The following is a 57,671-nucleotide window of genomic DNA, read 5'->3' on the forward strand; positions in this document are numbered from 1 at the left end:
TCCAGAACCTGCTGGACCGCCTCGCGCACCAGCGTGCGCATCAGTTCCTCGTCTGTCCCCAATAACGCTCGCAGTGACGTGCGATCCGCAGTAGCCTGGCTCTTGTGAGTGGTCATGGTCTCGCCCTCCTTGAGGGGTTCAGGTGGTCGCTAACCAACCCGAATACCATGGCCGCTCACCTCCTGCCAGCTTCTGCACACAACTCAGCACACTACTAGCCAGGCGACGCTGAAGACCGTGAGCGATTCGTGGGCGTCAGGTAACGGTGTACCCGGGGACGACTCGAAAAAGTGCCGCCGCCAGTAGCTGAACTCGGCCAGTCCAGTGCGGACAGCTTCGGCACAGTAGAAGACACCCTCCCCCTCCTGTGGCCGGCGGAACCGGGAACCGAACGGTGATGGCGGATAGCGGAACGGCGTCTTGAGGAGGTAATGCAGATGTGCCGTATCGGCGGGAAAGGCGGGCTTGGTCTCCTCCAGGATCGCCTCCAGCACTTCCTGCTCGTCCCGGGTATTCACGAGCTTCCGGGTGGACACGGTGTACTGATGCTCCACCACCCGCCAACCCTCGCCGTTCGCAGGCGCGGCTTCAGATGCGAGCGCGGTGTGCGTCCACATACTCGACTACGCGAGCCAGCCCCGCCACATTGCTCACCAGATCTCCCGGAACATCGTGCAGGTCGGTATTGGGGTTGTGCATCCAGGCCCGAAGGGAGCGCTCGTCGCCGGCCGTAATGGCGTCAAGTCCACGGTAGAGACGGACCAGCAGGGCCGCGATCTCCCAATGCTTGGTGCGCTCGTCCAGGAAATAATCACCGGCGTACATGCGGCTGATTGTAGCGGGGCTCAGCCCCAGGGCCCGAGCCAGTTCCGACTGTTTCATCCCGAGCCGTGCCGCGGCCTGCGCGACGGCCCTGGTGAGTACCACCTTGCGCTGCTCCGCGTTTGCCATTTGTTCCATATGGCCCTCCCAGGGCAAGAACGGGTATTTCTATAGAAAATATAGGCCACCAACCTTCCTGAGGAAAACACATCGCGTAGGCGGTAAGTCGCACTGTGCTATTTGGCTGGAGTGGGGTGCGCGGCGAAACAGGGGTAGTTGACGATGACGGTGCCTGAACGGGATGTTCAGACTTGCCCCTTTTGCCGCATCCGGCGATCAGCCTGGAGTAGAACCACCTGCGCGAGGCCCTTACCCGCGCCGACCAGGCGCTCTACCAGGTCAAGGACCACGGGCGTAACCGGACAGAACGGGTCCAGCCAGAGCCCGCCACCACCTGAAGCAGCGGCGGCTTGTGCGCGAGCCAGGCGCTCATTTGGCTTGCCTTGACACGGATCCAAAGCCCATTCAGCATCCGCAGCCTTATTCATGGAAAGGGATTGTCCATGACCTCGCCACGGATTGGCGCGTCCACACTTCGAGAAGGACCCGGCTGCGGAGGCCCTGCCAGCATTCCATGGGCAGGCCCTAGTGAGTTCGGGTGTCTCGCGTACGACCGACCTGAGGCTTCTTGGTCCTGCAGCTTCGGCCGGTGCCCCTCGCAATCGACCCCTGCGCACGTGAACTGGGCTGTTACTGCCCGGGTCACCCGGAAGGCGATCGCATGAAGCCGGCCCTGGTTACCGTATTGCTGGTGCTGGCCGGACTGGGTGCCGGGTACGCGTACGTGCCCGATGTTCGCAACGGCATAAACCAGTTTGCGGTCGAGTTTGCCGACGGGTTCGAGCGAGGATACTTCGCAGCCACGGGCCGCTCATTCTCGATGGGGCGGTCCTCGAGTGACGGCTCGCCGGAACCTGCATCCGGGGATTCTCAACGGCAGCCGGATTCGTCGTCCTTTAGCGATCATTCTGGTCGGGACCTTCTGGAGTCCGCCGGATCCGAGCCGGATCTCCAAGGCTATGGTCGCGTGCCGGATCTTCGCAAAGCCCTGGAGTATGACGAGAACGGGCGGTTGCGCGAACACCTCGACGCCTTTCAAGACGAGCTCGACGTGCAGGCTCGTCGCGCACGCATGAAGGACTTGCTGTTCGAGTGGGCCGGCGCCGCCGACGTCGACCCGGAAGGCCGCGGGCCCAACATCGATGGCCGCAAGCTGGCCACGCTGGAGGCCTTTCTGGAGCGGGATTTCCGCCAGCAGGGGAGCCCGAATCCGCGCCCCGGCGGTGCCGCTGAGCTGCACAAGGCCTTCGACATCCTGAAAACCGAGATGTACAGCCAGCTCATGCGGCAAACGCACTTGGCGCCCTATTTCGATGCGATCGCCTTTCGCGTGAACGCATCCGGTCTCGGCTTCGACTTCTCCGACACAACAAGCAACCTGCAGGAAACCTTCGCGCGTGACTCGGCCCGGGGGCTGACCGACCTGTTCGAGTTTGAACGGGCTGGCGGCGAGCGCCTGCGGGCAATGGGCTTCGATCCCTACCGCCTGATGCGCGACTGGCTGCTCGAGGCCGGGAACGACCCTGCTCTACAGAGAGAGCTAATGGCGCTGGGCTGGGATGCGGTGCGCATGGACGGCCAGGGCACGGCGGTGCGCGAGATCGTGATGGCGCATGAGGGTGGCGCATCGCTGAAGGCCGGACCCAGCGGCGACTGGCTGCTCGGCGGGGAGGGCGACGACACCCTGCATCCCGGACCCGGTGATGACCTCCTGTACGGCGGAGCCGGCAACAATACCTACCGGTTCGGCGTCGGCAGCGGCCACAACACCCTGATCGAGATGTACGGAGACCGCGGCCGTAGCGTGATCGAAGTGGCTCCGGGTGTTCGCGCCGAAGACCTCGATATCCAGATGGAAGGCCACGCACTGATCCTCGCCCACCGCAACGGCGAGGACAGCATCCGCATCCAGAACTGGTTTGGCTCCATCCACCCCAAGCGCCACAGCCTGCACGCCGTGCGTCTTGCCGACGGAGAGAACATCGATCTCCCCGATCCATCATTCCGCGTCAGACCGTAAAGGGTGAGCAACGTGTCGCAACAGATCAGCCACGCAATTTCCATGAGACGGATGCCTGATTTGCTCGCAGATCGCCGAGCGCCCGCGGGTCTAGGAATTGCTTGTTGGGCCGCTCGGCGCAGCTCGAAGGAAGGGGTTCTGCGTCTTTACCGGGTGCGGCCCATAGGGCGAACTGTTTGGTTTTCCCTCGAAGGTTCGCGCCAGACATTCGGTCTTCCCTTTGGAGTTTTTCAAGGCCTCGCGGTGCTGTCTCCTGCCGTAGAGCGCGTGGCATGGGCATGAAGCAATACATCATTGATTGGTTGGAGGGTGTGCCCGGGTCTACCGACGACCAAGATCGCCGATGGTGTCGTCTGCGATGGGGATTGGTGGGTGTTGCTGTGCTGGCGAAGGTTTTGCTGTGGTACGTCCTGTATCACATGGACGTGAATAACCCGCCCCCTTGGCTGAGTATCCCGGCCGACTGGTTGCTTGCCAATGTTCCTGCAGCCCAAGGACGTACCAATTTCAATTTTAGTCTCAGAGACCAGATGCCGTATATTTTCGCCATCGGATTTGCTTATTCGGTTGTGGTTGCGGCTTCATTTCTGTTCTTTAATCATCGCCGAATGGTGGTCGCCGGGATAATAAAGATTCTTGATGACGGCATTTCCCCCAAGATGGTATTTGGCTTGCTATTCGGTTGGGTCCCGATGCTAGTGATCGTCTATATCGGGCTATATGCGTTTTCTTCTGATGTGACCCATTCCGCTGACAAGATCGGCCTCTCGAGCATGCAAGAGATCCCTTTCATGGTAATGATTTATTGGGTCCCAATGTACGGTTTTATCGGTGCAATACTTGGCCAGCATCTTGTGTTTTTTCGTGATGTCGTGGTCCGCGCTCTGCGTGGTCCGGATACACGCTTTACAGGGAGGTAAACAGTATGTCAGATCATGATGATAGGCTTTGGTATTATGATGATGAAGGGGTGTTAAATATTGTTGTCACCCCTAATCCACCTGATGAGTCTGATGATTCTTCGCCAAGCGGAACCGATGTCGTTAGTGCCATATCATCGGCAAGCGATATATTTCTTAGTTCCCTTCAAGACGTTGGGAAGAAATTTGGGGGAATGTCAAACGATGATCTGAAATCATTCAAAGCGTTTTCGAACACGCGGGCCGGCGCTTTGAGTATCATGCATCTTGGGATAGCTGCAGCGGAAGGCGACTCGTCAAAGGTCGCCAAGGTTGCGGCGAGCATCGCAGTTGGGGTGGCTGTCTCCGCCGGCACGGGTGTTGTGTTAGCCGCAGTATTCCCTGCGGCAGCTACAGCTGCCATTGCCGCGACGGCAGGTGCTATTGCTGGGCATTTTGCAGGGGAATGGTTGAAAGACGAGCGGGTCACCGATTGGCTGCGTGATAATCTGAATTCGATCAATGATCAGACTGACGCCGCGACCGAGTGGTTCGGGAATCAGTGGGATAGCGTCACGGAAAGCGTTGCGGGTGTCTTTGAGGGCACGAAAGAGGCGGTGGCCGATACGTGGGACGATTCGGTGGACTGGGCCCAGGCTGCGGCCGATGCGGTTCGGGATATGATCCGGTCTGCCTGGGGCTTTTTCTGGACCGATGCCTTCATCGACGACGTGCGCGACTTCTTCAACCGCGGCGAGTCCCACGCCTCTCCCATCATCCTGGATCTGGACGGCAACGGCATTTCCACGCTGGGTCTGGATGCCGGGGTGCAGTTCGACCATAACGGGGACGGATTTGCGCAGGCGACCGGCTGGGTGGGGCCGGAGGATGCGCTGCTAGCGATGGACCTGACCGGGAACGAGGAGATCGAGACCGGCAGCGAGCTGTTCGGTAACGCCAGCGAGATTGAGGAAGGCGTGACAGCCATGAATGGCTTCGAGGCGCTGGCGATCCACGACACCAATGGCAACGGCCGCATCGACCCGGGCGACGAGGCCTGGGGTGAACTGCGCCTGTGGCAGGACGCGAACGGTAACGGTGTGGTCGACGAGGGCGAGCTGCTGACCCTCGACGAAGTCGGCATCGGCTCCATCGACCTCGGTTACACCAACTCCACCTACGTGGACGAGCACGGCAACGAGCACCGTCAGATCGGGCGGTTCGAGTGGGCCGACGGCCGCGAAGGCGAGGCGACGGACGTGTGGTTCATCCAGGATACGGCCATCACCGAGGCGCGTGAGCGCCTGGGCGTGCCAGAGGCCATCGCCATCCTGCCCGACCTGATGGGCTATGGCGAGGTGCATGACCTGCATCAGGCGCTGGTGCGGGACGAGAGCGGACAGTTGCGCGGGGAGGTTGAGGCCTTTATGGCCGAAACCGACGTGAAGGCGCGCGAAGCCCGCATGGAGAGCCTGCTGTACGAGTGGGCGGGCGTCAGTGACGTGGACCCGGAGGGCCGGGGATCCCATATCGACGGGCGCAAGGTCGCCACACTGGAGGCCTTCCTGGGGCGGGAGTTCCGTCAGCACGGGAGTCCAAACCCGAGGGTCATGGCCTCGGGGGAGCTGCGTGCGGCCTTCGACATCCTGCAGACCACCATGTATGCACAGATGATGCGCCAGACCCACCTGGCGCCCTATCTGGAAGGGATGGACCTGGTCTTCGATGAAGACGGCATCCGTATCGACTTCGCGGGCACCACGGAGGCCCTGAACCAGCAGTTCGATGCCGACCCGGCCCGTGGCGTGGCGGATCTTCTGGAACTGCAGCGTGCCATCGGCGAACAGCTCTCACCCATGGGCTTCGACAGCCATGGCCTGCTGCGCGACTGGCTCGCACAGGCCGGTGATGACCCGGCCGTGCTGGAGGCCCTGGCCGACTTCGGCTGGGACGGGGTGCGCACCGACGGCGAAGGCACGGCCGCGTCCGAAATTGTGTTCGCGAGCAACGACGGGGTGGAGCTTACCGCCGGCTCCGGTGGCGACTGGGTGCTGGGCGGTGATGGCGACGACGTGCTGCAGGCGGGCTCGGGCGACGACATCCTCTACGGCGGCTCTGGTAACAACACCTACCGCTTCGATGTGGGCCAGGGTCATAACACCATCATCGAAATGCATGGCGATGAGGGTCATAGCGTGCTGGAGTTCGGCCCGGAGATCCGCGCCGGCGATCTGGACATCCGTGCGGAGGGCAGTTCGCTGGTGCTGGCGCACAGCAACGGCCGCGACAGTGTCACCATCGAAAACTGGTTTGGTAGCGCCGATTCCGAGCGCCACCGGATCAACACCCTTCGTTTCGCCGATGGTCATAGCTTCGATCTGTCCGCGTTGCAGCTCGGCTCGACCGAGGGTGACGAGCTGACCGGCGGGGAGGAGAACGCCATCCTGGTCGGCAACGAGGGCGAGAACATCCTGACCGGCGGGACCGGCGACAACTGGCTGCACGGCGGCCGGGATGCCGACGTCCTGGTGGGCGGCGACGGCGACAACCTGTTCGTGGTGCGGCATCGGGATGATCAGGTGATCGCGGAATCGGGGGATGGCACCAACACGGTGCAGTCGCATGTGTCGTTCACCCTGTCCGACAACCTGCACAACCTGACGCTGCTGGGCCGCAGCGGGATCAGTGCCACCGGCAACGAGCTGGACAATGTTTTGATTGGCAACTCCGGCAACAACCGGCTCGACGGGGTGGCGGGTGCCAACACCATGATCGGCGGCCGCGGCAACAACACCTACGTGGTGCACAGCGCCGATGACGTGGTGATCGAGAAGCCCGGCGAAGGCAACGACACGGTCGAGTCGCATATCGACTACGTCCTGCCGGATAACGTGGAGAACCTGCACCTGCAGGGCAGCGAGGATCTTCACGGGACCGGCAACGAGCTGAACAACGAACTCATCGGCAACACCGGCGACAACGTCCTGAACGGGGTCGAGGGCAACAACTACATCGACGGCCGTGGCGGCGCCAACATCATGATCGGTGGCGCGGGCGATGATACCTACGTGGTACGCAGCGACGATGACGTGGTGATCGAAAAACCCGGCGAGGGTAACGACACCGTCCACTCCTACATCGACTATGCCCTGCCAGAGAACGTGGACAACCTGACGCTGATGGGCAGCGGGGATCTCGATGGCACGGGCAACGAACTCGACAACGTGATAATCGGCAACACCGGCGACAACGTGCTGAACGGCGTGGAGGGCGACAACTACATCGACGGCCGCGCCGGTGCCAACATCATGATCGGCGGCGCGGGCGACGACATTTACGTGGTCAACAGCGAAGACGACGTGGTGATCGAGCAGCCCGGCGAGGGCCACGACACCATCCGCTCCTCGGTCACCTACACCCTGCCCGACAACGTCGAGGACCTGATCCTCACCGGCTCGTCCGACATCGACGGCACCGGCAACGTGCTGGACAACTACCTCCAGGGCAACAACGGCGACAATGTCCTCAACGGTGTGGCCGGCGCGAACGTGATGGCCGGCGGCCGCGGTGACAACACCTACATCCTCAACAGCGAGGAGGACGTGGTCATCGAGAAGCCGAACCAGGGCACGGACACGGTGATCAGCCCGTTCGACTACACCCTGCCGGACAACGTGGAGAACCTGACGCTGGTCGGAGACGCCCGGGTCGGGCGTGGCAACGATGAAGACAACATCATCATCGGCACCGAGCGCCCCAGTCACCTCTATGGCGTGAGCGGCAACAACGTGCTGATCGGGGGCGGGCGCTCCGCCAACTTCCTGTATGGCGGTGACGGGGACAACACCTATGTGGTGAGCAATCCGGGCACCAAGGTGATTGCCCAGGAGAATGGCGGCACGGATACGGTGAAGGCGGAGACCCACTTTCGCCTGCCCGATCATGTCGAGAATCTCACGCTGATCGGGGATGGCGATTATCGCGGTTGGGGCAACGAGCTCGACAACGTCCTGATCGGCAATGACGGCGATAACGTGCTGCGCGGTGAAGGCGGCGACAACTTCATCCACGGCGGTCGCGGCAACAATGTCCTGTACGGGGGTGCCGGGAGCGATACCTACTTCTTCGAACGCGGCGATGGCCACGACCGCATTGTGGAGCGCGCCCGCGACCCGGGCGAGGACACGCTGCTCCTGGGCGAGGATATCGCGGCGGACCAACTCTGGTTCCGGCAGGATGGCCGCGATCTGTCGGTGGAGGTTATCGGCACGGACGATCGCATCACGGTCGACTCGTGGTTCGGGCCGCAGGGCGAGACCCTGGATCAGGTCGAGCTTTCGAGTGGCGAGGTCCTGACGGCATCAGAGGTGAATAACCTGGTGCAGGCCATGGCGGCATTCGACCCGCCGGGGGCCGACGAGAGCCGTATTCCCGAGGCGTACCGGGAGCAGCTACAGCCCGTCGTCGCATCCGCATGGCAGTGACCGAGTAGCCCTTCGTGGGGGGGCGGCGCTTACGCGCCGGCCCACTTTCTACACAGGACATCCGGCGGCCCGCGACACGGGGCCGCCGCTTTTTGCATGCCAGCGCCAGGATGCCGTTGGCATAACAGTGAGGCAGCATGGATTCGCCAGGGAAGGCGGCCACGGACTCGCACAGCGAGAACGGGGCCATCGATACGGGACTGACCGCGCTCGCGATGCTGGCGCAGTATCACGGCGTGGCCGCCAACCCGGCACAGCTGCGCCACGAGTTCGCGCCGGATGGCCAGCCGTTCGATGGCGACCACATCCTGTGCGGTGCCCGGCACCTCGGCCTGAAGGCCAAGCGGGTGCGGACCACGCTTTCGCGCCTCGATCGCACGCCGCTGCCCGCGATCGCGCACGCCGTGGACGGGCGCTTCTTTGTGCTGGCGCGCGCCGGGGAACAGGACGTGTTGGTCCAGCACCCCGGTCGTGGGCGCGCCGAACGCATCACGCGCGAGGCGCTGGAAGAACTGTGGACGGGGGATCTGATCCTGTTCACCTCGCGGGCCTCGCTGACGGCCGAGCTTGGCAAGTTCGACTTCACCTGGTTTGTGCCCGCGCTGGTCAAGCACCGAAAGCTGCTGGGCGAGGTGCTGCTGGCCTCGTTCTTCCTGCAGATCTTCGCATTGGTCACACCCCTGTTCTTCCAGGTGGTGATGGACAAGGTGCTGGTGCACCGCAGCCTGACCACGCTGGACGTCTTGGCCATCGGGTTGCTGGCGGTCATGGTGTTCGAGGTGGTGCTGTCCGGCCTGCGCAGCTATGTGCTGGCGCACACGGCCAGTCGCATCGACGTCGAGCTTGGGGCCAGTCTGTTCCGGCACCTGATCAACCTCCCCATGGGGTATTTCGAATCGCGGCGTGTGGGCGATTCGGTGGCGCGCGTGCGGGAGCTGGAGAACATCCGCGAGTTCCTGACGGGCAACGCGCTCACGTTATTGCTCGATCTGTTCTTCTCCGTGGTCTTCATCGCGGTCATGCTGTTTTACAGCGGCTGGCTGACGCTGATCGTCCTCGCCTCGCTGCCCCTGTACGTGCTGATCTCCGTGCTGATCACGCCGCCGCTGCGGGCGCGCCTGCACGAGAAGTTCAACCGCGGGGCGGAGAATCAGGCCTTTCTGGTCGAGAGCATCAACGGCATCGACACGCTCAAGTCGATGGCGGTGGAGCCGCAGACCACCAAGAAGTGGGATGAACAGCTGTCCGGCTATGTATCCGCCGGACTTCGCACGACCCGTCTTTCGACCATCGCGCGCGAGTTGATCTCGCTGGTGGGCAAACTGGTGACCGTGGGCACGCTGTGGCTGGGTGCGCGTCTGGTGATCGAGGGAGACCTGACCGTGGGTCAGCTGATTGCCTTCAACATGCTGGCCGCTCGGGTCGCCCAGCCGATCATGCGCCTGGCCAATATGTGGACGGACTTCCAGCAGGTCGGGATTTCCATGCAGCGTCTGGGCGACATCCTCAATGCGCCCACGGAGTCCTCCTTTGCCAACCGCAGCAGCCTGCCGCGACTGGAGGGAAGGATCGAGTTCGACCAGGTGCATTTCCGCTATCGTCCCGACGGGCCCGAGGTCCTGCGCGGTGTGAGCCTGGAGATCCCCCCTGGCCAGGTAATTGGCGTGGTCGGACGTTCGGGTTCCGGCAAGAGTACGCTGGCGAAGCTGATTGCCCGCATGCATGTCCCGGAGCGCGGGCGTGTTCTGGTCGATGGCACCGATCTCGCGGTCGCCGAGATCAGTTCGCTGCGCCGGCAGGTCGGGGTCGTGCAACAGGAAAACATGCTGTTCAATCGCAGCATTCGCGAGAACATCGCCCTGGCCAGCCCCGGCGCCCCGCTGGAGCAGGTGATGACCGCCGCCCGGCTGGCGGGCGCACATGACTTCATTCTGGAAACACCAGAGGGATACGACACAACGGTTGGCGAGCACGGCTCGAGCCTCTCCGGCGGGCAGCGCCAGCGGATCGCGATTGCCCGTGCGCTGATGAATGACCCGCGCATCCTGATCTTCGACGAGGCCACCAGCGCACTGGACTACGAGTCGGAACGGGTCATCCAGCAGAATATGGAGCGGATTGCTCGCGGGCGGACGGTCATCATCATCGCCCACCGCCTGAGTGCCGTGCGCAGGGCCGACCGCATCATCGCGATGGATCATGGGCAGATTGTCGAATCGGGCTCGCACGACGAACTGGCCCAGCGGCCGGGCGGGATCTATGCCGGCCTGCTGAGTCTGCAGCGCGAGTGAGGTGACCCATGGGGATGCTGCGCCAGGCCTGGGGTGACATTGGCGGCCGCTATCGGCGGGTGTTCGCGCGTGCGTGGGCGCGTCGCCGGGAAATGGATCCGCCCCGGCGGCAGCCCTACGAGCAGGAGTTCCTTCCCGCAGCGATGTCGCTGCAGGAAACGCCGATCCACCCGCTACCTCGGGTGATCATGGGTGTGATCGTGCTTTTGGCCGTACTCACGGTGATCTGGGCCACGCTCGGGCAGATGGACATCGTTGCGGTCGCGGAGGGCCGCGTGGTGCCCGATGGCCGCACCCAGACCATTCAGGCGACCGAAACCGCCAGCGTGCATGCCATCCACGTTCGCGATGGACAGCGCGTGCAGGCGGGAGAAATTCTCGTCGAACTGGACCCGACCCTGCCCGGCGCCGATCTGGAACGCCTGGGTGTGGAATATCGGTCCGCGCGTCTGGCAGTCGCCCGGTCGGAAGCCTTTCTGGAGGCCCTCGAGACCGACGCGGGCATCCCGCTCCTGAACACCAACTACCCCGTCCCGGAAGACGCCCGGCAGATCGAGGAGCGCGTGCTGGTCGGGCATGTCCATCACTACCGGGCGCGCATCCAGCAACTCAATGCGGAAACCGCGCGCCGCGAGCAGGAGATGGAAGCCACGCGGGCGATGGTGATCAGCCTGGAAAACACCATCCCGATTATCCGGCGCCGCAGCGAAGATCTGCGGCAGTTGTCCGATCAGGGCATGGCCGCCGCGCACGAGCAGCTGGAGCTGCAACAGAACTACATTGAGACGACGCACCAGCTAGCCGCGCAGCGGGCCCGTCTCGCCGAGGCCGAAGCGGCACTGCATGAGGTTCGGGAGCAGCGAAAGGCCCTGCAGGCGGAGAGCCGCCGCGAGGCGCTGGATACCCTGCACCGGGCACGATCGGATGCCGAAACCCTGCGCCAGGAACTGATCAAGGCCCGCCGTCTGGATGACCTGACACGCTTGCGCGCCCCCGTGGATGGAACCGTGGAACAACTGGCCGTGCACACGGTGGGTGGTGTCGTGGAGCCCGCCAGTCCGCTCATGGTCGTGGTCCCCGTGGATGGCGCAGTGGAAGTCGAGGCTACCCTGCCCAACAAGGACATCGGGTTCGTGCGGGCCGGCCAGGAGGCCGAGGTGAAACTGCAGACCTTCCCCTACACCCGCTACGGCACGATCGATGGCGTGGTCACGGACGTATCGCAGGACGCGGTACAGGATGAACACCAGGGCCTCGTGTTCGTGGTGCGTGTGCGTCTGGAAAAGGACACCGTGGACGTTCATGGCGAGGGCGTGCGCATCGCCCCGGGCATGATGGCCACCGTCGAGATCAAGACCGGCTACCGCCGGATCATCGAGTATTTCCTGGCACCGCTGCTGCGCGCTGCCAGCGAGAGCCTCGGCGAACGTTAAGAGGACCGGAGCGATTGAGCTTCCCGTGTGGTGCGGGGGTGGGAGCCTCCTACTACGGGTCTTGGGGGCGTAGGGAGTGTGAAATAGCGGACTGCACCTTGGGGCCCGTGAGGCTTTCTGTCAGTTTGGGGTAGAAGGCGTCCAGTGGGACGGACTGCCCGTGGCTGGCGATGATGCGGGCGTGGAAGCGCTCCAGTTCGCGGGGTTCGTGGACGCCGCAGGAGTGCGCGATTACCTCGACTTCGTGGATGGTGTTGCGGACGTAGTGGGCGACGCGCACGGCCTTGTGGGTCGGGTCCAGGCCCTGCTGAAGGCGGGGATTGTGGGTGGTGATGCCGGTGGGGCAGGTGTCCTTGTTGCACTGCATGGCCTGGATGCAGCCGAGGGCGAACATAAAGCCGCGCGCGGACACCGCGAAATCGGCGCCTACGCAAAGCGCCCAGCCTACGTCGGTGGGCGTGACCAGCTTGCCGGAGGCGATCACCCGGATGCGCTCGCGCAGTGCGTAGCGCTCGAGGATGTCGACCACCATCGGCAGACTCTCGCGCAGGGGCAGTCCCATGCTGTCCATCAGGGCCCCGGGGGCCGCCCCGGAGCCGCCGTCCGCTCCGTCCACGGTTACGAAATCGGGTGCGGCCGTGGGGCCGCGGTCTAGGATTTCCTGGCACAGGGTTTCCAGCCAGCCGTAGGCACCGACCACAAACTTGATCCCGGTGGGTTTTCCGGTCGTCGCGCGTACGTCCGCGATCAGGTCCAGAAGATCCGGCACGCTGTCGACTTCGACATGGCGGTTGGGGCTGTTAGAGTCGAGGCCGATCGGGATGCCGCGAATCCGCGCGACCTCCTCGGTAACCTTGCGTCCCGGCAGCAGCCCGCCCTTGCCGGGTTTGGCTCCCTGGCTCAGCTTGATCTCGAACATGCGTACTGGCGCCAGGGTGGCAATCTCTCTTAGTCGGTCATGATCCAGCCGCCCGTCCGGGGTCCGCACCCCGTACTTGGCCGTGCCGATCTGGAACACGAGGTCGCATCGGGCCTCGAGGTGGTAGGGCGACAGGCCGCCTTCGCCGGTATTAAGCCAGCAGCCCGCGCGGGCGGCACCCTCTGCAAGGGCCTGCACCGCGGGCCGGGAGATGGCCCCGTAGCTCATGCCCGAGATGTTGAACAGCGAGGGCGCCGCATAGGGATGGGGACAATGTGGCCCGATGACCAGGGGTTCGCTGCTGGCCGCATCGGTTGCCAGAGTGGGAAACGGGCAGTTGACAAAGAACACCGACCCGACCGGCGTGAGATCACGCGTGGACCCGAAGCTTGCGGTGGTGTCCAGGTCCTTGGAGGCCCGGTAGACAAAGCTGCGTTGCGCGCGGTTGAAGGGCAACTCCTGGCGGTCCATCGCAAAGAAGTACTGCCGGAAGAACTTGCCGAGATGTTCCAGGAGGTAGCGCAGGCGGCCGATCACGGGGTAGTTGCGGCGGATCGCCTGGGTCCGCTGGGTGCGGTCGATTACATAGACCACCGCCAGCGCAGCGATCACGCTGCCCACCACGAAGATGAACAGCAGCGACATGAATTCCATCAGGCCCATCAGCCAGCCGGACTGTCCCATGGGGGGCTCTCTTCGGGTAACACCCGGGCGTATGGTTATGGATCAGTATTGGCGTTCCGCCGCGCGGGCGTAAGGCTCGGCCGTCCGGCAGGCCTGCTCCAGGGTCCGGGATTGCATTCAGGGGCCGCCGACGGCCATCTCGCCGACCCACTGTCCGCCCTGGTAATCCAGCCAGAGGGTGCGCGGCACCATGCGCAGGGCCCCCGCACTGGAGAGTTCGCGGCGGGCGGGATAGCCGGCTGCGAAGTCCTCCGGTGAGCAGACATCGGACTCCACCGTGCGGGCACGCACATGGAGCCGAGGGCCGGCCACGACGAAATCGGAGGCGGGTGGGGTCTCGTAAAACAGCACCCGCTTCTTCACCACGCAAGAGAAATACAACTGCATCTCGACGTAGAGGGGGGTTGCCCGGTCTTCCACGGCTTCGAGCGCCCGGTCGGTCCAGTGAATGTGGATGGTGCGGCCGCGGATCATCACGGTGGTGGTCAGTCGATAGGGGTGCAGCCAGCGGTCGATATGCGGCAGTGGGTTGAAACCCGCTGCAGAAGAATAGGTATGTCGCAGGGCCATGAAGGTCTCCTCGTGCGCGCAGGACCCCGGGCCACCGGAGGTTTCCGTGTGGCCCGGATATCTGGCGGCTCAGCCGTCGGCGGGGCCGACGTTGTCCAGTTCGTACCAGGGGGTCGGGTTGATCGGGCAGCGATACCGGAAGCCGTCCTCGCTGATCGTGACTCGGGCCGATCCAGTCTCGCCCGGCTGCAGCGGGAACATCGCCAGGGTTTCCTCGGTGCGGTGATTCTGGACCTGGAAACCGGCGACCTTGCCAGCCTTGTTGGTGACCACGAACTCGTACTCACCCGCCTTCAGGTCGGCGAGGGTTTCTTCCGCGGCAAAATAGCCGTTGTGCTGTTCCAGGTGGATGCGAGTGATGTGCTCGGCGGTTGCCGTGGCCGAGAACGCCAGGGCGACGGGCAGGACCAAGCTCAGCGCCAGGTTCTTGATGTGTGTGCGGGTGGAATGATTCATGACGATTTCTCCTCTTCGGCTTTCGAACGGGCGATCCGTCGGTGATCGCCCTGTCCTGTACCGTAGAGGGGGCCGCGTGCGCGGGATATGCCGCGCCGTGCGGTCTTTGTGTCCCGGCGACCCGGCGTGTCGTCAGGCCCGGGGCCACTCGCGCGTGGCTTGCTGGTAGAAGGCCGGGTCGTCGGTGGTGGCGCCCTGCAGGGTGCAGACGGAGGCGGCAAACCGGAGGGCGCGCTCCAGGGTGGTCGCCCAGGGCCAGGCGTTCCGCAGCCCGATGATGGCGACGCTGGCGAAGGCGTCGCCGGCGCCCACGGCGTCGCGGAACCCGTCGACGGGCGGTGCGGGTGCCTGCCAGTGCTGGCCATCGGGCTCGTGGATGGCGGCACCACCGGCCCCGTGGGTGACGATCAGGGCGGAGCGGATCGCGGCCCGTTCGAGCAGCGCGGTCGGGCGCTCGGCCTCGGCGACATCCGGGGCCAGGGTCGCGGCCTCGTCGGTGTTCAGCTTCACCACGTCGGCGCCGCGGATCAGCGCGAGGACGTCATCGGTGTCGTACCACGGCGTCCGCAGGTTCACGTCGACGAAGCGCTGGCGTGAGCGGGCCCGCAGGCGTTCCAGCAGCTCGCGATTGCCGGTGCGCAGGGCCAGCGTCCCGTGATAGAGGAGCATGGCCGTAGCCGGCAGCTGCTCCGCCCAGTCCGCCGGGACGTCGTCATAGGCCTGGCTGGGGACGATGGTGTAGCTCGGCTCGCCCTGCTCCAGGGTGACGCGTACCTCGCCGGTTGGGGCCGTGGGGTGCTGGTACAGCCCGCGTGTATCCATCCCGATGTGGTGCATGCGTTCCCGCACGCGGCGGCCATCGGCGTCGTCGCCGATGCCGCCCACGAAGCAGGCGGCGGCACCCAGCTGATGCAGGTTCCAGGCGACGTTAAAGGGTGCGCCGCCGAGGACGCGTGTGCCGTCGGGGAAGCCGTCGAACAAGACCTCGCCGAAGATCAGATGGGATGGCGGCGTGCCGCGCATGGCGTCTCCCGGGATCGGTCAGTCGTTGGCGCGTTCAATGCGGTCGCGCCCGCGTTTCTTGGCCTGGAGCAGGGCGTGGTCGGCCGCGTCGAAGATCGACTCCGGGGGCGCGGCGGGATTGATGCCGGCGAGGCCCGCGGAGATGGTGACCTTCAGCCGGGTGTTCCCGGCGCGCACGATCAGGCGATCGACCGCCTCGCGGATAGTGTCCGCCTGTGTATGGGCGGCCGCGGGCTCGCGGTAGAGGATCATCACGAATTCCTCGCCGCCGTAGCGCGCGACGAAGTCGGGTGCGCGGACCCCTTCGGCCAGGATCTCGGCGACCGCCCGCAGGACCTTGTCGCCCGCGCTGTGCCCGTACTCGTCGTTGATGGTCTTGAAGTGGTCGATGTCCCAGACCAGCAGGGAGGCGGCGCCGGCCTTTTTCAGTTCCGCCGGGAGCTGGGCCAGGCGCTGTTCGAAGGCGGTGCGGTTGGGCAGGCCGGTCAGGCTGTCGCGCGTGGCCTCGGCGCGGGCCTGTTCCAGGCGCGTGCGCAGGGCCTGCACCTGGCCCTCCAGACTGCGGCCCTTGGAGCGCAGGGCGCGGTTGCGCTCCAGTGCTGCCAGCAGCTCGCTTTCCTGTTCATCGCGAAAGGTGGTGACCCGTTCCACCATGCGGTCGAGGCCGCGGCTGACCTCGGTGCGCAGGGTCGCCAGATCGTCGACGTCGACGACCCGGCCCTTGATATGGGCGACATCGCCGGAGATCCCGGCATGCAGCTCGGACACGGATTCGCGGGCGCGTTCGCCGCGGGCCTCGTCCTCGGACAAGGCGGTGTCGACATCCTCGAGGCGGTGCCAGATCTCGCCGACGACCTCGGTGAGCTCCTCGCGCTCGGTCATGGCCTTCTGGCACTTGTCGTGCAGGACCGTGAACAGACGGTTGAGGGTGCGTTCGATCTCCGCCTTGTCGCGGCGGTCGGCGGCCCGGGTCAGGGCGTCCACCTCGGAATCGAGGAACTCGAAGCCGTGCAGGCCGCGGCGCACCACCTCGAGGATGCCCTCGGCAAGATCCGGGCGATGGTCGCTGGAACGTACCGCGTCAGCGAGCTGGCCGCTCAGGCGGTCCAGCCAGGCGGTGTCGCCGGGGTCGGACTCGATGGCCCGGGTCAGGTCGCGGACCGCGCCCTCCAGTGCCGGCACCTTGGCGGACACCACCGCAAGCGAACGCAGCGCGACTCGGCGGATCGTGTCCTGCAGGGCCCGTTCCCGGTCCAGCGAGCGTTCGAGCTCGATGATGGTTCTACGCAGATCGCTGTCGGACATCGGGAAATCCCGGAAAGGAGGCGTGTCTATTTAAACGCGGAATACGGGTACATGCCACCGGGATCGTACCCGTATACGGGCAACGGTTTAGTGCGCTGGATCATGAAGGGCCTGGCGCTGCGGCAGTTCGATCTCGATGCCGACCGGGAGATGGTCGGACAGCGCAACGTTGTAGACGCGCACGTCGCTGACATGCAGGTCGGGGGTCAGCAGGATGTGGTCGAAGACCAGGCGCGGGTCCCAGGCGGGGTAGGTCGCGGGGCAGGCCATTGGCTCCATCAGGCCGGTGCGCGCGACCAGCTGGCGCAGTTCCTCACTGTCCTGCTGGCAGTTGAGATCGCCCATGACCACCGCGTGGGGGAGGTCCTGAATGTGTTCCGCGACGTAGGCCAGCTGGGACTTGCGGGTCCGCTTGCCGAGGGCGAGGTGCAGCAGGAACAGGACCAGTTCGTCTCCGTCGCCCATCGCGTAGTGCGCCTCGATCGCGCCGCGTCCCGGCAGGGCGCCTGGCAGGCGGTGCATCTCGACCCGGTCCGGCTCCAGACGCGAGAACAGGGCCAGGGAGTGCTTGGCGAACTGCCCGAGATCCCGGTTGATCCGGTTGTAGGTGTACGGGAACTGCGCGCGCTCGGAGAGATAGGACGCCAGATCGACGAAATTGCTGCGGATGCTGCCGCCGTCCAGTTCCTGCACGCCGACGATATCGAACTCGGAGATGAACCGCGCGACCCGGTCCAGGTTGTCCATGCGCCCGCCATAGGGGAGCACGTGCTTCCAGCTGTTGGTGACGTAGTGATGCAGGCGGGAGGAGTGGATGCCCACCTGGGCATTGAAGCTCAGCAGACGCAGGCGCTGGCTGCCCTGTTCGTGCTGGTAGCTCAGTTGTTCCGGGATGGCGGTTTCCGGTTGCGCCTCGCCTTCGGGGCCGGGGGGCGTGGCAAGACGGTCGCCGGGCGCGATCGACGTCATCGCGAGAGGTCTCCTGCTGGAGGGAAAGTCCGTGTTCTCAGAATGGACAAACCAGTTCGCCCAAACGTTCCGTCAGCTTCATGTTCTCGCTGTAGTCGACCGGGCAGTCGATCACGGTCACGCCCGGCTCCACCAGGGCCTCGCGCAGGGCCATTTCGAGGCTGTCTCCCGGTTCGATACGAACGCCGCGGGCGCCGAAGGCGCGGGCCAGCTGGACGAAATCCGGGTTGCCGAATTCGACGAAGGCCTTGCGCCCGTACTCGCGGACCTGCTTCCACTCGATCAGGCCGTAGGCGTTGTCGTTCCAGATCAGCACCACGAAATTCAGGCCCAGCCGGACCGCGGTCTCCAGCTCCTGCACGTTCATCAGGAAGCCGGCATCGCCGGTGACGGCGACGACCTGGCGTTCGGGATGGAGCTTGGCCGCGGCGATGGCGCCGGGCAGCGCGATCCCCATGCTGGCGAAGCCGTTGGAGATCAGGCAGGTGTTGGGTAGCTCGCAGCGGAACATGCGCGCCATCCAGAGCTTGTGGGCGCCGACATCGGTGATCATGATCGCGTCGAGATCCGCCGCGGTGCGCAGGTCCCAGATCAGCTTCTGTGGCTTGAGCGGCACCTGGGTGTCGTCGCGGTGCTCGTTCATGTCCTCGATCAGGCTCTGGCGCAGCGGGCGCAGGATGGTCTCCTCGCGCGGACTGACCTGCTCGGCCAGACGGTGCAGACAGGTCGTCAAATCCCCGAGGACCTCGGCCGTCACGTTGTAGTGGCCGTCGATCTCGGCCGGGGCCGAATCGATGTGGATCAGGGTGCGGTCGCCGTCCGGATGCCAGAAGCTCGGCGGGTATTCGACCAGGTCGTAGCCGATGCAGACGATCACATCGGCCTTGTGGAAGCCGAAGTTCACGAAGTCCTGGCTCTGCAGCCCGACCGAGCCGAGCGCCAGCGGGTGGCGGAACGGCAGTACGCCCTTGGCCATGAAGGTATTGGCCACCGGGATGTTCAGCGCGCTGGCGAGCGTGGCCAGGGCCCCGCTGGCGCCGGAGCGGATCACACCGTTGCCGGCGAGGATCAGCGGGTGGTGGGCCTCGTTCAGCAACCGGGCCGCGGCCTCCAGCGAGGCGTCGGCCGGCACGGCCGCCGGGCCGGCGTGGACCGGCAGGGGCGGGTTGGGGCACGGCTGCGAGGCGATGTTCTCGGGTAGTTCGAGGAAGCTGGCCCCGGGTTTGCCGCCTTCGGCCCACTTGAAGGCCTTGCGCACCACCTCCGGGAGAATCTCGGGCTCGACCACGCTGGAGCTGTACTTGGTGATCGGCTGGAACAGGCCCTTCAGGTCGAGGACCTGATGCGATTCCTTGTGCAGGCGGTGGGTGCTGGCCTGGCCGGCAATCGCGACCAGCGGCGCGTGATCCATATTGGCGTCGGCAACGCCGGTGATCAGGTTGGTGGCGCCGGGACCCAGGGTCGCGAGGCAGACGCCCGCCTTGCCCGACAGGCGCCCGTGGACGTCGGCCATAAAGGCGGCGCCCTGTTCGTGGCGCGTGGTGACGAATTCGATGGAGGAGTCGGCCAGGGCATCGAGAACGGCCATGTTCTCCTCGCCCGGCAGACCGAAGATGCGTTCGACGCCCTCCTGCTCGAGGCATTCGACCAGGCGCTGGGCGGTGGTCGGCGTGCTCATGCTGAAGGCGCCCCGGCGGCCCGCGGCATATGCCGCGCGCTAGCCGCGGGCACGTTCGATCAGGAAATCAGCAACTTCCAGCATCTCGTCGTGCCCGCCGGCCATGCTGGCGGAGACGATGGCCTCGCCGTTGATGACCAGGGTCGGCACGCCGCCAACGCCGTAGTCCTGCACGGCCTCGGTGGCCTCGACGATCCGGCGGCGGATCGCGTCGGAGCGCATGGTCTCGCGGAACTCGTCCGCATCCAGCCCCCGCTGGTTGATGAAGCGCAGGATCGCGCTTTCCGAGCGCATCTGGCGGCCCTGATCGTGGATCGCGTCATAGAACGCCTGGTGCACGTCGTCGAGCACGCCCAGTTTCTCGGCGGTGTAGAACACCCGCGCATGCAGCGCCCAGACGTCGTTCATCGGCGCCGGGAGGTACTCGAACTGCACGTCGTCGGCCAGGTTCGGCTTCCAGGCCTGGACCTTGGGCTCGAAGGCGTAGCAGTGCGGGCAGCCGTACCAGAACACCTCGACCACCTGGATCTTGCCGTCCTCCAGCCCGGTATCCAGCGGGGGCTGGATGGCGCGGTAGTGCTGGCCCTCGCGGAACTCGGCCGCGAGGCTGGTGCCGGTGGCGAGGAGCAGGCCGGCGCCGCCCACGGCGCCCATGAATTCACGACGCTTCATTTACAGCTCTCCGTAGGAATGCAGGCCGGACAGGAACATATTCACACCCAGGAAGGTGAAGGTCGTGACGAACAGCCCGATGATCGCCCACCAGGCCATGACCGGTCCGCGCCAGCCCTTGGTAAAGCGCATGTGCAGCCAGGCGGCGTAGGTCAGCCACAGGATCAGGCTCCAGGTCTCCTTCGGATCCCAGGTCCAGTAGCCGCCCCAGGCCTCGGCGGCCCACATCGCGCCGAGCACAGTGGCGATGGTGAAGAAGGCGAAGCCGATCGCGATGGCCTTGTACATCACGCTGTCCAGCGCTTCCTTGCTCGGGATGCGCTGGGTGAGGGCGGCGTCGGGCCGGGTGCGCTCGAGCCGATGCTTGACCAGATAGGCTACCCCCAGCATCGCGGCGATGGCGAAGCCGCCGTAGCCGACAAAGTTGGTAGGCACGTGGATCTTCATCCACCAGCTGTTCAGAGCGGGCACCAGCGGCTCGATCTCGTGTGCCTGGCGGTCCCACATGTACCACAGCAGGAAGGTGACGGATGCGGCGATCACCAGCATGACGAACGCACCCATGGTGCGCTGGCCGGTGCGGCTCTCGTAGTAGAGGTACATCAGCGTGGTCAGGGCGGCCAGCAGGATGAAGACCTCGTACAGGTTGGCGACGGGGATATAGCCCCAGGTCGGATCGGTCAGGTAGATCTCGCGCCAGCGCACCAGCAGGGCCATCAGCCCGGCCCCGGCACCGATCCAGGCGAACGCGCCGCCGACGCGGGTGGGGAAGTCGGAGCGGCTGAACAGCCCGGTGACGTACGCGACGGTGGAGAGGTACAGGAAGACGCTCATCCACATGACACCGGCCTGGCCCGAACCGACGTAGTTCAGCCAGAAGTTGGTGCTCCCGCGGGCGAGGTCGTCGCCGTACATCCAGATACCGAACAGTGCGAGGACCCCGACAATGATCGAGAAGGCCTGCCACGGGCGCCAGAACCAGCCCATCCAGGCACTCAGGCCGACTGCCAGGATCAGGCCGCCGGTGTCGTAGCGGTCCATCATGTGGCCGTATTGCCAGAAGGCGATCAGGCCGACGGCGATCGTCAGGGCGATGTACGCCCAGTCGCGCGGCTGGATGCGCCGGAAGATGCCGGGCCGTTCGAAATCCAGGGCCTCGTGGGGGACTGACATGGGGTGCTCCTCCGACTGCTTAGCTTTTAGTCGTTTTTGTTGTTGGACTCATGGGTGCCGTCGCTGGCGCCATCGACCGGCTTCTGATCGATGATCCACCTCTTAAGATGCGCGAAACGTTCCTCGAATTCCACCTGGTGGCGGTTGCTCGTGCCGGCCATCACCACGTGAGTGCCTTCGCCGTTCTCGCTCCGCCGTGCCATGATCCACAGGCGCTGATAGGACACGTAGAAGAGGAAGAAGATCCCGACGATCAGCATCACGCTGCCGGTGTAGACGGTGCTCTGGCCGGGGGCGCGTGCGATCTGCAGGCCGGACGCCTCACGGTGTTCGAAATCCTTCAGGTGGAAGAAGAACGGCGACTGATACAGGCTGATCGCGTTGATTGCCGAGATCGTATCTTCCAGGAAACGCTGCTCTTCTTCCTGGATCGAGACTACACCCTCGTCCTGCAGGACCTCCATGTAAAGCCCCTGGAGGCCGGCGTGCAGGATGCGGATCATCAGGTCGCGCACCTCGTCGATGCGCTCGCCCGGTACGCGCCGTTCGATCTCGTTGTTGACGGCCATGTAGCCGCCCTCGGCGAACAGCCCCATCAGCTCGGCCGTCGTGCGGGCGATGGCCTGGGTCTGCTCGTTGGGCACCGTCTCGTCATCGCGCGCCACCTGGCGGGCGATCTCGTTGCGCACCTCGGGGTTGTGCAGCATGGCCAGGTAGGTGCGGAAGCGTTCCAGCGAGTCGTCTGCGTCCGCCGGCAGGAACAGGTAGTGGAACTCGTCCGCCGGGCTTTCGCGCACGCCGCTGAGGAAGTACATCGCCCCTTCCTGCAGGGCCGGACGCTGGTAGTTGCGGTAGTGCAGGCCGTGGCCGGTGCGGTCCATCAGGCGGAAATCGAAGCTCGGGCCCATATGGCGGTTCTCGCGCTCGCCCTCTTCGTTGAGCAGCGGAACCACGTTCTCCAGCTGGAAGTTGGTGAACTCGATTGTCCGGGTGTCGCCGTCCGGCGTCGGGATCTCCACCTCCCGGAACACACGACCCGGCACCTCGAGCTCGCGCAGGGCCTCGGCGCCGAGCGGGATGGCGTCGATATCCAGGCGGGTGCCGCCGTCGGCGAAGCTCGCCTGGTAGATCGCGAAGCCGTTGTAGATCAACGGGTGGTTGACCGAGATGGTGTGTCGCAGTGGCTCGTCGCGGTTCGGGTCATGGATGATCAGGTCCGACTCGTAGGAGCTTTCGGCACCGGTGGAGAAGCGTTCGATCCGGAACTCCTCCAGTTCGATGCGGAAGGGCAGCTCCTGCACGAAGTAGCCTTCGCGCATCGGCAGGAACACCACATTCGCCGATGCACCCTCGGGGATCTCCACCGAGCCACGGAAGGATGGGTTCCAGTCCGGTATCCAGGCCGAACTCGGGACCTCGGAGATCGGTACGCTGCGGGTCTCGACCTCGAGATTCCCCAGCCACTCGTTGACCTTCAGCAGGGTCGTGCCGTCGGCCAGGGCCCCCACGCAGATCACCACGATGCCGACATGGGTCAGCAGGTAGCCCATGCGGTTCCAGCGCCCGCGCATGGCAGCGATCACGGTCTGTCCGTCGTGGTTCTTCTCGCGCGCCTTGAAACCCTGTGCCTTCAGCACCCGGTGGGCGTGCTGGATGAACTCCTCCGGCGACTGGTCGAGATCCCCGGTGGCGCTGGAATGGAACGAGCGCAGGGACTTTTCCTTGACTTGCGTGTTGTAGCGGCGCAGGTCCTTCAGCAGCCCGGGGGTCTGGCGATAGACGCAGAAGGAGGTCGAGATGACCAGGAAGGCCACCACCAGCAGGAACCAGGTCGCGGAATACACCTGATACAGGCCCATCCCGGCAAAGATCTCGTGCCAGAAAGGCCCGTAGTCCATCAGATACTCGGTGTACGGTTCGTTCTGCACCAGGACGGTGCCGATGACCGAGGCGATCGCGAGGGCCACCAGGAGGGTGATCGCCAGGCTCATCGAGCCCATGAAATCGACCAGTATGCGGCTGCGCCGCGGCTTGCGCGCGGCCTTCTGGCGGGATGCGGGGGCCGGGCCGGCGGTGGCGGCCTGATCGTTATTCGACATGCTGAAACCTGCTTTAGCCTGACGGACTATGCGAAGCAACCCGACAGGGGTTCAATTTCCAAGACAAACTGCGCGGGCGTTGCACGAGCAGAAGGTGGACCGATGATCCGCCGGGGAGTTCGCGCGCCCCACCATGACGCCCCTGTACAGGATTGCATTCCAACTGGGTGCGTTTTTCTGCGCCCACAAAAAAGGGGCGGCCAAGGCCGCCCCTTCCCTGGGTCGCTTCGCCGCCACTCCTGCGCGGCGTACCCGAAGCCGAATCAGTTGCTCGGCTGCAGGCCGGCCATATACTGGGACACGGCCTCGATGTCTTCATCGGACATGTTGCGCACCACATTGCGCATCATGCGGCCATTGTCGTTGGCGCGCTCGCCGCTGCGGAAGTAGCGCAGCTGATCCGCGCTGTACTGCGCGTGCTGGCTGGCGACGGCCGGGAACATGGCTTCCGGGTTGCCGTTGCCGTTCGGGCCGTGGCAGGCAATGCAGGCGGCGACGTTCTGCGACGGGATGCCGCCGCGGTAGATCTGCTCGCCCCGTTCGACCACCGATTCGTCGGCGGTGCCGGCGCTGATTTCCTGCTCGGCATAGAAGGCCGCCAGGTCGCGCATGTCCTGCTCGTCCAGGTTGGCCACTTGGCCCAGCATCAGGCTGTTCTCGCGGCGCTCGGACTTGTAGTCCTGCAGCTGCTTCACGGTGTACTTGGCGTGCTGGCCGGCCAGCTTGGGCCATTCCGGGTTCACGCTGTTGCCATCCGCCTGGTGGCAGGCCGCGCAGGCTTGGGACAGTTCCTGGCCGCGCTGGGGATCGCCCGCCTGGGCTGCCGACAGCGGGAGCAGCAGGGATACGGACAGGGCAGCAAAGAGAGCGGAAAGCTTGTGGTTCATGACGGAGAATCTCCTGCTTGTAAATGCGTGCCGGGTCGCGACCCGTTCCTTGTGCCCCATCGTAGGGCGATCAACATAAGGGGCGCAGTTTATAGCACAATGCTAATTTGTGCTCAAAAATAAACCGAGTCCGGCACTCGGCCAAGGGAAACACTGATGAATGTACACGCTCGCGTTGGCACCCCAGGTTTTCCGAGACAAGGCGCGTCGCGCAGCGGGTAGTGGTTCTACCCGCAAGCGGCGCAACGCAGGATCGGGGAACCTGGGGTGCCAACCCCACAAGCCATTGAAAGCAGGGGCTCGGCCGCTTTTGCGTGCGCCCGGCGTTGCGGCTCGCTTATGTAGCTCGGCTACACTTCACTCACCGCGCCTTGTTCGCACGCAAAAGCGACTCGAGCGCGAGCGTGTACATTCATCAGTGTTTCCCTAGGACGCTCTCTCGCCCCATGGAACCCCGATTTCGCGAAACTGACTTCCTGCGTGGCGTGGCGCAGATTGCCCAGCTCCCGGCCGACACGGGCGTCGAGATCGCCTTTGCCGGGCGCTCCAACGCCGGCAAGTCCAGCGCCCTGAACGCCTTGTGCGGGCGCAAGGCGCTGGCGCGGGTGGGCCGCACCCCCGGGCGCACCCAGGAGATCAATCTTTTCCGTCTGCCGCCCGCCGAGCACTGGCGGCTCGTCGACCTGCCGGGCTACGGCTACGCCAAGGTGTCGGCCGGCAAGCGCGCCGAATGGGATCAGCTTCTGGGTGGCTATCTGCAGACGCGCCAGTGCCTGGTGGGGCTGGTGCTGATCATGGACATCCGCCGGCCGCTGACCGAGCTGGATCGCCAGCTCCTGGACTGGGTGCCTCTGGAGCGCTGCCACTTGCACTGCCTGCTGACCAAGGCGGACAAGCTCTCGCGCCAGGAGGCCGATCGCCAGTTGCGCAAGGCGCATGGCGAGCTGGAGGCCATGGGCGTCGAGGCGACGTTGCAGACCTTCTCCTCGCTGAAGAACCAGGGTGTCGACGACCTGCGCGGCCTGCTGGGTGGCTGGCTGGCCGAGCATGATACGGAGTCGGCTCCCGCGAACGGTTGAGGCCCGTTTCTACCCGACGGCTGAGCGCAAACACGAAACGCAGACAAAAAGAAGCCCCGGCCTTGGGGTGGGACCGGGGCTAATTTCGGCCTCTACAGGGGGGAGAGAGGCCTATTGCCCGCTCAGGGAGAGAAGCGGGCCGCGCTGGGCTAGAGCGCTCAGTAAGTGAGAAAGCACTGCGCGGGCAAAGTTCCTGCCGCGTGCCTCTCGATTGCGAATTTTTTCACAGAATCCATCGTTGCCGTCCGGGGTGTGGCTCAGTTGGCTGTCCCGGTGGCCTCCGCATGGGTTCGCAGGCCCTCCACCAGTTCGGCGGCGGGTGTCCCGTGCGGGTAGATCTGCAGCAAGTCGCCTTCCGGGCCGACCAGGTAGGTGGACGAGCTGTGATCGACCACGTAGCCCATGGCCGAGTCGATCTCGGTGCGTTCGTAGAATACGCCGTAGCGTTCCGTGATCGGCTGCAGCTCTTCGTGGGACCCGGTCGCCGCCTGGATGGCCGGGTGGAAGTGCCCCACATAGGTCTCCAGGCGCTCGCGGTCATCACGTTCCGGGTCGACGCTTACCAGTACCGCCGCGACCTCGCCCTCCAGCTCGGGCGGCAGGCGGTCCAGCGCGGCGCTGATCCAGCCCAGGCTGGTCGGGCAGGCATCCGGGCAGGCGGTGTAGCCGAAGTAGACCCAGACGTATTGCCCTTCCAGGTCCGCCAGCCGGAACCGCTCGCCCGTGGTGGAAACGGGCAGTTCGATCGGCCCGCCGGATACCGCATCGGCCACCGGCAGGCGTTCGTGGTCGGCCCCCTGGGACACGGGGGGTGGTGCCGGGCGGAGCATCACGAAGACGAGCAGGGCGCCGGCCGCCAGCACGGCCAGCGCCCAGAGCAGGCTGCTCAGCGGGATACGCTGCATGTCGGTTCTCCTCAGGGGTTGTCGCTGTGGCTGCGACGGGTGACAAAACGAAACTGGACCCGGGCTGCATCCGCATCGCCCGCGGGCATCACGGTGGCGGCCCAGGTCATGGCCTCGGTGGTGCAGATAGGCAGTGTCGTCTCGCCGACGTAGCGCCCGTCGCCGGTATGTTCCAGCCGCGGGCGCTGGAAGCCCATGTACATCTCCACCCCGGCCAGATCCAGCTCCAGGGCCTCGGGTTCGCCGAGGTTGCCCCGGGCCGCCGGGTCCAGCTCCAGGGTCAGCTCAAGTGGTTGCAGCATCGGCACGGGGCGTGGCGTGATCGCCAGGGCCAGCGTACCGCCCGCCGGATGGTCGGCGCTGCAGGGCCCCGCGTTCAGGTCGCAGTCCTCCGGCTGGACGATGGTGATCCCGCCGGAACCGCCGGTGTCCAGGTAGCGTTCGGCCAGCACCCAGGCGGTCGCCAGCAACAGGACCGCGACCAGCCATGGGGCGAGCCGGTTGAACCCCTTGGCCAGTGAATCCGACATCTAGTGTGCGTCGTCCCAGTTGGCGCCGGTGCCGACATCTACCACCAGCTCCACGTCGAGCTCGGCGGCCCCGCTCATGGCCTGGCGCACGAGCGTGGTCAGGTCCTCCACGGCCGCATCGGCCACCTCGAACACCAGTTCGTCGTGGACCTGCATGATCATGCGTGCCTCGATTTTCGCCGAGGCGAGGTCATCGGCGACCCGTACCATCGCGCGCTTGATGATGTCGGCGGCGGTACCCTGCATCGGGGCGTTGATGGCGACACGCTCGGACTGCTGGCGTCGCGCCCCGTTGCGGCTGTTGATCTCCGGCAGGTACAGGCGGCGGCCGAACAGGGTCTCGACATAGCCGTTCTCGCGCCCGGAGGCGCGCGCGCGTTCCATGTAGTCGTGCACGCCGGGATAGCGATTGAAGTAGCGGTCGATGTACTCGCGCGCCTCGCCCTGCTCGATGCCGAGGTTGCGCGCCAGCCCCCAGGCGGACATGCCGTAGATCAGGCCGAAGTTGATCGCCTTGGCCGCGCGGCGCTGCTCGCCGGAGACCTGCTCCGGGTCCGCCCCGAAGACCTCGGCGGCGGTCGCGCGGTGGATGTCCTGACCCTCGGCAAAGGCCTTCAGCAGGCCGGCGTCCTGCGACAGGTGGGCCATGATGCGCAGCTCGATCTGCGAGTAGTCGGCCGCCAGCAACTGGTGGCCCTCATCCGCGATGAACGCGCGGCGGATGCGGCGGCCGGCCTCGGTGCGCACCGGGATGTTCTGCAGGTTCGGCTCCGAGGACGACAGCCGCCCGGTGGCTGCCCCCGCCTGGTGGTAGGAGGTGTGCACCCGCCCGGTCTCCGGGTGGATGCGCCGTGGCAGGGTCTCGGTGTAGGTGCTGCGCAGCTTGGACAGACCGCGGTGTTCGAGGATCAGGCGCGGCAGGGGGTAGTCGTCCGCCATCTGCTCCAGCACGTCTTCGGCGGTGGAGGGCTGGCCCTTGGGGGTGCGCCGCAGCACCGGCAGGCCCAGGCGCTCGAACAGGATCTCCTGGATCTGCTTGGGCGAGCCGAGGTTGAACTCGCCGCCGGCCTCCTCGAAGGCCTCGCGCTCGATGCGCTCCATCTCGGCCAGCAGCTCCTGGCTCTGCTCGCCGAGCCGATCCGGGTCCACCTTTACGCCCACGCGTTCGATATCCGCCAGCACCGGGACCAGCGGCATCTCGATCTCGCGGTAGACGAACGCGGGGCCTTCAGCCTCTTGCAGGCGCGGCTGGAACACCGCATCCAGCTGAAGGCAGATGTCGGCATCCTCGCCGGCGTAATCGGTGGCGATGCCGATATCCACCTCGGCGAACGGGATCTGCTTCGCGCCCTTGCCGGCCACGTCCTCGTAATGCGTGGTCTGGTAGTCCAGGTGGCGCTCGGCCAGGGAGTCGAGGTCGTGGCGGTTGGCGCCGGCGTCCAGGCAGAACGACTCGAGCAGGGTGTCGTCGACGATGCCGCGCAGGGTGATGCCGTGATTGCCCAGCACGTTGCGGTCGTACTTCAGGTGGTGGCCCAGCTTGCCGTGGTCCTCGGATTCCAGCCACGGCTTCAGACGTTCCAGCGTCTCCGCGCGCGGCAGCTGCGGGTCGGCATCCGGCCCGGTGTGGGCCAGCGGCAGGTAGTACGCGGTCCCCGGCTCGAAGGCGAAGGACATGCCGACGATCTCGGCGCGCATCGCATCCAGGCTGGTGGTCTCGGTATCGAAGGCGACCCGCTCGGCCTGGTCCAGACGCTCCAGCAGCTCGGCCAGTTCGGCCTCCTCGCGCAACGTGCGGTAGTCGCCCTTCGCCTGCGCCGAGCCCGGATTGCCGCCGGCGGCCTCGTCCTCGCTGCCCTCCAGCTCCGCGCGCCAGCGGGTGAAGCCGTAGCGGCGCACCATCTCCAGCAGGCGCTCGTGATCCGGCTCGCGGATGTTGAGGTCGTCGGGGCCGACGTCCAGTTCGACATCGCGCTTGACCGTGATCAGCTCGCGCGAGGTGGGCAGGCGCTCGGCCGCGGCGCGCAGGTTCTCGCCGATCTTGCCGCCGATGTCGTCGGCCTGTTCCAGGATGTTGTCGAGGTCACCGTACTTCGCGATCCACTTGGCCGCGGTCTTGGGGCCGACCTTGTCCACGCCCGGGATGTTGTCGACGCTGTCGCCCATCAGCGCGAGGTAGTCGACGATCTGCTCCGGGGCCACGCCGAATTTCTCCTGCACGCCCTCGGGGTCCAGCGTGACCCCGCTCATGGTGTTGACCAGCGTGATGCGGTCATTCACCAGCTGCGCGAGATCCTTGTCGCCGGTGGAGATCACCACGTCGTGCCCGGCTGCGGCGGCCTGGTCGGCCAGGGTCGCGATCACGTCGTCGGCCTCCACGCCCTCGACGCACAAAAGCGGCAAGCCCATCGCCCGCACCAGCTCGTGCAATGGCTCGATCTGGGCGGCCAGCTCTTCCGGCATCGGCGGGCGGGTGGCCTTGTATTCCGGATAGATGTCGTCGCGGAAGGTCTTGCCCTTGGCGTCGAACACCACCGCCATGTGTTCCGGGCCGTAGTCCGCGCGCAGCTTGCGCAGCATGTTGGCCACACCAATCATCGCCCCGGTCGGGGCGCCATCCGGCGCGGTCAGCGGCGGCAGCGCATGGAAGGCGCGGAACAGGTACGACGAGCCGTCGACCAGGACAAGAGGCGCTTGCGACATGAAGGTGGAATCCGGACAGGGAACGCGCGCCATTCTACAGGCCCGGCCCGGGCCGCGACCATTTGTGCGCGCCCGGGGGCGCCGGTACGCTGAAGCCTTCACCCTTGGGAACCCGCTGCATGAACAACCGCGAACGTGCCGAACACCCGGGCCTGCGCCCGATCGATGACTCCGCCCTGACCCGCGAGAGCTGGAAGATCTTCCAGATCATGGCGGAGTTCGTGGAGGGCTTCGAACGCCTGGCGCATATCAAGCCCTCGGTGAGCATCTTCGGCTCCGCCCGCTTCCCGCCGGAGCATCGCTACTACCAGCTGGGCGAGGCAACCGCGCGGCAGCTCTCGGACGCCGGTTTCGCGGTGGTCAGCGGCGGCGGTCCGGGCATCATGGAGGCGGCCAACAAGGGGGCGTTCGCCGGGCGCTCGCCGAGCATCGGCCTGAATATCCAGTTGCCGCACGAGCAGAGTGCGAACGATTACCAGGACGTGGGCCTGGGGTTTCGTCACTTCTTTTCGCGCAAGGTGATGTTCGTCAAGTACGCCTCGGCCTACGTGGTGCTGCCCGGGGGCTTCGGGACGCTGGACGAGCTGGCGGAGATCCTGACCCTGGTGCAGACCGGCAAAACCCGGCGCATCCCGGTCGTGCTGGTGGGCAGCGAATTCTGGAAGGGCCTGCTCGACTGGTTCCGGGATACGCTCGTGGAGCAGGGCACCATTGACGAGGAAGACCTCCAGCTATACTCGCTGGTAGATTCACCGGAAGACGTGGTGGACGTGATCTTCGAGTACTACGAGGCGCGCAGCTTCGAGCCGTCCGCGGAAGAAAAGAAACGACTGATGGAACTGTGATGATGACCTCGATGCGTGCGAGCCTGCCCCTGTCGCTGCTGGCGGCCCTGCTGCTGGTTTCCGGCACGGCGCTGGCGCAGGAAGACCGCGAGTGGGGGGATGCCCCGCCGCCGCCGGAGTTTGAAGAGGGCGCGGATCCGCCGCCCCCGGTGCTGGATGAACGCGCCCGCGAACAGCGCTCGCTGGAGGACGCCGACATCATCATCATCGAGCGCGACGGCGAGACCCGGCGCGAATACCGCATGGGTGGCGAGCTGGTGATGGTCGAGGTCACGCCCGCCGTGGGCCCGACCTACTACCTGATCGACACCACGGGCGACGGCACGCTGGACGGCCGTCGCAACGAGCTCGACCCCAACTTCGTACCCCCTTCCTGGGTGATTTTCCGATGGTAGAGAACGAATCCGAGACCCGGGCCTGCGCCGACGCGACCGGCTTGGCCCTGACCCATGGCCCGAGCGGCCTCGAACTGGATGGCCGGCCGGTGCAGTGTCTGCGCCTGGCAGCCGCCGTGGCCCCGGCGCTCGAATCCGCGCTCGGCGAGGTACCTGGCGGCTGCGGTCGCGTGATCGGCCGGGGTGCGGATCCCGATTCTGGTGAGGTCCTGCTGGTGCTGGAGCGCGGTCAGGCGCCGCAGGGCGCGGTTGCGGCCGAGGGGCCCGGCAGTCTGGAGGCCCTGGGCGAGCGCGCCGCCGACTGGCAGGGGCGTCACACGGCCGGGGCCTTGCCCGTCGGCGAGGGCTACCGGCGCGGGGTGCTGCAGCAGCAGATGCGCGAGCGCGCCGATGCGATGGCGTCCACGCTGGATGCCGAGTCCCGGGCGATCCTGGACGCCGAGCTGCACCACCAGGGGCTCTACCGTTTCGAGGACCTGCCGCTGGCGGGAAGCTACTGGCAGTCCGTGCGCATCTACCCGGAAGGTGCCGGTCTTGCCGATCTGGTGATCCCGCCCGCGCCGGTACCGGCCTTCTGGCAGCTCGCGCGCATCGCCCTGGCGCTCGCCGTGGACGCCTCCGGACAGCCGGATGCCGATCGGTACCGGGCCGTGCTGGCCGGGTTCAATGCCCGGCGGCCACTGACTGCAATCGAACGCGGGGCGGCGCCCACGATGCTCCGCCTGGCTGCGCTGGATGACTGGCTGTCCGCGCTGGAGTCGGGAACGGCCGCGGCGGCCGAGCGGGATCGCCTCGCGACCCTGCAGGCCGATGCGGCGCGGCTGCAGGGCGTCTGGGTTCGCGCGGCCGCCTGATCCCGGCTGGCCCGTGCCGGTGGCGCGGGAGCTTCCGGGCTTGTGGTGGTCCGAACGTACACGGGAGGCAGGGTGGTGGTGCCGCGCCATCCCGCCCAAGGAGGAAGACCCATGTTCCGAACCACGCTCTGGCTGGCCTTGTCGCTGGCTGTCCTTCTCGCCCCGGCGCTTGCGAGTGCCGACGTCTACCGCTGGACCGACGATCAGGGCAATGTCCATTTTGGCGACCGCCCGCCCGAGGGGCGCGCCAGCGAGCCCGTGGACGTGCGCGAGCCCATGCGCGCGGTCCCGCTGGAAGGTGCGCGGGAGATTCTCGAGCGGCCCGTGCGGCCCCGCGGTCAGCCGGAGGCGGAGGGTGCGTACACGCGGGTCGCAATTGCCCGTCCGGAGGATGGTTCGGGGGTGCGGGCGAACGACGGCAATGTGAGTGCCGAGCTGGATCTCGAGCCAGCGCTGGATGCCGACGCCGGCCATCGCGTGATCTGGGTGCTGAACGGCGAGGAGGCGGGCGAGGGCCAGTCGCCCACGGCGACCTTCGAGGGGCTGAACCGCGGCGAGCATACGCTGCAGGCCCGGATCGTGGACGCATCCGGCGAGGAGCTGGGGGCGAGCGCGACCATCGAGTTCAACGTGTTGCGGATGGCCATTCCGCGCGAGCAGCAACAGCAGCAGCGGCCGCAGCAATTCCCGCCCGGGGGTGCGCCGCAGGCGCCCAGGGCCCCGCAGGCACCCAGGGCGCCCCAGCCGGTGACGCCGGCCCCGAACTGATAACCTCGATCTCTGCACTGAAATAGTGCGACCAAAGCCCCATGATGGTGCTATAATTGCACCATCATGGGGCGTTTTAGGTTCTGGGGGGTGGCGATTCGGCTGCGTTTTGTGACCGTGCCCCCGGCTTCGGCGCCCCGCCGGGCGATTCCCGCTTGGCGCGATTCCTGCTTGAGGCCTCTTGATGACCACGCCCGCTTCCAATTCCGGCCCGGCCACCCCGCCCTGGTGGGACGACCTCTCCACGGCCGTGCTGGTGACCGATGCCGAGCTTTGCCTGCTGAGCATGAACAGCGCCGCCGAGGTGCTGCTCGGTCTCAGTCGCGAACGCATCGTCGGGCATGGTCTGGGCCAGTGGCTCAAGCTGGACCGGAATCTGTCCAGCCGCCTGCGCTCGGCGCTGACGCTGGATCAGCCGATCACCCTGCGCGCGCGCCAGATGGAGCCGCTGCGGGCCGAAAGTTTCCTCGCCGACGTGGTCATCACCCCGCTCCGTGGCGAGGGCGACAAGCCGGGGCAGTTGCTGTTCGAGCTGAATGCGATCGATCGCCACGAGCGCATCAGCCGCGAGGAGCAGTTACAGAAGCAGCAGGCGATCACCCGCGCGGTGACCCGGGGGCTGGCCCACGAGATCAAGAACCCGCTGGGCGGACTGCGGGGGGCGGCGCAGTTGCTTGCCAGCGAACTGGACGACTCGGGCCTGAAGGAATACACCCAGATCATCATTCGCGAGGCCGACCGGCTGCGCAGCCTGGTCGATCGCATGCTGGGGCCGAACAACCTGCCGCGGCGCGAGCCCGTCAACCTGCACGAGGTGCTGGAGCACGTGCGGGGCCTGGTCAGTGTGCAGCTGCCGCTGGGGCTGAAGATCCGCGGCGACTATGACCCCAGCATCCCGGACGTGCAGGCCGATCGCGACATGCTGGTGCAGGCGATCCTGAATCTGGTGCAGAACGCGGTGCATGCGCTGGAGGACGGGGGCGAGATCACCCTGAGCTCGCGCATCCTGCGCCAGTACACCATCTCCGGCCATCGCCACCGCCTGGTCGCCAAGCTGAGCGTGCGCGACAACGGGCCCGGTATCCCGGAGGAGATCCGCGAACGCATCTTCTTCCCCATGGTGACCGGCCGCGCCGCCGGGACCGGGCTCGGGTTGCCCATTGCCCAGAGCCTGATCCAGCTGCACGACGGTCTGATCGAATGCCATTCGCGCCCGGGGGCGACCACGTTCGACATCCTGCTGCCCCTTGAACCCCCGAAGGCCCGGGAGGCCAGGAAGTGATGGAGCCCACTGTCTGGATCATTGACGACGACGACTCGATTCGCTGGGTGCTGGAGCGTGCCCTCCAGCGTCACGCGATCGCGGTGCGCGGCTTCGAGACCGCGGACGCCGCCTGGGCGGCGCTCGACCGGGACCCGGTGCCGGACACCATCGTCGCCGATATCCGCATGCCGGGCCTGAATGGCCTGGACTTCCTCGCGCGCATGCAGACGCGCCCCGATCCGCCGCCGGTGATCATCATGACGGCCTTCTCCGATCTGGAGAGCGCCGTGGGCGCCTACCAGACCGGGGCCTTCGAGTACCTGCCCAAGCCGTTCGATGTGGACGAGGCCGTGGCTCTGGTGCAGCGGGCACTGGAGGCGCGGCGCGCCGGGCAGGACAACGGCACCGCTGGCCCCGAGATCGAGGAAACCCCGATCATCGGCGAGGCCCCGGCGATGCAGGAGATGTTCCGCGCCATCGGCCGCCTGTCGCGCAGCAACATCACCGTGCTGATCAACGGGGAGTCGGGCACCGGCAAGGAACTGGTCGCCCGTGCCCTGCACCAGCACAGCCCGCGCGCCGATCAGCCGCTGATTGCCCTGAATACCGCGGCCATCCCCAAGGATCTGCTGGAGAGTGAACTCTTCGGCCACGAACGTGGTGCGTTTACTGGCGCCAACCAGAGCCGCAAGGGCCGTTTCGAACAGGCCGATGGTGGCACGTTGTTTCTCGACGAGATCGGCGACATGCCGTTCGACCTGCAGACCCGGCTGCTGCGCGTGCTGTCCGATGGCACCTTCTACCGCGTGGGTGGCCATACGCCGATCCGGGTGGACGTGCGCATCATCGCCGCGACCCACCAGGATCTGGAGGAACGCGTGCGCGCGGGGCTGTTCCGCGAGGATCTGTTCCACCGTCTGAACGTGATCCGGATCCATGTGCCGTCCCTGCGCGAGCGCCCGGAGGACATCCCGCTGCTGGTGCAGCATTTCATGGCCGAGGTGGCGCAGGAACTGGGGGTCGAAGCCAAGACCATGCGCCCCGAGGTGGTGGCGGAGCTGCAGCGCCTGCCCTGGCCGGGCAACGTGCGTCAGCTGGAGAACACCTGCCGCTGGCTGACCGTGATGGCGTCGGGCCGCGAGGTCCACCTGGACGACCTCCCGGCCGAGCTGCACCAGCCCGCCGAGCCCCGGACCGAGCCGGACGGTGGTCCGGCCGGCGTGGTCGCCGGCCCGCGGGACTGGACGGCCGAACTGGCCCAGGTGGCCCGCCAGCACTGGCAGCGTGGAGACCAGGACCTGCTGGGTTCGGTGCTGCCGCAACTGGAGCGCACGGTGATCCGCGAGGCCCTGAACGCCACCGGCGGCCACCGCCAGCAGGCGGCGGCCCTGCTCGGCTGGGGGCGCAACACCCTCACCCGCAAGATCCACGAACTCGGCCTCGACGACGACTAGGCTGATTTCACCACGAAGCCCACGAAGGCACGAAGAACGGCCAGGTCAAAAGCGGTTCACAGGAAGAAGGGAAGATGGGAAGGGTTTTTGGGTAAAGGCCGCTGGCCCGTGTCCTGGGGCCTGCCCGGCGGGTTGATCAGTCCCGGGGCACCATTCCCGCATTCTTCCGTCCTTCCCATCTTCCTGTTAATGCTCTATCGCTTTTGACCTGGCCGTTCTTCGTGCCTTCGTGTGCTTCGTGGTGAAACAGGCCTTCAGGTGGTGGGGTCCTGCGGGGCGGGCGGGGCGCAGGCGAAGACGGCGCCGTTGAGTTGCAGGGTGCCGGTCAGGTCGCGTACGTGGGTGTAGCCGTGGCGGTCCATGTAGTCGCTGATGCCGTGGAGGATCCTGGGCAGGCACAGCGGGTCGTAGAACAGCCCGGTGCCCACGCCGACGGTGCTGGCCCCGGCGATCAGGAATTCCAGCGCGTCGGTGGCGTTCATCACGCCGCCCTGTCCGATGATCGGCACGTTGTGGGGCGCGGCCACCTGATAGACCTGCTGGACCTTCAGCAGCGCGATCGGCTTGATCGCGGGCCCCGAGAGTCCGCCCTGGTTGTTGCCAATCACTGCGCGCCGGTTCTCGACGTCCACCGCCATGCCCATCAGCGTGTTGATCACCGCAAAAGCATCGGTGCCGGCCTCGATGCAGCGGCGGGCGTTTTCGGCGATGTCGGTCTGGTTGGGCGAAAGCTTGGTGATCAGCGGCTTGGAGGTGACCTTGCGGCAGGCCTCGACCACGCGCGCGGACATGTCCGGGTCGTTGCCGAAGGCGACGCCGCCTTCCTTTACATTGGGGCAGGAGATGTTGATCTCGATGGCGTCGATGGGCGAGTCGTCGAAGCGGCGGGTGACCTCGATGTACTCCTCGATGGTGGAGCCGGAGACATTGGCAAAGAAGCGGGTCTCCTCGAAGTCCAGCTGCGGCAGGGTGTGGTCCACCACGTGGTCCACGCCCGGGTTCTGCAGGCCGATGGCGTTGAGCATGCCGTCCGGGGTCTCGTAGACCCGGTGCGGCGCGTTGCCCAGACGGGCCTGGCCGGTGGTGCCCTTCAGGCAGATCGCACCGGCGTCGCGATTGGAGAAGCCGGCCACGCGGGTGTACTCCTCGCCGAAGCCGACGCAGCCGGACAGCAGCACCAGCGGCGTGTTCAAATGCAGCCCGCAGAACTCCAGGGCCAGCCGCGGATCGGTGCGCGAATCACTCATGCTTCACATCGTCCTCTTTCAACCGGAGATCCCGCCGAACACCGGCAACATCATTCGTCTGGCAGCCAATACCGGCGCTGCGCTGCACCTGATCCATCCGCTCGGCTTCGAGCTGGACAGTGCGCGGGCGCGCCGCGCCGGGCTCGATTATCACGAGCTGGCCCGGGTGCAAGAGTATGACAGCCTCGAACAGTGGCGGGAATCGGTGCGGCCCGACCGGGTCTTCGCCATCACCACGCGCGGCCACGCCCGCTATGATGCGCCGGCCTTCCGCGCTGGCGATGCCCTGTTGTTTGGCCCCGAGACCCGCGGTCTTCCCCACTCGGTGCTCGAAGCCCTGCCTCCCGGGCAGCGCTTGCGCCTGCCCATGCAGCCCGGCAGCCGCAGCCTGAATCTCTCCAACGCAGTCGCCGTGGTCGTCTACGAGGCTTGGCGCCAGCTCGGGTTTTCCGGCGGAGACTAGGAGTCTGTCGGATCTGGGCGATCTGCTGCGCCCCCCGGCAGGGCCTCGCCATTTGCACTACCCTCGGAAGAAAGCCCGCGAGCGGCCCGTCTCCCTGTGACGGCCCTGTCCACATTGATCCGCACGAGGTTCCCGATGGTTTCTGTACTGCGTCCTCTCCTGTTCCTGGCGGCTGCCAGCCTGTTCGTAGCGCCGCTGGCGGCCGATGAACCCACCGGTTCCGACAACTGGTGGTGGGATGACGACTGGTGGGAAGACGGCGTGATGTATTCCGATCTGGAGAACCACGAGGTCACCATTGAACGCATCGAATACCAGCGCGACGGCATCGACATCCCGGCGATGGTGGCAAGACCGGCCGATGGCGAGGCCTATCCGGCGATCCTCTGGACCCACGGCCGGCGCGGCCTGGACGACCTGGCCGAACTGCACGTGAAGCGCCTGGCCGCCCGCGGCTTCGTGGTGCTGGCGCCGGACCTGTACACCGGCCGCTTCATGGAGAGCCACCCGCTGGATCATGACTACGAGCTGGAAGGCGATCTGAACAGCGGGCTGGATGTCCTGCTGGCGCGTGACGACATCGCGGGCGACCGTGCCTGCCTGGTCTCCATCACTCGTGGCGGCTACAAGACCCTGAAGGTCGCCGTCACCTTCGAGCGCCAGGTCGAGGATGTCGCCTGCTGGGCCGGCTACTACCCGCACCTGCAGGACCCGAATCTGGGCGAGCCGCACCAGGTGTACCGCTACGCCAACGAGGTCAATCAGCTCGAGATCCCGATGATGATCCTGATCGGCGACGAGGAGCAGTACCAGCGCCACCGTACCGCGCGCATGGCCGCGGATGGACTGGAGAGCCGCGGCGGTGATGTCACCTGGATCGAATATCCCGGTGTGGGTCGCGGCTTCGACTTCCGCAACGGCAATAACCGCACCTTCGCCGATGACCTCGCCTCGCGCGACGCGATGATTCGGGTCACGCACTTCGTCAATCAGCACCTGCGCGACTGAGTTCTGCCTTGCCCCCTGCCAGGGGGCACAACTGACGCTTATGCAGGTAGGCCCGCCGGGCTGTGCGCCATTAAATAAGTTTCTGATAATACAATTAAACAATTCCGTACACAGGGTGCGGAATTTGCTATCTTCGGGCTTTGTTGCATCGAGATGCCCCGGTCGCTATGCGGCCGGTTCACCGATGGTTCGCACGCAAGTCGCAAAAGGAGGACGAAGATGGCCAAGGTTCTGATCGCCCAGGGTGGAGGCCCGACGGCGGTAATCAATCAATCCATGGTGGGTGCGGTCCTCGAGGCCCGGAAATTCACCGACGTCGAACTGGTCTACGGGGCCTTCCACGGGGTCCGCGGGATCATCGACGAGGAATTCCTGGACCTGACCCAGGAGACCACCCATAACCTGGAGATGGTCGCGCAGACGCCCTCGTCCGCCCTGGGGTCCACGCGCGACAAGCCGGACCTTGACTACTGCAAGGAGATCTTCAAGGTCCTGAAGGCCCACGAGATCACCTACTTCTTCTATATCGGCGGCAACGACTCCTCCGACACGGTCCGCATCGTCAGCGAGGAGGCGCGCAAGGCCAACTATCCGATGCGCTGCGTGCACATCCCGAAGACGATCGACAACGACCTGGTGGAGAACGACCACACGCCGGGTTTCCCGTCGGCGGCACGGTTCGTGGCGCAGGCCTTTATTGGTGCCAACCTCGACAACTACGCCCTGCCGGGGATCTATCTGGCGGTGGTCATGGGGCGTCATGCCGGTTTTCTCACCGCGGCCTCCGCGCTCGGCAAGAAATTCCCGGATGACGGGCCGCACCTGATCTACGTGCCGGAGCGGGTGTTCGAGGTCGACCAGTTCCTGAAGGATGTGAAGGCCACCATGGATCGCCACGGCCGTTGTGTGATCGCGGTCAGCGAGGGCATCCACGATGCCAACGATGAACCCATCGCGACCAAGCTGGCGAAGGATGTCGAGAAGGATGCCCATGGCAACGTCCAGCTCTCCGGTACCGGGGCGCTGGCGGACATGCTGTGTGGCGAGATTCGCGACAAGCTGGGGGTGAAGCGGGTGCGTGGCGACACCTTCGGCTATCTGCAGCGGGCCTTTATTGGCTGTGTTTCGGATGTCGACCAGCGCGAAGCCCGCGAGGTGGGCGAGAAGGCTGTGCAGTTCGCGATGTGGGAAGGTCGCGACGGTTCGGTGGCGATCAAGCGCACCGGCTTTTACTCGGTGGACTACGAGTATGTGCCGCTGGAGGCGGTCGCCGGCAAGACCAAGGTGATGCCGGACGAGTTCATCGATGCCTCGGGCACCGATGTGACCGATGCCTTCCGCATGTACCTGCGGCCCCTGCTGGGTTCCGGTATGCCGGATGCCTACCGGCTGCGGCAGAACAAGGTGACCAAAGTCCTGGGGCGCTAGTCGCGGCCCGCTCGGCAGCAAAGGGGGCTGGCCGGTTGGCTGGTCCCCGAATCGAAAAGGCCCGCCCGGTGCTCCGGGCGGGCCTTTTTACCTCGTGGGAGGCACTTTCCGGGCCTTCCGCGAGATCGTCAGCCCAGAGCCTTGAAGATCTGGTCGCGGATGTCTTCCACCGACCCCGTCCCCTTGATGTGGACGTACTGCGGCGCCGACGGGTCATCGCTGTCCGCCCACTTCGAGTAGAACTCGACCAGCGGCTGGGTCTGGCTGTGATAGGCCTCCAGGCGCTTGCGCACCGTCTCTTCGTTGTCGTCCTCGCGCTGGATCAGGTCCTCGCCGGTGACGTCGTCCTTGCCCTCGACCTTCGGCGGGTTGAACTCGACGTGGTAGGTGCGACCGGAGCCCGGGTGCACCCGCCGCCCGCTCATGCGCCGGATCACCTCTTCGTCCGGGACATCCACCTCCACGACAAAGTCGAGCGGCACGTTCTGTTCCTTCAGGGCCTCGGCCTGCGGGATGGTGCGCGGAAAGCCGTCGAACAGGAAGCCGGTGTCGCAGCAATCGGGCTGCTCCACGCGTTCCTTCACCAGACCCAGGATGATGTCGTCGGAGACCAGGCCGCCTGCATCCATGACCTCCTTGGCCTTCATGCCCAGTGGGGTGCCTGCGTTCACCGCCGCGCGCAGCATGTCGCCGGTAGAGATCTGCGGGATGTTGTACTTCTCGCAGATGTACTGGGCTTGCGTGCCCTTGCCGGCGCCGGGCGCCCCCAACAGAATCAGTCGCATGCTCTCGCTCCTCTGAGGAGTGGGTGGTTGTGCTATGGTCGCGGCAGACACTCCCGAGCCGCGCAAGTTACAGTACAGGCATTGTGGTTGTAGGTACAAGTCCGCCCGCGCCGCCCTGGCATCGCCCCCCTGCAAGGAGTCACTGACCGTCATGCAAGCCGGCCCCCGCGAGATCACCACGCCGTTTCGGCCCATCCCCCTGGACATCCCGGAGGGCATGAAACCCAACGAATTCTTCAACAGCACCGAAAACCTGGCGGACCTGGTCCACAACAACGGGCTGCTGGTGAATCCGGAAAACCTGCTGCTCTATCGCAAGGCGCTGGGGCACAGCAACGAGTTCGACTGTTCCATCATCTACAACACCTCGCAGACCATCCTCGACCCGATGGGCCGCCCGGTGCGGCGCACCCAGGTGCCGGAGCCGGTGCGGCATGTCTGGAACCGGATGAACGGGGTGATCATCGAGTACATGCTGGAGCAGTACCCGGACCCGGCCGAGGCCCTGGTGCTGGCGGGCGAGGCCAGCCTGGACGCGACGTGGCCGCTGACCGCGCCGGGGGTGCCCAGCATCCGCATGCTGCACAACCATTTCATCGTCTTTCCGAAGTCGGAACTGGCCGATGCGCCGCTGGCGGATCCGGGCAACCCCAATCTGACTGATGGCGGTCAGCACAGCCTGTTCCAGGCCTATATGCGCGATGTCTACCGGGCGTTCTTTACCCGGGCCCTGGATCTGCAGATCCTGCGCCCGGCGTCCGATCACGAGGCGCGCCTCGGGTTGACCGGCTACCCGCATGGGCTGCCGAGCTGGGAGATCCAGGGCGGGGTCGAGGCGCTGAAGGACATCCGCTTCTGGCGCGAATACGACGCCGTCCTGCAGGGCTTTCTGGACTTCTACCGCACCTTTTTCTCGCAGGTCTCCACCCGCAATGCCCCGATTCCCGAGGGCGTGCACTTTCCCGATGCGGTGGAGGAGGTCCTGCTGTTCAACAATGACTTCCTGAAGACCGCCAAGAAGGTACGCGACCGTTGCTTTACCGATGCCAAGTACGCCCATGCCATTCGCTGGCAGCCGGCCTTCAAGCAGCTGATCTACCGCAATGACGAGGGCCGGCTGATCGTGACGATCAGCCAGAACTCGATCGGTAACGCGATCACCGAACTGCTGGGGGTGGTGGTTAACCGGGTGCCGGACGCGGAGGCCTACGAGCGCGTCGAACCGGCCCTGGTCGAGAAGCTGCTGGAGGTGCGTCGCCGCCTGGTAGAGGTCGATCTGGGGGAAGGCATCGCGACGGAGGGCTGGCCTGCCACCTGAGCGGTCTGTTTGAAACAGGGCCCGTAGTGGGGGTGGACGGGGGGCGGCCAGGCCGCCCCCCGACCGGGGTCAGGCGACCGACTGGTAGTAGATGTTCTGCGGGTGGTTGGCCTGGGCGAAGAAGAACCAGCGCTCGGCCACCAGTCCCAGGTACTGGATGACAAACGCGGCGATCAGCACATTGACCGGGTCGACCCGGGTGACCAGGGCGATCAGGAGCAGGAGCGCCGGGATCGCGAACGCCCCCAGCAGGAAGATCCACTTCATCCCGCGCAGGAACGTCGCGGACATGTGGTGAAAGAACTCCCGGGTGTTGAACGAACCGCCCATGAAGCCCTGGGACTTCTGCTGGATCTTCGGGTGCTTCACGCCGATCGCGGTCTGCACCGTGGATTTCGACTTGATACGGGCGTTGCGCACCAGCGATGCGATGCGGGTGGCCAGGCCCAGCAGCGTCAGCACGATCGCCACCGTCGCCAGGAACGCGACCAGCGGGACACCGGCCCAGGCCGCATAGGCAGCCGCCAGCGTGAAGCCGTTGGCAGCGCCCAGCACGGTGTAGTTCACCACGGTCAGCGGGGAGTGCCATTCCTGCAGGAACTTGATGCAGGCGTAGATCATCGCGGTCGTGACATACAGAACGATCGCCAGCAGCGCGCCGATGGCACCGAGCACGACGGTCGGCAGGATGGGGACGTCCCCGGCCAGCGTGCCCAGAGGCGGGTTGAACCCGAACGCGTGGGCCGCGCCGTACAGGAAGACCACGCCCATGAACGCCGGGAGCACGATTACCTCGCGCGACAGCCACGAGGTGCGCCACTTGGTGGCGGTGCGCCAGGCGCGTTCCGGGCGCCCCAGGTGGAAGAACGAGGCGACCAGCCCGAGGACCAGAAAGACCAGGGCGAGTGCGGAGCCCAGCGCCAGGAAGTCCGAACCGGGCGGCGGCAGCACGCCCAGAAGACTGAGAGACTCGGCACCGAACAGACCGAGAAACAGGCCCTGGCCGGCGCCGATCAGGGTGGTGAGAAAGATAACCGAGAAGGCTGGATGCATAGTGTCTTCGTCCCTGTTTACCAGCTGGTGACGTCGTCGAGCGAGGGTTCTTCCTGCCCGGGCTTCGGCAGCTGACTGTCGATCTTCAGCGGGTTGTCGGCGCGCTCCACCTCGTCCTCGCGGATGGTCAGCTGAGTCTTGCGTCGTGGCAGGTAGTGATTGGCCGGTTTGGTGCCCCATTCCGGCATCAGCTGATAGCCGCCTGCTTCGCGGATCGCCTTCGAGACGACCGATTCGGGATCATGAATGTCCCCGTAGAGTCGTGCGTTGGTCGGGCAGGCCCGTACGCAGGCCGGCTTGCGATCCCACTCCGGCAGCTCCTCGTTGTAGATGCGGTCCACGCACAGGGTGCACTTGGTCATCACCTTGCTCTCGGCGTCCACCTCGCGCACCCCGTAGGGGCAGGCCCAGGAGCAGTACTTGCAGCCGATGCACTTGTCGTAGTCGACCAGAACGATGCCGTCCGACTCGCGCTTGTAGGACGCCCCGGTCGGGCAGACCGGCACGCAGGGCGGCTCTTCGCAGTGCAGGCAGGACTTGGGAAAGTGGACCGTCTCGGTATTCGGGTATTCACCGACCTCGAAACTCTGCACGCGGTTGAAGAAGGTACCGGTGGGGTCCGCGTCGTAGGGGTTCTGGTCGACCAGCGGGCCGGCATCGCCCGAGGTGTTCCATTCCTTGCAGCTGGTGACGCAGGCGTGGCAGCCCACGCAGACGTTGAGATCGATGACAAGGGCGAGTTGGGTCATTTCTTACCTCCTATTCCCGCAAAGAAGTTCACCACACGGGCCCGCTTGGACTGGCCGGGGTAGGGGTGCAGGGCCTTGAACTGGGGCGATGTCTCCTGCGGCGCCCCTTCTTCGGCCTTGTAGATGCGCACGCGCACGTCGTACCAGGCGGCTTGCCCGGTGACGGGGTCGGAGTTGGAGATCGGGCCTTCATCGCCCGGGAGCTCCTCGGAGATCAGGTGATTCAGCAGGAAACCCTTGCGCGACTCGTTGGCCTCGGGTGTCAGGTTCCAGGCCCCCGCGGCCTTGCCGATCGCGTTCCAGGTCCAGACCGTTCCGGGTTCGACCGCCTCGGAGTACTTGGCCATGCAGCGTACCCGGCCCCACTGGCTTTCCACCCAGATCCAGTCCTCGTCGTTGATCCCGGCGGCCCGCGCGGTGCGCGAATTCACGTAGAGCAGGTTGTGCGCGTGGATCTGTCGCAGCCAGGCGTTCTGGGAGTCCCAGGAGTGGTACATCGCCATGGGACGCTGGGTGATCGCGGCCAGGGGGTAGGTGTGCTTGTTGGTGGTCTGGTACTCCAGCGGGTCGTAGTAGAACGGCAGCGGGTCGAAGAAGGTCTCCACGCGCTTGGCCAGATGCGCCGGCGCCTTGCGCGACGGGCCCTTACCCTGAGCGGCGGCGCGGAACTTCATCAGCACCTCGGAATAGAGGTGGATCAGGATCGGCTCGCCAAAGCGCGTGATGCGGTTGCGCTGCGACCACTCGAGATAACCCTTGTTCCAGTTGCGCATGTACTGGTAGCTGCGCGGCAGCTCGTACTGGAATACGCAGTTGTTCTGGGCGTACATCTCCCACTGGTTGGGGTTGGGTTCGCCGCGCAGGGATTTCTCCCCGCCCTTGCCGCGCCAGCCGGCCAGGAAGCCGATACCGGAGCCCGGTTCGGTCTCGTAGTTGACGACGAAGTCGGGGTAGTCGCGGAATTTGCGCTCCCCGTTCTCGTTCACGAACGCCGGCAGTTTCAGGCGCGAGCCGAGCTCGATAAGGACTTCCTGGAACGGCTTGCACTCGCCCTTGGGCGGCACCACCGGGATCCGCACCGAGTCCACCGGGCCGTCGAACTCGGAGATCGGGCGGTCCAGCATGGACATCACGTCGTGGCGTTCCAGATAGGTGGTATCCGGAAGGATCAGATCCGCGAACGCGGTCATCTCGGACTGGAACGCGTCCGCGACGACCAGGAACGGGATCTTGTAGTCCCCGTTGTCATCCTTGTCGTTCAGCATCTTGCGGACCTCTTCCGTGTTCATGGTCGAGTTCCACGCCATGTTGGCCATGAAGATCAGCAAGGTGTCGATCGGGTAGGGGTCCCCGCGCCAGGCGTTGGTGATGGCGTTGTGCATCATGCCGTGCACGGCCAGCGGGTATTCCCAGGAGAAGGCCTTGTCGAGGCGTACCGGCTCGCCCTTGTCGTCCACGAACAGGTCGTCCGGGTCCGCGGGCCAGCCGAGCACCATGCCGTCCAGCGGCTTGCCTGGCTGCACGCCCTCCGGCCCCTTGGGCGTGCGGGCGCAGGGTGGAATCGGACGCGGGAACGGCGCCTTGTGGCGGAAGCCGCCGGGGCGGTCGATGGTGCCCAGCAGCGACATCAGAATCGACAGCGAACGGATGGTGTGGAAGCCGTTGGAGTGCGCGGCCAGTCCGCGCATCGCATGGAACGACACCGGGTTCCCGGTGACGGATTCGTGTTCCACGCCCCAGGAGTCGGTCCAGGCAATGGGGAGTTCGATGCGCTGGTCGCGCGCGGTAACGCCCATTTCGTGGGCCAGCCGGCGAATGTCCTCGGCATCGATCCCGGTGATCCGGGCGGCCCATTCCGGCGTGTATTCGGCGACCCGGTCCTGCAGCAGCTGGAAGGCGGGCTTGGCCGGGGTGCCGTCATCCAGGGTGAACTCGCCGAGCAGGAACGGATCGGCATCCGGCGTGTGGGTCGGCACCGCGCGTCCGGTCTTGCGGTCCCACCACAGTTGGTTCTGCGCGTCGTAGCAGCCCTCCTCGGGCGGATCCTCGGTGCGCAGGAACATGCCGAAGTCGTCTTGCTCCTCGTTCATGTTCACCAGCTGGCCGGCATTGCTGTAGCGGACCAGGAAGTCGCGGTCGTACAGGCCCTTGTTGATGATCTCGTGGATCAGTGCCAGCAGCAGGGCACCGTCGGTCCCGGGGCGGATCGGCACCCATTCGTCGGCGATGGCCGAGTAGCCGGTGCGCACCGGGTTGATGGAGATGAAGCGCCCGCCCTGGCGCTTGAACTTGGAGATCGCCACCTTCAGCGGGTTGGAGTGGTGGTCCTCCGCGGTGCCGATCATCACGAACAGCTTCGAGCGTTCCAGGTCGGGGCCGCCAAACTCCCAGAACGAGCCGCCGATGGTGTAGATCATGCCGGCGGCCATGTTCACCGAGCAGAAGCCGCCGTGGGCCGCGTAGTTGGGGGTGCCGAACTGCTTGGCGAACAGCCCGGTCAGGGCCTGCATCTGGTCGCGCCCGGTAAACAGGGCAAAGCGTTTCGGGTCGGTCTCGCGGATGTGCCCGAGGCGTTCGGCGAGGATCTCGAAGGTCTCTTCCCAGGAGATCGGCTCGAACTCGCCATCCCCGCGCTCGGCGCCGGCCTTGCGCCGCAGGGGCTGGGTCAGCCGCGCGGGCGAGTGCTGTTTCATGATCCCGGAGGCGCCCTTGGCGCAGATCACGCCTTCGTTGATCGGGTGCTCCGGGTTGCCATCGATGTAGCGCACCTCCCCGTCGCGCAGGTGCACCCGGATGCCGCAGCGGCAGGCGCACATGTAACAGGTGGTGTTCTTGATTTCCTGCGACGGGGTCTGTGCCATAAATCGTCAACGCCTTGTAAGTTAGACAATCGCGATATACTGCAATACCCCTTACTTCGATCGGGGTTACCCCCACTATGCAGTTCCGGGGTATCCACCACAAGGGAGTCAAAGATGGATTCTTCGCGCCCGTTCGGATGCCCCGAATCGGGCCCGGACGCAGGGCGGGGCGCGGCAGTGTTATCGTTCCGGCACCGGAATTTCACAACAGAGGCCTGCCAACCCATGAAGGTATGCATTGTTTCCGACAGTCACGACCGTGGCCCGATGTTGGCCCGCGCGATCGAGGCCGGCATTGCCGAGGGCGCCGAGGCGGTCATCCACTGTGGTGACGTGATCGGCGGCAACACGCTGCGGGCGTCACTGAAGCTGGGTGTGCCGATCCACGCGGTGCACGGCAACAACCTGGGGGACCCGGTCGCGATCTCGCGCATCGCGCACCAGTCCGATGGCCTCCTGCACTACTACGGGCTGGACGCCACCATCACCCTCGGTGGCCGGCGCATCTTCGTCACGCACTACCCCCATTACGCCCATGCGATGGCCTGCACCGGGGACTATGACCTCGTCTGCTGCGGCCACAGCCACGAGACCGAGATCCGCCAGCAGCCGCACGTGAAGGATGGCGCCACCTGGCTCGTGAATCCGGGCACCGTGGCCGGGCTTGGGGCGCCGCGGGCGACCTGGGCGCTGGGCGATCTCGAGACCATGGACTTCGCGATCCGGGCGACACCCGAGGAGAGCGCGGCCTGATCCGACTCGGTCATACGGCCCGCATTCGGCAGCGGGGTGGCGTTTCGGCGCGGGATGATCGACCCGCTTGTCAGCGCCTTCGTCTCAGGGCATCGTCTAGGAGAGGGCGCGTCATTCGTGTCCCTCTGGATTCCACCGTGGATGGAGAAACGCGATGACCGCAGAATTCCCGCACAAGCCCCTTCCGTCGCAAAAGGCGGCCCCCGGAATCGGGCTCCAGCAGGTGTCGGAGGAAGACCCCCAGGTCACCCTGGCTTCCTCGGCGCTGTGCGTAATGACCGATTTCCGCCGGGTGCCGGTTGCGACGATCGGTCCCGAGGCGACGCTCAACCAGGCGACCGAGCAGATGATCGCCCGGGGTGTCCGGCTGCTGATCGTAGTGGACTCGGAGCGCGTGCTGGGTCTGATCACGGCCCGCGACACTCAGGGGGAGCGCCCGGTCCAGATGGTGAACGAGCGCGGCATGCGGTACGACGACCTTCGGGTGCGTGACCTGATGGTGCCGCTGGATGACGTGGACCTGCTGGACATGCAGCGCGTGATGCAGGCGGACGTGGCGGATATCGTCGCCACGCTGAAGGACTGGGGGCGCCAGCATGCGCTGGTCGGTCAGCGGGATCCCCAGACGGGTGAGACTCGCATAAGGGGGATATTCTCGGCGACCCAGATCGGGCGTCAGCTGGGGATTCAGGTGCAGACCTTCGACGTCGCCCGCACCTTCGCGCAGATCCAGGCGACCTTGTCCAAGACCTATTAGCCGGAGCCGACATCCGGCCACCCGCGCGAGTGTGCGGGTGGTCGGATGCCTGAACCGCGTTTCTGCTACCGGTTCAGCCCCTGGTAGTACTCCATCAGGATCTTGGCCACTTCCGGGCGGGAGAACTCGACCGGCGGTGCCTCGCCTCGGCCCAGCATCTCGCGAACCTTGGTGCCGGACAGGAGCACGAAATCCTCCTTCGTGTGGTCGGGTGCATCGCACATCATCACCACCCGGTCTAGCTTCTTCGAGTAGGCCGTGTGGTCGGCCCGGAAGATCTCGATCTCCAGCGCGCCCGCGGGTACCTCGGTGTCGAAGATCGTCTGGGCATCGAACGGCCCGTAGTAGTCCCCCACCCCGGCGTGATCACGCCCGATGATGAAGTGGGTCGCGCCCATGTTCTGGCGGAACAGCGCATGGAGCACGGCCTCGCGCGGACCGGCATAGAGCATGTCGAAGCCGTATCCGGTGATCATCACCGTGTTCGGCGGGAAGTAGAGCTCGGCCATCTTGCGAATGGCGGCGTCGCGCACCGGGGCCGGGATGTCGCCGGGCTTGAGCTTGCCCAGCAGCATGTGGATCACCACGCCGTCCGCATCCAGTTGCTCCATGGCCATGCGGCACAGCTCTTCGTGGGCGCGGTGCATCGGGTTGCGGGTCTGAAACGCGACCACCCGGTTCCAGCCGCGTTCCGCGATCTCGTTGCGGATCTCGACGGCGGTGCGGAAGGTATCGGGGAAATCGTCCTGGAAGTACGAGAAGTGCAGCACCTGGATGGGCCCCGATACGCAGACGCGGCCCACGCTGTTGAAGGCGGCGACCCCGGGGTGTTCCATGTCGGTCGTGCCGTAGACCTTTTCGGTCATGGTCGCCATCTGCTCGGGCGTGAATTCCTCGATCGCCTCGACCTCCTGGATGGCGAGGATCGGGTTCCCCTCCATGTTCGGGTCGCGCAGGGCAATCCGCTTGGCCCCGCGAATGGCGTCCGCATCCTCCAGCAGGTTGACCACGGGCACCGGGAAAAACAGGCCGCTGGTGGTTCGCATGTTCTCCGCGCAGCTCATGGCGTCGGCGACATTCATGAACCCGGTCAGCGGCGTGAAATAGCCGCCGCCCATCATGACGGCGTTGCCGGCGGCGCCGGAGCTGATGACCACGGAGGGCAGGGTCTCGGCCTCCTGCAGCAGGGCGTGGTGTTGATCGGGGTCGTAGACGAACAGGGGCTTCAGGGTGTCTGCACCGTGCGGTTTGATCATGGGGCTTTCTCTCCTGCCGACGCTGGATGTGAACTGCATGGATGGGGTGGTCTGTGCCACACGTAAGTCGTGTTCGGGGCGCATGCGCCCACCCGGTTGACGGGGCGGGCGCGCTGCTGGTCGACCCCGAACGTAGCACAAGATAGTCCATAAAGGTTCGGGTTTCTTGACCGCCCCCGCAGCCGCAAATCCGGATCTGTCCACCCGTCAGGGCCGTCAGCCCTGCCCCGGGAGCGCCTCGATCAGCGGCCGTTCTCCCTTTGTCTCACCCGGCCCGGGCGTTCGTTCCGGTGCCATCGCTGGCGCCCCGGACCCGCGTGCTGCGGGCAGCGGGCGGTGTGCCGCCCCCGGGCCAGCCTGGCGGCTTGCGATGGCGTCTGCCTGGGCCGCTAGATAAGTGTTTCCATAAATAAGCATATGACCTCATTCATCGGGCTTATGCGCGGGGAAGCAAGTTTGATTTGAAGCAAAAGATCGAGTTGGCACAGACTCGGTGTGCCCATTGGACACTCTGAGGAGGCCTGACGCCGTGATCACTAGCAATCCCTTTGCCGAACTGGCTGCGTTTATTCCACCAGCCGCAATGCAGGCGTATGTCGTGCTCATGGTCATTCTGGTGGCCGCCGGCACGATCCTCGACATGATGCACAAGAGGAGTGCCCAGTACTTCTTCGAGAACGCCAAGAAAGCCGAGAAGAACGCGACCCGCAGCGTGAGCGGCGGCGAGAAATTCTCCCAGGCCATGCAGACCCTGGGGAAAGAGGTCATCACCTCCGGTGAATTCAAGAACCCGAAACGACGCGCGTCCCATCTGTTCACCATGTGGGGCTTTATCCTGTTCGTGGTCTCCTCCGCGGTCCTGATCTTTGGCTACGCCAGCGAGCCCGCCGCGGGCGTGTGGCCGGTCCTGTGGCATCTGGGCGCCCTGTCGCTGGCCTTCGGCGGCTACTGGTTCTGGTTCTTCATTCGCGTCGACGTCTACTCCGAGGGCCGTCGCTGGTACCAGCTGGTCCGGGCCGATCTGTTCATCGTGTCGCTGCTGGCGATGTCGACCTTCGCCATCCTGTGGTCGCTGACCCAGGGCACCGGCGCCCTCGGGTGGCTGTTCTTCGCGCTCTTCCTCGCGGCGACCACGACCCTGTTCGCGACCGTCTACTGGTCCAAGTTCGCGCACATGTTCTTCAAGCCTGCCGCGGCCTACCAGAAGCGCATTACCCGTGCCGACGGCTCCGCCGAGAACCTCCCGACCCTCACGCGCGACGATCCCGAGCAACAGCAGCGCCATTCGATGGAACTGCTGCGCGATGCGCCGATGGAGATGGGGAAGGGCATCCAGCGTGAAGCGCCGCACCACTACTAGCCATTAACCCGAACACCAGCATCGATCGAGGACAACCATGCCAACTTTCGTATACATGACCCGTTGCGATGGCTGTGGGTACTGCGTGGACATCTGCCCGTCAGACATCATGCATATCGACGAAACCACCCGTCGCGCCTACAACATCGAGCCCAACATGTGCTGGGAATGCTTTTCCTGCGTGAAGGCCTGCCCGCACCATGCGATTGACGTGCGCGGCTACGCGGACTTCGCCCCACTGGGGCACAGCGTGCGCGTCGATCGCGACGAAGAGCGCGGCACCATCGCCTGGAAGATCAAGTTCCGCGACGGTCGGGAGAAGGACTTCCTGTCGCCGATTACCACCAAGCCCTGGGGCAAGCACATCCCGCAGCTGGCGGACGTCCCCGCACCGGACAAATCCATGCGTGACAGCCAGCTGTTGTTCAACGAGCCCAAGTACATCCGGATGGATGAGGGGGATCTGCACACGCTTGAGGCCGCCGGTCTCAAACTGAAAGAAGGGGTGTACTACTGATGGCCTACAAGACAATCGTCGAAGACAACATCGACATCCTGGTCTGTGGCGCCGGGCTCGGCGGCACGGGTGCCGCCTGGGAAGCCCGCTTCTGGGGGCAGGACAAGAAGGTCGTGATTGCCGAAAAGGCCAACATCGACCGCTCTGGTGCGGTGGCCCAGGGCCTGTACGCGATCAACTGCTACATGGGCACCCGCTGGGGCGAGAACAACCCCGAGGACCATGTGCGCTACGCCCGCATCGACCTGATGGGCATGGTGCGCGAGGACCTGCTGTTCGACATGGCGCGCCACGTGGACTCCACCGTGCACCAGTTCGAGGAGTGGGGCCTGCCGCTGATGCGCGACCCGAAGACGGGCGCCTATCAGCGAGAAGGTCGCTGGCAGATCATGATCCACGGCGAGTCCTACAAGCCGATCGTGGCCGAGGCCGCCAAGAAGTCCGCGGACACGATCTACAACCGCATCTGCGTGACCCATCTGCTGATGGACGAGTCCAAGGAGAACCGGGTCGCCGGCGCCGTGGGCTTTAACGTTCGCACCGGCAACTACCACGTTTTCAAGTCGAAGTCGGTGATCGTGGCCGCCGGAGGCGCCTCGATGATCTTCAAGCCGCGTTCGGTCGGTGAGGGTGCGGGTCGCGTCTGGTATGCCCCGTGGTCGTCCGGCTCGGCCTATGGCCTGCTGATCAACGCCGGTGCCAAGATGACCCAGATGGAGAACCGCATCGTGCTGGCCCGCTTCAAGGATGGCTACGGTCCGGTGGGTGCGTACTTCCTGCATCTGAAGACCCGTACGCAGAACTGCAATGGCGAAGAGTACGAATCCAAGTGGTGGCCGCAGCTGCAGGAGATGGTCGGCAAGGAGTACCTCGATCCGGAGGCCTCCCACCGGACCCATCGCCCGATCCCGACCTGCCTGCGCAACCACGCATTCCTGAACGAGGTGAATGCCGGTCGTGGCCCGATCCACATGGTCACCATGGAGGCCTTCCAGGATCCGCACCTTGAAGAGGTGGGCTGGGAGAACTTCCTGGGCATGACCGTCGGCCAGGCCGTGCTGTGGGCCGCCACCGACGTGGACCCCAAGAACGAGAACCCCGAGCTCACCACCTCGGAGCCCTACGTGATGGGCTCGCACGCCACGGGTTGTGGCGCCTGGTGCTCCGGTCCGGAGGATGTCTCCCCGCCCGAGTACTTCTGGGGCTACAACCGCATGACCAGCGTCGAGGGCCTGTTCGGTGCCGGCGATGCCGTGGGCGGGACGCCGCACGCGTTCTCCTCCGGTTCCTTCACCGAGGGTCGCCTGGCCGCCAAGGCCGCTTGCAAGTACATCGACGATGGCAAGGCCGACGGTATCCGGGTCTCCGACTCGCAGATCAACAAGCTGAAAGAGGAGATCTACAAGCCGCTGGAGCACTACAAGATCTACAGCAACGAGGTCGTGGCCGGTTCGGTCAATCCGAACTTCATCAACCCGCGCCAGGGTCTTGACCGCCTGCAGAAGCTGATGGATGAATACTGTGGCGGCGTAACGGTCAGCTACATGACCAACGAGAAGCTGCTCAATATCGGCCTGAAGAAGATGAAGATCCTGGAAGAGGATCTGGACAAGCTGGCGGCGGAGGACATCCACGAGCTGCTGCGTGCCTGGGAGCTGAAGCACCGCGTGCGCACCGCCGAGAGCGTCTTCCACCACACCCTGTTCCGCAAGGAAACCCGCTGGCCGGGCTACTACTACCGCGGCGACTACATGAAGCTCGATGACAAGAACTGGCACCACCTGACGGTTTCGCGTCGTGACCCGAAGACGGGCGAGTACACCATGGAGAAGGCGCCCTGCTACCACCTGGTCGACAAGGACGAGGCGCCGGCCAAGGAGGCCGAGAAGGAGGAAGCCTAGGGTGCTGCGGTGGCGGGGCCGCAGCCGGCCCCGCCACCATGCTCGGCAGCCGCGATGACCCACGCGTTCGCGCGTCGGTCATCCCTTTCAACCGCCACACCTGAGGGTTTTCAATATGACCAGTGTAGCTGAAGCACAGACGTTGCCGGAGACCTCGATGAACATCATCGACCACTCCGACCAGGAGATCCTCGAGATTGCCCACCCCATCTGGAGCGACCTAATCAAGCACTCCAACAAGGGGCAGTACGGCAAGTTCGTCCGCCGGTTCTCCTACCACCTGCTGTTTGGCCTTAACGAGGTCGAGGTGGGCAAGCAGTTCGCCCAGAGCGAGTTGACCCGCAATCTCAGCGAGGACTGGGATTTCCTGGGCATTATTCGCCGTGGCGAGCATGTCACCGTCCTGTATCGCGTGCGCAGCACGAAGAAGGAGGGCGAGTGGCTGGGCCGGATGGTCCTCGGCTACGAGGAAGGCGAGGTACGCATCTTTGGTGCGTCCATTTTCTGACAATGCGGGACTGTTCATGACCGAAGTAATCCAGGACAACAAGTACGTCGAGCTGAACTACCAGGTGATCGACCAGAAAACCGGCCAGGTGCTGACCGAGGTCGAGTTCCCGCTGGGCTATGTCCACGGCGTCAACGAGGTCCTGTCGCCCCAGGTCATGGGCGAGCTGGAAGGCCGTGCCCAGGGCGAAACCATCGAAGTGCCGATCGACTGCAACGCCCTCTATGGCCCGCGCGACGAGTCGCTCGTGATCACGGACGCGATCGAAAACGTGCCGGAGGAGTACCGCGAGGTGGGGACCGCCATCCTGATGGAGAACGATCGCGGCCAGACCAAGAGCTTTTTGGTGACACGGCTCGACGACAAGACCATCACCATCGACGGCAACAATCCACTGTGCGGCCGTCAGGTGATCTTCAAGCTGAACATCCTGCTGGTACGCGATGCCACCGACGAGGAAATCGCACACGGTGGCAAGGTGGAGTCGGGCCCGGAGATCGACAGCGGGCGCGCGGTCCCTATCGAGTGATGGAGCAGGCGTTCGGCGCGTGAGTATGTCGGGGCAGGGCGACGCCAGTTCTCCGCCCCTCTTTTTTCATCGAAGCGAGGTGAATGCACCATGAGTCAGCAATCCGACAAGAAGCACCCGGAAGTGCCGGACGGCAAGTCACGCTTTCTGGTAACCCGGCAGATGAAGCCCAACGAAAAGGGCTTCGTCGGCTACGAGACCATCTGGGAACCCTTCCAGAAGGAAGCCGAATACCAGACCCCCAAACGCCCCTGAGCCGATCGCCGGTCGCGCATCTGCCCCGCAGGCGCGCGACCGTGTCGATCCTTTAACGGCGGCGATGAACCCATCCCGGATAGCCCGCCAACGGGACTGCGGTGTGCGCCTGTTGCACCGAAACCGATCTCTACCTGTATTTCCCCGATTCTTGAAGGTCCCGGTGTCGCAACGGAATTGCGCCGCCAGCGCCTCGTTGAGCTCACAAAAAAGCCCCGCCGGGGCGTAGTCCGGCGGGGCTCGGAAAACGGGGACGGCGGTCCTGGCCGCCGGCCCCGGTATTGCTCGGTCAGAAGTCGTAACGCATCCCGATCGAGAGGGCGGTAGCGTTCTCGCCACCCACACCCGGCTGGCTGACGCTCTTGGCGGCATTCCACGGCGCCAGGGCCGAGTTGTCGTCGTTGTCGACCATTGCGATGTTGCCGTAGAAGCGCAGGTCGCTGTCGAGGCGGTATTCCAGGCCCAGGGCGTACATCGTTGCGTCAGCATCAGTCAGATCGGAATCCAGCTGGAAGACGTGACCGTTCAGGTACATGCTCGGGGTCAGGCGGAACTGGCCGCCCAGGCCGTAGACATCGGCGTCGTCGCCACCGACGGTCTCGGAATTCTGGTAGAACGCGCCCATGCGGAAGGCGGGCGTGATGCGATAGCCGACGGCCAGGCGCCAGGCATCCGGGTTCACATCGCCATCTTCCTGCTTTTCGTAGGCTAGGGCGCCGGTCAGGTCGCCCATGCTCAGGTTCAGAGATGTGGAGTAGGCCTTGTTCGGGGCCCCGTCGGCGGTGGTGGCGCCGTCCGTCTCGTTCGAGTACTGGATGTTCCAGGTCAGGCCGCCGAAGCTCGGGGTCTGGTAGTGGATGCTGTTATTGAAGCGTTCGTCGAAGCGGCCGGTCTGCGCGGCGGAACGGGTCAGGTTGCGCATGTCACCGACCTGGTCGCCGAAGAAGTTGGCCGGACCGCGGGCGCGTTTAAAGGGGGTGTCGAACTTGCCGATGCGCAGCATGCCCCACTCGGAGCCCTTGATGCCGACGAAGGTATCGCGAGTCGCGAAATTCGTCCCGTTGGTGTCGAAATTGATCTGTTGTTCGATCTGGAACATCCCGACCAGTTGTTCACGGAACTCGCGCTCGCCCTTGAAGCCCAGGCGGCTGGAATTGCTCGACACATTGAATTCGTTGTAGTCGGCGCCGTCGTCGAGGACATCGGCGGACAGGTGGGCGCGGCCGTACAGCGTCCAGTCGGCGGTAGCCAGGGCCGGTACGACGAGTCCGGCGGCGATGAGGCTGGTCAGCAGGTGCTTGCGATTCATGGGATTCTCCCCTTCATAAAGTGTGCAGGTTGGCGGGCCGCGAGGGCGTCCCGACAGGGCGCAAGCATGGGGAGGGCGAGTGACGTGTCCGTTACGGGGCGGTGAAGATCGCGTTAAAACGCGACACTGTTGCGCAAATGAAACACCTGGGCCGGGAACCTGCTAGCGAGCGGCGAGTCCTCTAAAGGGTGAGCGGGTTCGAGGCCCGTCACGATGCAGTACCGAATGGGAGGGACCGTGGTGGCGCGACGGCCGGATCCGACGTTCTCTGGGCGAGTGCGCTGGCCCCTGTTCGCCAGCCTGTTGGTGGCGGTCACCGCACAGGCCGACGACGGGCCCACGGTCCTGGATCCAGTCGAAGTGACTGTCACTGCTCCGCGCCTGGCCACGCCGCTGGCGGACCTGCCGGCCGCGGTATCGCGCGTGGACGAGCGCCAGGCGACCGAGGGGCGGCAGGGCCTGCAGCTGGACGAGGCGCTCAATCGCGTGCCGGGCCTGTTCGCCCAGAACCGCTACAACTTTGCCCAGGATGTCCGGATCTCGATCCGCGGTTTCGGATCGCGCGCTCCCTTTGGCGTGCGCGGGCTGCGCATCCTGCAGGACGGCATCCCGGAGACCACCCCCGACGGCCAGTCACAGGTGGACGCGATCGACCTGCTGAACCTGCGCGACATCGAGGTCCTGCGCGGACCCAGCGCCGCGCTGTACGGCAATGCCTCCGGAGGCGTGATCTCGGCGCGCACCCGCGACGGCCGCGACCCGCGTGGCTTTGGTGGCGGGGTGCTGCTGGGCAGCTACGGTTATCGCCGCGCCGAGGCCATCGCCGAACAGGACCACGGCAACCATCGCTATTCCCTGACCGCCCACGACTTCGCGGTCGACGGCTACCGCGACCAGTCCACCGCCGAGAAGCGCTACCTGCGCCTGCACACCGCCTCGGAGCTGGAGGCCGGCACGCTGAACTTCCACCTGCGCTACCTCGATGCCCCGCGCACCGACGACCCCGGCGGGCTCACCCGCGAGGAGATGCGTCAGAACCGGCGCGCGGCCGCCCCGCTGGCCACGGCCCTTGACAGTACCCAGGCGGCCGAGCAGCTCACGACGGGGTTGCAGTGGGAACAGTCCCTCGGACCCGGCGAGCTGCGCCTCGGGGGGTTCTGGACCCAGCGCGACTACGCGCAGCAACTGCCATTCCCCGGTGACTCGCGGGTGGCCTTTGATCGCGACTTCTACGGCCTCAACGCCCAGTACGAACAGGACATCGGGCCGACCCGGGTGCTGACCGGGATCGACCTGGAAGAGCAGCGTGACGACCGCACCCGGCGCTGTACGTCGGGGACTTTCGCACCGGGGCTGGACTGTGACGAAGACGAAGTCGTTGGAGATCTGGCCCTGGACCAGCTAGAGCGCGCCCGCTCGCGAGGAGTGTTTATACAAACCGACACCGCGCTGGGGTCGGACTGGAACATGGTGCTCGGCGCGCGCCACGACCGCATCCGCATGTCCATCGACGACCACTTCTCTGACCGGGTCGGCGAACCGGATCGCTCGGATGCGAGGACCTTCCGCGAGACCAGCGCGATGGCGGGGCTGATCTGGCACTTCCAGCCGGACTACCGGGCCTACGTGAACGTGGCCACCAACTTCGAGACCCCGACCTTCACCGAGTTCGCGAACCCCGAGGGCGGGGGTGGCTTCAACGACGCCCTCGACCCCCAGCGGGCACGCAGCATCGAGGTCGGGATCCGCCGCGAGACCGCTCGCCTGGCCTGGGATGCCTCGGTCTACGCGACCCGCGTGCGCGACGAGATCGCCCCGTTCGAGGAGCCCAACGTGGACGGTCGCACGTTCTACACCAACGCCGGCCGAACCGCGCGCAACGGCTTCGAGCTGGCGGTCGACTGGGCCGCGACCGAGCAGTGGACGCTGTCCAGCGCGCTCAGCCTGAACGACTTCCGCTATCGGGATTTCGTGGACCAGCAGGGTGAGCGGCGCGATGGCAACCGCCTGCCCGGGCTGCCGCGCGAGCAGCTGTTCGTGGAGGCCGACTGGCGCCAGGGGCCTTACTTTTTCACCATCGATGCGCTGTACACAGGCGGGCGCTACGTGAACGACGCCAACGACGAACGAGTGGGCGGACAGACCACGCTGAACCTGCGCGCGGGCCGCCACTGGCAGGATGGCAACGCCCATGTCGAGGCCTTCGTGGCCGCGAACAACCTGCTGGATGCGGACCACGTCGACAACATCCGCATCAACGACGGCAACCGCCGCTACTACGAACCGGCCCCCGGCCTGACCCTGATGGCCGGC

The 57,671-nt window shown here is 65.5% G+C and carries 48 protein-coding genes (1 of these 48 running past the window's edge); 25 read left to right on the top strand and 23 right to left on the bottom strand.

Translation table 11 applies throughout. The features are described 5' to 3' along the window. Positions 1–203: 203 nt before the first annotated feature. Both F793_RS13355 and F793_RS0106175 read right to left on the bottom strand, forming a co-directional pair. Positions 204–536 (bottom strand): RES family NAD+ phosphorylase, encoded by a 333-nt coding sequence (locus F793_RS13355; RefSeq protein WP_231368876.1) that lies wholly within the window; start codon positions 534–536, stop codon positions 204–206. Positions 537–588: 52 nt separating this feature from the next. Beyond that, a complete protein-coding gene (locus tag F793_RS0106175; RefSeq protein WP_026280458.1) occupies positions 589–960 on the bottom strand; it encodes an antitoxin Xre/MbcA/ParS toxin-binding domain-containing protein in 372 nt (123 codons plus the stop codon). A 643-nt stretch (positions 961–1,603) separates the two neighbouring features. Between F793_RS0106175 and F793_RS0106180 the strand changes: the two genes are divergently transcribed. The 5 genes from F793_RS0106180 (at position 1,604) to F793_RS0106200 (ending at position 12,069) form a co-directional block, all read left to right on the top strand. Then, positions 1,604–2,962, top strand: coding sequence for a calcium-binding protein (locus F793_RS0106180; protein ID WP_018881778.1), 1,359 nt, complete (start codon positions 1,604–1,606; stop codon positions 2,960–2,962). 272 nt (positions 2,963–3,234) lie between these two features. Next, entirely contained in the window at positions 3,235–3,882 is a 648-nt protein-coding gene (locus F793_RS0106185) for a hypothetical protein (RefSeq protein ID WP_026280822.1), read from the top strand. 449 nt (positions 3,883–4,331) lie between these two features. After that, positions 4,332–8,345 carry a calcium-binding protein gene (locus F793_RS0106190; protein ID WP_018881776.1) on the top strand — a complete coding sequence of 1,338 codons (4,014 nt, stop codon included), beginning with the start codon at positions 4,332–4,334 and terminating at the stop codon, positions 8,343–8,345. A 137-nt stretch (positions 8,346–8,482) separates the two neighbouring features. Next, positions 8,483–10,636: a type I secretion system permease/ATPase gene (locus F793_RS0106195; RefSeq protein ID WP_018881775.1), complete on the top strand. Its 2,154-nt coding sequence runs from the start codon at positions 8,483–8,485 to the stop codon at positions 10,634–10,636. Between the two features lie 8 nt (positions 10,637–10,644). Further along, positions 10,645–12,069: an HlyD family type I secretion periplasmic adaptor subunit gene (locus F793_RS0106200; RefSeq protein ID WP_018878188.1), complete on the top strand. Its 1,425-nt coding sequence runs from the start codon at positions 10,645–10,647 to the stop codon at positions 12,067–12,069. Between the two features lie 52 nt (positions 12,070–12,121). On the opposite strand, the gene F793_RS0106205 is transcribed toward F793_RS0106200, so the two are convergent. The 11 genes from F793_RS0106205 to F793_RS0106255 form a co-directional block, all read right to left on the bottom strand. Continuing rightward, positions 12,122–13,672 (bottom strand): FMN-binding glutamate synthase family protein, encoded by a 1,551-nt coding sequence (locus F793_RS0106205; RefSeq protein WP_018881774.1) that lies wholly within the window; start codon positions 13,670–13,672, stop codon positions 12,122–12,124. A 117-nt stretch (positions 13,673–13,789) separates the two neighbouring features. Further along, positions 13,790–14,242, bottom strand: a complete 453-nt coding sequence (locus tag F793_RS0106210) for a hypothetical protein (RefSeq protein ID WP_018881773.1) — start codon at positions 14,240–14,242, stop codon at positions 13,790–13,792. 69 nt (positions 14,243–14,311) lie between these two features. Further along, complete coding sequence (locus tag F793_RS0106215) at positions 14,312–14,698, bottom strand: hypothetical protein (RefSeq protein ID WP_018881772.1); 387 nt, start codon at positions 14,696–14,698, stop codon at positions 14,312–14,314. Positions 14,699–14,830: 132 nt separating this feature from the next. Then, positions 14,831–15,721 (bottom strand): PfkB family carbohydrate kinase, encoded by an 891-nt coding sequence (locus tag F793_RS0106220; RefSeq protein ID WP_018881771.1) that lies wholly within the window; start codon positions 15,719–15,721, stop codon positions 14,831–14,833. An 18-nt stretch (positions 15,722–15,739) separates the two neighbouring features. Next, positions 15,740–17,026 (bottom strand): GGDEF domain-containing protein, encoded by a 1,287-nt coding sequence (locus tag F793_RS0106225; RefSeq protein WP_018881770.1) that lies wholly within the window; start codon positions 17,024–17,026, stop codon positions 15,740–15,742. An 87-nt stretch (positions 17,027–17,113) separates the two neighbouring features. After that, the gene (locus F793_RS0106230; RefSeq protein WP_018881769.1) at positions 17,114–17,995 is read right to left on the bottom strand and encodes an endonuclease/exonuclease/phosphatase family protein; all 882 of its coding nucleotides are present in this window, start codon (positions 17,993–17,995) and stop codon (positions 17,114–17,116) included. Between the two features lie 37 nt (positions 17,996–18,032). Next, a complete protein-coding gene (locus F793_RS0106235) occupies positions 18,033–19,673 on the bottom strand; it encodes an acetolactate synthase large subunit (RefSeq protein ID WP_018867698.1) in 1,641 nt (546 codons plus the stop codon). Between the two features lie 39 nt (positions 19,674–19,712). Continuing rightward, entirely contained in the window at positions 19,713–20,345 is a 633-nt protein-coding gene (locus F793_RS0106240) for a thiol:disulfide interchange protein DsbA/DsbL (protein WP_018881768.1), read from the bottom strand. Next, positions 20,346–21,518 carry a c-type cytochrome biogenesis protein CcsB gene (ccsB, locus tag F793_RS0106245; protein ID WP_018867700.1) on the bottom strand — a complete coding sequence of 391 codons (1,173 nt, stop codon included), beginning with the start codon at positions 21,516–21,518 and terminating at the stop codon, positions 20,346–20,348. It lies immediately after the preceding gene. 26 nt (positions 21,519–21,544) lie between these two features. Next, positions 21,545–23,617: a cytochrome c biogenesis protein ResB gene (locus F793_RS0106250; protein ID WP_018881767.1), complete on the bottom strand. Its 2,073-nt coding sequence runs from the start codon at positions 23,615–23,617 to the stop codon at positions 21,545–21,547. A 263-nt stretch (positions 23,618–23,880) separates the two neighbouring features. Further along, positions 23,881–24,504 carry a cytochrome c gene (locus F793_RS0106255; RefSeq protein ID WP_018867702.1) on the bottom strand — a complete coding sequence of 208 codons (624 nt, stop codon included), beginning with the start codon at positions 24,502–24,504 and terminating at the stop codon, positions 23,881–23,883. Positions 24,505–24,950: 446 nt separating this feature from the next. Here F793_RS0106255 and yihA point away from each other — a divergent pair, with 446 nt between their 5' ends. Then, positions 24,951–25,583, top strand: a complete 633-nt coding sequence (gene yihA, locus F793_RS0106260) for a ribosome biogenesis GTP-binding protein YihA/YsxC (RefSeq protein WP_018881741.1) — start codon at positions 24,951–24,953, stop codon at positions 25,581–25,583. Positions 25,584–25,840: 257 nt separating this feature from the next. On the opposite strand, the gene F793_RS0106265 is transcribed toward yihA, so the two are convergent. The 3 genes from F793_RS0106265 to polA are packed head-to-tail and all read right to left on the bottom strand — an operon-like array spanning position 25,841 to position 29,721. Next, the gene (locus F793_RS0106265) at positions 25,841–26,488 is read right to left on the bottom strand and encodes an SCO family protein (protein WP_018867704.1); all 648 of its coding nucleotides are present in this window, start codon (positions 26,486–26,488) and stop codon (positions 25,841–25,843) included. 11 nt (positions 26,489–26,499) lie between these two features. Next, positions 26,500–27,018 carry a hypothetical protein gene (locus F793_RS0106270; RefSeq protein WP_018867705.1) on the bottom strand — a complete coding sequence of 173 codons (519 nt, stop codon included), beginning with the start codon at positions 27,016–27,018 and terminating at the stop codon, positions 26,500–26,502. After that, positions 27,019–29,721, bottom strand: a complete 2,703-nt coding sequence (gene polA, locus F793_RS0106275; protein ID WP_018881740.1) for a DNA polymerase I — start codon at positions 29,719–29,721, stop codon at positions 27,019–27,021. Between the two features lie 119 nt (positions 29,722–29,840). Between polA and F793_RS0106280 the strand changes: the two genes are divergently transcribed. From F793_RS0106280 to ntrC, 6 genes are all read left to right on the top strand, one after another. Continuing rightward, positions 29,841–30,566 carry a TIGR00730 family Rossman fold protein gene (locus F793_RS0106280; protein WP_018867707.1) on the top strand — a complete coding sequence of 242 codons (726 nt, stop codon included), beginning with the start codon at positions 29,841–29,843 and terminating at the stop codon, positions 30,564–30,566. Beyond that, positions 30,566–30,961, top strand: a complete 396-nt coding sequence (locus F793_RS0106285; RefSeq protein ID WP_018881739.1) for a DUF2782 domain-containing protein — start codon at positions 30,566–30,568, stop codon at positions 30,959–30,961. The genes F793_RS0106280 and F793_RS0106285 overlap by 1 nt, the downstream gene beginning before the upstream one ends. Next, positions 30,955–31,815: a hypothetical protein gene (locus tag F793_RS0106290; protein WP_018880910.1), complete on the top strand. Its 861-nt coding sequence runs from the start codon at positions 30,955–30,957 to the stop codon at positions 31,813–31,815. The genes F793_RS0106285 and F793_RS0106290 overlap by 7 nt, the downstream gene beginning before the upstream one ends. 111 nt (positions 31,816–31,926) lie before the next feature. Beyond that, positions 31,927–32,583: a DUF4124 domain-containing protein gene (locus tag F793_RS0106295; RefSeq protein ID WP_018880909.1), complete on the top strand. Its 657-nt coding sequence runs from the start codon at positions 31,927–31,929 to the stop codon at positions 32,581–32,583. A gap of 184 nt (positions 32,584–32,767) precedes the next feature. Next, positions 32,768–33,865, top strand: a complete 1,098-nt coding sequence (gene glnL / locus F793_RS0106300) for a nitrogen regulation protein NR(II) (RefSeq protein WP_018875920.1) — start codon at positions 32,768–32,770, stop codon at positions 33,863–33,865. Further along, entirely contained in the window at positions 33,865–35,301 is a 1,437-nt protein-coding gene (ntrC, locus tag F793_RS0106305) for a nitrogen regulation protein NR(I) (protein WP_018875921.1), read from the top strand. Before glnL ends, ntrC begins: the two co-directional genes overlap by 1 nt. 254 nt (positions 35,302–35,555) lie before the next feature. Here ntrC and F793_RS0106310 read toward each other — a convergent pair whose 3' ends face one another. After that, positions 35,556–36,548, bottom strand: coding sequence for a dihydroorotate dehydrogenase (locus tag F793_RS0106310; RefSeq protein ID WP_018881738.1), 993 nt, complete (start codon positions 36,546–36,548; stop codon positions 35,556–35,558). On the opposite strand from F793_RS0106310, the gene F793_RS0106315 reads away from it, so the two are divergent. The 3 genes from F793_RS0106315 (at position 36,547) to F793_RS0106325 (ending at position 39,447) form a co-directional block, all read left to right on the top strand. After that, positions 36,547–37,011: a tRNA (cytidine(34)-2'-O)-methyltransferase gene (locus tag F793_RS0106315; RefSeq protein WP_018867714.1), complete on the top strand. Its 465-nt coding sequence runs from the start codon at positions 36,547–36,549 to the stop codon at positions 37,009–37,011. The two genes, F793_RS0106310 and F793_RS0106315, sit on opposite strands and share 2 nt — an antisense overlap. Before the next feature lie 135 nt (positions 37,012–37,146). Further along, entirely contained in the window at positions 37,147–38,019 is an 873-nt protein-coding gene (locus F793_RS0106320; RefSeq protein ID WP_018867715.1) for a dienelactone hydrolase family protein, read from the top strand. Positions 38,020–38,238: 219 nt separating this feature from the next. Next, on the top strand, positions 38,239–39,447 hold the full coding sequence (locus F793_RS0106325) for a 6-phosphofructokinase (protein ID WP_018867716.1): 1,209 nt from the start codon (positions 38,239–38,241) through the stop codon (positions 39,445–39,447). Between the two features lie 128 nt (positions 39,448–39,575). Here F793_RS0106325 and adk read toward each other — a convergent pair whose 3' ends face one another. Next, positions 39,576–40,232 carry an adenylate kinase gene (adk, locus tag F793_RS0106330; protein WP_018877185.1) on the bottom strand — a complete coding sequence of 219 codons (657 nt, stop codon included), beginning with the start codon at positions 40,230–40,232 and terminating at the stop codon, positions 39,576–39,578. A gap of 151 nt (positions 40,233–40,383) precedes the next feature. Between adk and F793_RS0106335 the strand changes: the two genes are divergently transcribed. Beyond that, a complete protein-coding gene (locus tag F793_RS0106335; protein WP_018881737.1) occupies positions 40,384–41,550 on the top strand; it encodes a hypothetical protein in 1,167 nt (388 codons plus the stop codon). A 69-nt stretch (positions 41,551–41,619) separates the two neighbouring features. On the opposite strand, the gene F793_RS0106340 is transcribed toward F793_RS0106335, so the two are convergent. The 3 genes from F793_RS0106340 to F793_RS0106350 are packed head-to-tail and all read right to left on the bottom strand — an operon-like array spanning position 41,620 to position 46,213. Beyond that, positions 41,620–42,603: a DmsC/YnfH family molybdoenzyme membrane anchor subunit gene (locus F793_RS0106340; protein ID WP_018867719.1), complete on the bottom strand. Its 984-nt coding sequence runs from the start codon at positions 42,601–42,603 to the stop codon at positions 41,620–41,622. 17 nt (positions 42,604–42,620) lie between these two features. Continuing rightward, positions 42,621–43,352 carry a 4Fe-4S dicluster domain-containing protein gene (locus F793_RS0106345; protein ID WP_018881736.1) on the bottom strand — a complete coding sequence of 244 codons (732 nt, stop codon included), beginning with the start codon at positions 43,350–43,352 and terminating at the stop codon, positions 42,621–42,623. Next, positions 43,349–46,213, bottom strand: a complete 2,865-nt coding sequence (locus F793_RS0106350) for a molybdopterin oxidoreductase family protein (RefSeq protein WP_018867721.1) — start codon at positions 46,211–46,213, stop codon at positions 43,349–43,351. The genes F793_RS0106345 and F793_RS0106350 overlap by 4 nt, the downstream gene beginning before the upstream one ends. Before the next feature lie 225 nt (positions 46,214–46,438). On the opposite strand from F793_RS0106350, the gene F793_RS0106355 reads away from it, so the two are divergent. Both F793_RS0106355 and F793_RS0106360 read left to right on the top strand, forming a co-directional pair. Continuing rightward, positions 46,439–46,966, top strand: a complete 528-nt coding sequence (locus F793_RS0106355) for a metallophosphoesterase family protein (protein WP_018867722.1) — start codon at positions 46,439–46,441, stop codon at positions 46,964–46,966. A gap of 154 nt (positions 46,967–47,120) precedes the next feature. Then, a complete protein-coding gene (locus tag F793_RS0106360; protein ID WP_018867723.1) occupies positions 47,121–47,723 on the top strand; it encodes a CBS domain-containing protein in 603 nt (200 codons plus the stop codon). Positions 47,724–47,788: 65 nt separating this feature from the next. On the opposite strand, the gene sat is transcribed toward F793_RS0106360, so the two are convergent. Beyond that, positions 47,789–48,979, bottom strand: coding sequence for a sulfate adenylyltransferase (gene sat, locus F793_RS0106365; protein WP_018877189.1), 1,191 nt, complete (start codon positions 48,977–48,979; stop codon positions 47,789–47,791). Between the two features lie 583 nt (positions 48,980–49,562). Between sat and F793_RS0106370 the strand changes: the two genes are divergently transcribed. From F793_RS0106370 to F793_RS14075, 6 genes are all read left to right on the top strand, one after another. Next, complete coding sequence (locus tag F793_RS0106370; protein WP_018867725.1) at positions 49,563–50,339, top strand: hypothetical protein; 777 nt, start codon at positions 49,563–49,565, stop codon at positions 50,337–50,339. A 37-nt stretch (positions 50,340–50,376) separates the two neighbouring features. Then, the gene (gene aprB, locus F793_RS0106375) at positions 50,377–50,856 is read left to right on the top strand and encodes an adenylyl-sulfate reductase subunit beta (RefSeq protein WP_038028264.1); all 480 of its coding nucleotides are present in this window, start codon (positions 50,377–50,379) and stop codon (positions 50,854–50,856) included. Then, positions 50,856–52,757 (top strand): adenylyl-sulfate reductase subunit alpha, encoded by a 1,902-nt coding sequence (aprA, locus tag F793_RS0106380; protein WP_018877190.1) that lies wholly within the window; start codon positions 50,856–50,858, stop codon positions 52,755–52,757. Before aprB ends, aprA begins: the two co-directional genes overlap by 1 nt. Positions 52,758–52,914: 157 nt before the next feature. After that, complete coding sequence (locus F793_RS0106385; protein ID WP_018867728.1) at positions 52,915–53,265, top strand: hypothetical protein; 351 nt, start codon at positions 52,915–52,917, stop codon at positions 53,263–53,265. A gap of 16 nt (positions 53,266–53,281) precedes the next feature. Further along, a complete protein-coding gene (locus tag F793_RS0106390) occupies positions 53,282–53,794 on the top strand; it encodes a peptidylprolyl isomerase (protein ID WP_018877191.1) in 513 nt (170 codons plus the stop codon). Between the two features lie 90 nt (positions 53,795–53,884). Beyond that, the gene (locus tag F793_RS14075; RefSeq protein ID WP_017942944.1) at positions 53,885–54,049 is read left to right on the top strand and encodes a hypothetical protein; all 165 of its coding nucleotides are present in this window, start codon (positions 53,885–53,887) and stop codon (positions 54,047–54,049) included. A gap of 289 nt (positions 54,050–54,338) precedes the next feature. On the opposite strand, the gene F793_RS0106400 is transcribed toward F793_RS14075, so the two are convergent. Then, the gene (locus tag F793_RS0106400) at positions 54,339–55,358 is read right to left on the bottom strand and encodes a porin (protein WP_018881735.1); all 1,020 of its coding nucleotides are present in this window, start codon (positions 55,356–55,358) and stop codon (positions 54,339–54,341) included. Between the two features lie 225 nt (positions 55,359–55,583). On the opposite strand from F793_RS0106400, the gene F793_RS0106405 reads away from it, so the two are divergent. After that, positions 55,584–57,671, top strand: partial view of a TonB-dependent receptor gene (locus F793_RS0106405; protein WP_231366516.1) — the 5' portion only. It continues 24 nt past the right edge of the window; 2,088 of the gene's 2,112 nt are visible here — the first part of the coding sequence; its start codon is at positions 55,584–55,586; its stop codon lies beyond the right edge, outside the window.

It is taken from the genome of Thioalkalivibrio sp. ALE22 (genome assembly GCF_000381445.1).
Lineage (GTDB): Bacteria > Pseudomonadota > Gammaproteobacteria > Ectothiorhodospirales > Ectothiorhodospiraceae > Thioalkalivibrio.

Bases quoted from the DNA above. Each gene is read 5' to 3' on its own strand.
- F793_RS0106175 (WP_026280458.1), bottom strand. From the start codon at position 960: ATGGAACAAATGGCAAACGCGGAGCAGCGCAAGGTGGTACTCACCAGG.
- F793_RS0106180 (WP_018881778.1), top strand. From the start codon at position 1,604: ATGAAGCCGGCCCTGGTTACCGTATTGCTGGTGCTGGCCGGACTGGGT.
- F793_RS0106185 (WP_026280822.1), top strand. From the start codon at position 3,235: ATGGGCATGAAGCAATACATCATTGATTGGTTGGAGGGTGTGCCCGGG.
- F793_RS0106195 (WP_018881775.1), top strand. From the start codon at position 8,483: ATGGATTCGCCAGGGAAGGCGGCCACGGACTCGCACAGCGAGAACGGG.
- F793_RS0106200 (WP_018878188.1), top strand. From the start codon at position 10,645: ATGGGGATGCTGCGCCAGGCCTGGGGTGACATTGGCGGCCGCTATCGG.
- F793_RS0106205 (WP_018881774.1), bottom strand. From the start codon at position 13,672: ATGGGACAGTCCGGCTGGCTGATGGGCCTGATGGAATTCATGTCGCTG.
- F793_RS0106210 (WP_018881773.1), bottom strand. From the start codon at position 14,242: ATGGCCCTGCGACATACCTATTCTTCTGCAGCGGGTTTCAACCCACTG.
- F793_RS0106215 (WP_018881772.1), bottom strand. From the start codon at position 14,698: ATGAATCATTCCACCCGCACACACATCAAGAACCTGGCGCTGAGCTTG.
- F793_RS0106220 (WP_018881771.1), bottom strand. From the start codon at position 15,721: ATGCGCGGCACGCCGCCATCCCATCTGATCTTCGGCGAGGTCTTGTTC.
- F793_RS0106225 (WP_018881770.1), bottom strand. From the start codon at position 17,026: ATGTCCGACAGCGATCTGCGTAGAACCATCATCGAGCTCGAACGCTCG.
- F793_RS0106230 (WP_018881769.1), bottom strand. From the start codon at position 17,995: ATGACGTCGATCGCGCCCGGCGACCGTCTTGCCACGCCCCCCGGCCCC.
- F793_RS0106235 (WP_018867698.1), bottom strand. From the start codon at position 19,673: ATGAGCACGCCGACCACCGCCCAGCGCCTGGTCGAATGCCTCGAGCAG.
- F793_RS0106240 (WP_018881768.1), bottom strand. From the start codon at position 20,345: ATGAAGCGTCGTGAATTCATGGGCGCCGTGGGCGGCGCCGGCCTGCTC.
- ccsB (WP_018867700.1), bottom strand. From the start codon at position 21,518: ATGTCAGTCCCCCACGAGGCCCTGGATTTCGAACGGCCCGGCATCTTC.
- F793_RS0106250 (WP_018881767.1), bottom strand. From the start codon at position 23,617: ATGTCGAATAACGATCAGGCCGCCACCGCCGGCCCGGCCCCCGCATCC.
- F793_RS0106255 (WP_018867702.1), bottom strand. From the start codon at position 24,504: ATGAACCACAAGCTTTCCGCTCTCTTTGCTGCCCTGTCCGTATCCCTG.
- yihA (WP_018881741.1), top strand. From the start codon at position 24,951: ATGGAACCCCGATTTCGCGAAACTGACTTCCTGCGTGGCGTGGCGCAG.
- F793_RS0106265 (WP_018867704.1), bottom strand. From the start codon at position 26,488: ATGCAGCGTATCCCGCTGAGCAGCCTGCTCTGGGCGCTGGCCGTGCTG.
- F793_RS0106270 (WP_018867705.1), bottom strand. From the start codon at position 27,018: ATGTCGGATTCACTGGCCAAGGGGTTCAACCGGCTCGCCCCATGGCTG.
- polA (WP_018881740.1), bottom strand. From the start codon at position 29,721: ATGTCGCAAGCGCCTCTTGTCCTGGTCGACGGCTCGTCGTACCTGTTC.
- F793_RS0106280 (WP_018867707.1), top strand. From the start codon at position 29,841: ATGAACAACCGCGAACGTGCCGAACACCCGGGCCTGCGCCCGATCGAT.
- F793_RS0106285 (WP_018881739.1), top strand. From the start codon at position 30,566: ATGATGACCTCGATGCGTGCGAGCCTGCCCCTGTCGCTGCTGGCGGCC.
- F793_RS0106290 (WP_018880910.1), top strand. From the start codon at position 30,955: ATGGTAGAGAACGAATCCGAGACCCGGGCCTGCGCCGACGCGACCGGC.
- F793_RS0106295 (WP_018880909.1), top strand. From the start codon at position 31,927: ATGTTCCGAACCACGCTCTGGCTGGCCTTGTCGCTGGCTGTCCTTCTC.
- glnL (WP_018875920.1), top strand. From the start codon at position 32,768: ATGACCACGCCCGCTTCCAATTCCGGCCCGGCCACCCCGCCCTGGTGG.
- ntrC (WP_018875921.1), top strand. From the start codon at position 33,865: ATGGAGCCCACTGTCTGGATCATTGACGACGACGACTCGATTCGCTGG.
- F793_RS0106315 (WP_018867714.1), top strand. From the start codon at position 36,547: ATGCTTCACATCGTCCTCTTTCAACCGGAGATCCCGCCGAACACCGGC.
- F793_RS0106310 (WP_018881738.1), bottom strand. From the start codon at position 36,548: ATGAGTGATTCGCGCACCGATCCGCGGCTGGCCCTGGAGTTCTGCGGG.
- F793_RS0106320 (WP_018867715.1), top strand. From the start codon at position 37,147: ATGGTTTCTGTACTGCGTCCTCTCCTGTTCCTGGCGGCTGCCAGCCTG.
- F793_RS0106325 (WP_018867716.1), top strand. From the start codon at position 38,239: ATGGCCAAGGTTCTGATCGCCCAGGGTGGAGGCCCGACGGCGGTAATC.
- adk (WP_018877185.1), bottom strand. From the start codon at position 40,232: ATGCGACTGATTCTGTTGGGGGCGCCCGGCGCCGGCAAGGGCACGCAA.
- F793_RS0106335 (WP_018881737.1), top strand. From the start codon at position 40,384: ATGCAAGCCGGCCCCCGCGAGATCACCACGCCGTTTCGGCCCATCCCC.
- F793_RS0106340 (WP_018867719.1), bottom strand. From the start codon at position 42,603: ATGCATCCAGCCTTCTCGGTTATCTTTCTCACCACCCTGATCGGCGCC.
- F793_RS0106345 (WP_018881736.1), bottom strand. From the start codon at position 43,352: ATGACCCAACTCGCCCTTGTCATCGATCTCAACGTCTGCGTGGGCTGC.
- F793_RS0106350 (WP_018867721.1), bottom strand. From the start codon at position 46,213: ATGGCACAGACCCCGTCGCAGGAAATCAAGAACACCACCTGTTACATG.
- F793_RS0106355 (WP_018867722.1), top strand. From the start codon at position 46,439: ATGAAGGTATGCATTGTTTCCGACAGTCACGACCGTGGCCCGATGTTG.
- F793_RS0106360 (WP_018867723.1), top strand. From the start codon at position 47,121: ATGACCGCAGAATTCCCGCACAAGCCCCTTCCGTCGCAAAAGGCGGCC.
- sat (WP_018877189.1), bottom strand. From the start codon at position 48,979: ATGATCAAACCGCACGGTGCAGACACCCTGAAGCCCCTGTTCGTCTAC.
- F793_RS0106370 (WP_018867725.1), top strand. From the start codon at position 49,563: ATGCAGGCGTATGTCGTGCTCATGGTCATTCTGGTGGCCGCCGGCACG.
- aprB (WP_038028264.1), top strand. From the start codon at position 50,377: ATGCCAACTTTCGTATACATGACCCGTTGCGATGGCTGTGGGTACTGC.
- aprA (WP_018877190.1), top strand. From the start codon at position 50,856: ATGGCCTACAAGACAATCGTCGAAGACAACATCGACATCCTGGTCTGT.
- F793_RS0106385 (WP_018867728.1), top strand. From the start codon at position 52,915: ATGAACATCATCGACCACTCCGACCAGGAGATCCTCGAGATTGCCCAC.
- F793_RS0106390 (WP_018877191.1), top strand. From the start codon at position 53,282: ATGACCGAAGTAATCCAGGACAACAAGTACGTCGAGCTGAACTACCAG.
- F793_RS14075 (WP_017942944.1), top strand. From the start codon at position 53,885: ATGAGTCAGCAATCCGACAAGAAGCACCCGGAAGTGCCGGACGGCAAG.
- F793_RS0106400 (WP_018881735.1), bottom strand. From the start codon at position 55,358: ATGAATCGCAAGCACCTGCTGACCAGCCTCATCGCCGCCGGACTCGTC.